Source organism: Sphingomonas sp. 37zxx (genome assembly GCF_000786205.1).
Classification (GTDB): Bacteria; Pseudomonadota; Alphaproteobacteria; order Sphingomonadales; family Sphingomonadaceae; genus Sphingomonas.
Genome location: NZ_JROH01000002.1, coordinates 1 through 56,189, shown reverse-complemented (window position 1 = coordinate 56,189; position 56,189 = coordinate 1). Strand labels below are relative to the sequence as shown.

Below are 56,189 nucleotides of genomic sequence, written 5' to 3'. Positions count from 1 at the left end.
TTGCGAGTTCGGGGTCGACAGCGCCCCGCGCTGTCGAGGATGTGCCGGGGGCACATCCGACCCCGGACTGGGTCGGGGGTGGGCCGGGAGTCTCACCGAGCGCGAAGCTGGACGATAGCCCCACCCCTAGCCCCTCCCGCAAGCGGGAGGGGGATTTGGCCAACCCTGTCGAAGCCGCCACCGAACCCTTCGGCACCGAATCGACAGATCGCCATCCCGATGAACTCGCCGCGCGCGCGCTCGATCATGCCGCTGGTGACGATTCGATCCCGCAAACCGGCGAGGAAGACCCGCTGGTCGAGGTCGATCAGGCGAACTTCACCGCCAGTGTCGGCGATTTTGCCCGGTCGCAGCGCGAACACGCCCCCGGCTATGCGCCCGAGCCTGCCGAGGCCGCGCTGGCCGCAGCGCTCGACGCCGCCGAACCGCGCGCCGCCGCCGCGATCGCTGCCGAGGATTTCGCCGAGGCGATGACCGCGCTGGCATCGCTGCGCGCGCCGATCGACCAATTCTTCGAGACGGTGACCGTCAACGATGCCGATCCCGCCAAGCGCGCGGCGCGGCTGACGCTGCTCGCGCGGATGCGCGACGCGGTGCATGCGGTCGCCGATTTTTCGAAGATCGACTGATAAATATTAAAGCCCTCTTCCCTTTGGGGAGAGGGTTGGGAGAGGGGCAGTTCGCACATCAAGCAAGGGCCGGTAAGAGAGGACTGCCCCTCTCCCCGGCCCTCTCCCCGCAAGCGGGGAGAGGGAGATATTATGACGCAATATATCTATCGTTTCGGTGGCGGGGTTTCGGACGGCGGCAAGGGCGACAAGAACCTGCTGGGCGGCAAGGGTGCGAACCTTGCCGAAATGGCATCGATCGGCCTGCCGGTGCCGCCGGGTTTCACGATCAGCACCGCGATGTGCACCCGCTATTATGAGGAAGGCCAGACCTTCCCCGACAGCGTGCGCAAAGAAGTTGCGAACGGCCTGCGGCACATTGAGGGGATTACCGGCAAGCTGTTTGGCGATGCCGCCAATCCGTTGCTGGTGTCGGTGCGATCGGGTGCGCGGGTTTCGATGCCGGGCATGATGGATACCGTGCTGAATCTGGGCCTCAACGACGCGACGGTTGAGGGGCTGGCGGCGATTTCGGCCGATCCGCGCTTTGCCTGGGACAGCTATCGCCGCTTCATCCAGATGTATGCCGATGTCGTGCTCGAACTCGATCATGGCCGGTTCGAGGAAGCGCTGGAAATCGCCAAGGAAGACCAGGGCTTCTACCTCGACACCGAATTGAGCGCCGACGATCTCAAGAAACTGGTCGCCGAATACAAAGCGCTGGTGCAGGAATTATGGGGCAAGCCCTTTCCGCAGGACGTGCATGACCAGCTTTGGGGCGCAGTCGGCGCGGTGTTCGGGTCGTGGCAGTCCGAGCGGGCGAAGGTGTATCGCCGGCTGAACGACATTCCGGGCGACTGGGGCACCGCGGTCAACGTCCAGGCGATGGTGTTCGGCAATATGGGTGACACCAGCGCCACCGGCGTCGCCTTCACCCGCGATCCCTCGACCGGGGCGAACGGCTATTATGGCGAATTCCTGATCAATGCGCAGGGCGAGGATGTCGTCGCGGGCATCCGCACCCCGCAATATCTGACCAAGGCGGCGCGCGAAGCCGCCGGGGCCAAGCCAGCCTCGATGGAAGAGGCGATGCCGCAGGTCTATGGCGAACTGGCGCATACTTTCGACCTGCTCGAGCGGCATTATCGCGACATGCAGGACATCGAATTCACCGTCGAACAGGCCAAGCTGTGGATGCTTCAGACGCGCAGCGGCAAGCGCACGGCCAAGGCGGCGCTGAAGATCGCGGTCGACATGGCCGAGGAAGGGCTGATCACGCAGGAGGAAGCGGTGCTGCGCGTCGAACCATCGGCGCTCGACCAGTTGCTTCATCCCACGCTCGACCCCGATGCCCCGCGCGATGTGCTGACCAAGGGGCTTCCCGCATCGCCGGGGGCGGCATCGGGCAAGGTGGTGTTCGACGCCGACACCGCCGAGCGCGCGGCGGCCAATGGCGAGGACGTGATCCTCGTCCGCGTCGAAACCAGCCCGGAAGATATTCACGGCATGCACGCCGCCAAGGGTATCCTCACGGCGCGCGGCGGCATGACCAGCCACGCGGCGGTGGTTGCGCGCGGCATGGGGCGTCCGTGCGTATCGGGTGCAGGCACGCTGTCGATCGTCGCCAAGGACAAGATCATGCGCGTTGGCGCCGACGGTTCTTGGCGTGAGATTCGCGAGGGCGACATTTTGACGATCGACGGCACCACCGGCGAAGTCATGGCGGGCGCGGTGGCGACGATCCAGCCCGAGCTGGCAGGCGATTTCGGCACGCTGATGGTGTGGGCCGACAAGGTTCGCCGGCTGAAGGTGCGGACCAACGCCGAGACCCCCGATGATTGCCGCACCGCGCGCGAATTCGGGGCCGAAGGCATCGGCCTGTGCCGCACCGAGCATATGTTCTTTGAAGCCAGCCGGATCACGTCGGTGCGCCAGATGATCCTCGCCGAAAACGAAGCCGGTCGCCGCGCCGCGCTCGACAAATTGCTGCCCGAACAGCGCAGCGATTTCGCCGAGATTTTCGAGGTGATGGTGGGGCTGCCCTGCACCATCCGCCTGCTCGATCCGCCGCTGCACGAATTCCTGCCGCATGAGGAGGCCGAGTTCGAAGATGTCGCCACCGCCACCGGGATCGACATTGACAAGCTCAAGCGCCGGGCGGCCGAGCTGCATGAATTCAACCCGATGCTGGGCCATCGCGGGTGCCGGCTGGGCGTGACCTATCCCGAAATCTACGAAATGCAGGCGCGCGCGATCTTCATGGCGGCGTGCGACGTCGCCGAGAAATCGGGCGAGGCGCCGGTGCCCGAGGTGATGATCCCGCTGGTCGCCACCCGCCGCGAACTCGAACTGATGAAGCTGGTGGTCGACAAGGCCGCCGCCGAAGTCTTTGCCGAACGCGGGCGCACGATCGAATATCTGGTCGGCACGATGATCGAACTGCCGCGCGCGGCGCTCAAGGCCGGTGAGATCGCCGAGCAGGCCGAATTTTTCAGTTTCGGCACCAACGATCTGACCCAGACGACATTGGGCGTCAGCCGCGACGATGCCGCGCGCTTCCTGTCGGTTTACGTCGAAAAGGGCATTTACGCGCGCGACCCGTTTGTGAGCATTGATGTCGAAGGCGTCGGCGAACTGATCGCGCTGGCTGCCGAGCGGGGAAGGGCAACCCGGCCCGACATCAAGCTGGGTATTTGCGGCGAGCATGGCGGCGACCCGGCGAGCATCGCGTTTTGCGAACAGGTCGGGCTCGATTACGTCAGCGCCTCGCCCTATCGCGTGCCGATCGCGCGGCTGGCGGCGGCGCAGGCGGCGCTGCGTAAATGAAGCAGCGCCTGACCCGCCAGCGGATGGACATGGTTGGCCCGGTCCATCCTTATGTCGCCTTTGCAGCGGTCATATTGTTCGACGTGCTGCTGTTGGCCGCGATCACCTTGGCGCTGGTGGTAACCGGCGACAAGGTGGAGGACGTGATCGCGCCGGGTGGGCCGGAGTGGGTGACGCTGTAGCCAGGCGACCGCTTCAGGCGAAGCGGCTCGCATGTTCATCGTCATTGCCCTGGCGCAGCAATGCCGCCTGTTCGCGCCATTGCTGCTGCGCGATCCGCCCGCGATCGAGGCCTAGCCGCGATTCGACATCGGCTTCACCTTCGGGAACCAAGGCTTCGATCGCGGCATAGGTCTTGATTCCTTCGTGCCGCAGCGCTTGCTCGGTGTGGTCGTCGATGCCGCGAATGCGCGACAGATTGTCGCGTCCCCAGCCGAAGAAGCCGTTGCTGTGCGACGTGGTTTCGGCGGCAACCGGTGCAACCACCGTTTGTGACGAGGTCCAGCGTTCGCGGTCTCGCTCGATCTCCCTGATCCGGGTATCGCGTATTGCCAGCTCGTCGCGCGTCGCCTGGTGCGCGGCTTCCTCGGCGCGGAAGCGTTCCTTCCACTTGCGGCCACCCGGATGGCTGGCAAGGCCAAAGAGCCAGCCTGCGATCAGGCATAATGCCAGCACCGCGAATTGGGTTGGGGTCGAGAAAAGCATGCGGAGTCCCTCCTGTTACGGAAGGTCAACGATCAGGGAGACGAGTGCGTTCCCATGATAGCTTCTATGACTATTTGATCAGTGCGTCGCTGATGTCGCAGGCCGCCGGCCCCAGAATGACGATGAACAACACCGGTAGTATGAACAGGATCAGCGGGATCGTCATGATCGCGGGCAGCCGCGCTGCCTTTTCTTCGGCGCGCATCATGCGTTCGTTACGGAACTCGGCGGACAAAACGCGCAGTGCCGAGGCGAGCGGCGTGCCGTATTTCTCGGTCTGGATCATGGTGGTGACCACGCCTTTCACCGCATCCAGATTGATCCGCGTCGACAGATTCTCGAACGCCTGCCGCCGATCGGACAGGAACCCCAGTTCGATCGCAGTCAGCTGAAATTCTTCGCCAAGCTCGGGATAGGCACGGCCGAGTTCCTTGGCGACGCGGTGAAAGGCGGCATCGACGGTCAGGCCGGCTTCGGCGCAGATCACCAACAGGTCGAGCGCGTCGGGCAGCCCCTTGCGGATCGCGTCGGAGCGCTTGGTGATCTTGTTTTGCAGATACAGGTCGGGGGCCTTGTACGAACCGATAAAGCTGGCCGCGACCAGGCCATAAGCTTTCAGCGGGCTCCAATCGGCAAAAGCCTCGGTGCCATAGACCCAATAGAGCGTCGGGCCGCCGATGATGATCGGCAGCACCATGCGCCCGAAAATCACCGCGACCGCCCAATCCTTCGATCGGATGCCCGCCTGCAACAATTTTTGCTGCGCTACCTTGAGCTGCGAATCCTGCAGTACCTTGAGCGACGACAGCACGCTTCGCATGCGATCGGTGGTGTCGTTTTGTTGCACCAGCTTGGCGCGGCGCTTGCCGGTCGAGGCGGTGATGCCTGCCTTTAATTGCTCGCGGCGGTCTTGCAGCGCCTTGACCCGTTTGGTCATCGGATCGCGCACCGTCGTTGCGACATAGATCGCGACCATCACCGCAAAGGCAGCGATCGCCGCCAGGAAGGTGGCGACGGTGATGACGTCGATCCCCAGGATCGTGGGACCAGCACCCGGTTCCATCAGCGTGCGCCTCTCATCGGATAGTGCCTCATCAGATTTCGAAATCGACCATCTTGGCCATGATGAACGCGCCGATGCTCATCCACACCAGGCCACCGCCGCCAGCGACCATCAGCCGTTCATCGACGAAGAATTCCTGCATGTAGGATGCGTTGATGAACCAGATCAGGCCGAAGACGATGAACGGCAGCGAGCCGACGATATAGGCCGATGCCTTAGATTCGGACGACATCGCCCGGATCTTGAGCTTCATCTGCATCCGCTTGCGCAGCACATCAGCGAGGTTCGCCAGCGTTTCGGCGAGGTTGCCGCCGGTCTCGCGCTGGATCGCGATGGTGATGACGAAGAACTGGAATTCGGCGGTGCCCAGCCGATCGGCGGTTTCCTGAAGCGCGATGTCGAGCGTGCGGCCGATCTTCATCTTGTCGGCGACCGATCGAAACTCCTCGCCCACCGGCCCATCGACCTCACCGCCGACCACCGCGATGGTTTCGGTGATCGGCAGGCCGGATCGCAGGCCGCGCACCAGCAATTCGATCGCGTCGGGGAACTTGGCGTTGAACCGGGCGATTCGACCCTTGATCGTCTTGCCCACCCAATAATGCGGCAGCCCCGCCCCGACGAACACCCCCAGCAACAGGGCAAGCAGCGGCGGCAACCCACGGAGCCACAAGCCAAGCGCGACGACGACGAACAGCCCCAATGTCACCATGCCATATTGGCCGACGGTCCAGCTCTTGCCGGTCATCGCCAGCCGCTTTTGCAATTCGGCAGGGTTGGGCAGCAGACGGTTTGCGATCCGGTCGAAGCCGGTCGATTGCCGCCGGTTGGAGATGCGGCGAAGCTGGGCCTCCATCAGGCCACCATTGGCAACGCTGGCGTGGCGATCACGCACTGCCGTCAGCCGGCGAGCGCCGGCGCGGGCGGTCGACGGCCCGGTGAAGGCGAACACCAGCAAGGCCAGCACCGCGAACACGCCCAGCATCACCATCAATAGCGGCAGGAACTCGGTGCCGATGATCGCCTCCTTCAGATCATGCCGCGCGATGATCGCACGGGCACGCTCACTTCTTTGTCTTGCTCGGCATCCGCAGGTTCAGCTTGCCCAGCAACGATCCACCCTTGGCCGCATCGCCCTTTTTTGCCTTGGGGGCGGGGCTTGCGGTGTCGCTGGCGGCGCTGATCGACAAAAGGCGGGTGGCCAATTCGGCGATGGGTGCGACGGTCTTGGACCCCCGGCCAGCCTCGGCCAGCGGTTTGCCCAATTTGGCTGCCTGCGCCCCCAGTTTCTGGTCGAACGGCACCACGACGTCGATCTTGCGCTCGATCGAGGTTTCGAAATCCTTGCGCGAGATTTCCAGTGACGCGACATGGACCCGGTTCGCCAGCATGATGATCGTCGTCTGCGGCGCGTTGGTTTTGAACCAGGACAGGATGCGGATCGCATCGCGTGCGGCCGCCAGCGTATATTCGGTGACGATCACCGCCACCTGGATGTCGGCCAGCAGATGCGGGAATTGGACCAGCATCGCGCGCGGCAGATCGACCACCGTGGTTTCAAATGCCGACCTGATTTCTTCCTGCAACTGGAAAAACGCGGTGCCGTCGTTCATCACCGGCGAATGGATCGGCGCTTCGGCCGACAATACCGCCAGCTTGTCCGACGATCGCACCATCGCGCGTTCGATGAACAGCCCGTCGATCCGGCTTGGGTTTTCGATCGCGTCGGTCAGCCCGCGCCCCGGTTCCAGATCGAGCGCGAGGGCGCCGGTGCCGAAATGCACATCCAGATCGAGCAGCGCGGTGGTGCGCCCGCTCTTGTCGCTCATCAGCCATGCGATCGAGGTCGCCATCGTCGACGCGCCCACGCCGCCGCGCGTGCCGATCACCGCAATCGCGGTGTGCGCGCGGTCGGCGCTGGCCTCCGCCGTCTTGGGCGCATTCAGCATCGCATGAACCTGCGCGAAAGTTTCGCGCAGCGCATCGGCGTTCAGCGGCTTTAATAGGTAATCATGAATGCCGCTGGCCACCAGATCGCGATACAGGCGCACGTCGTTGACCTGCCCGCAGGCGATCACGACGGTGCCGGGTTCGCACACTTCGGCCAGCCCGTTGATGTCGTTCAGCGGATCGCCGCTTTCGGACAGGTCGACGAACAGGATGAAGGGGCTGGCCGACACCGACAGCGTCTGCACAGCATTGCGCAAGCCGCCCTTGTTCACCTTTTCGGGTGCCCAGCCTTGTTCGACCGCGACGCTTCGCATCGTTTCGGCGGTGTTGTCGTCGCACACGAAGGCGACGAAGGGATCGCGCGTCGTTGCCGAACGTGCGGGAGTCCAGGGGGCGTTCATCTTAGTTATTCCCCCCGCCGGCGGCGGCTGCGGGCAGGGCGGCACCCGCCTCGACCTTACGTTCGCGCAGCGCCTGGATCGGCTTGGTCGCGGTGACTAGGTCGGTCACGTCGGCACCCCGGCGACCGCGCACGAGGTCTTCGGGCTGCGCGACCATTGCGGCCAGATTGCTGTTGATGCCGCAACCGAAGTTGGACGAAGTGTGGGCACCGTAATTGGGCTCGGCCATCCGGCTATAATCCGGGCAGCTCGGCACCGTGGCGATGGTGCGGCTGAGGACCACTCTCACCGTGCCGGGGGTCAATGCACCGGCGGTGATCGGCGCGGTGTCGGCCAGCAACAGGCCATAGCGCGAAGCCTCTGCGGCGACGACGGCGCGGGCGGCTGGATCGTAAGCAGGTTGATCATCGACCGATAGCCGATCACCATAGCCTGCCTGAAGCGAGGCGAGCCAGCCTGCCAGCCGGGCGCGCTCGCCCTCAGCCAATCCCTGGCCTGACGACTGCACGTCGAACACATAATCGGTGCGGCTGACCACCGGCTGGTGGACTGAATCGACGCTGCGGTTGAGCGTGCCGCCACAGCCGGCCAGCAATGCGGCGGGCAGCAGGATCGCAGCGAGGCGAAGGTGCGGATGCATGACGATGTCTCTCCCGTACCGGGTCAATTGACGCTGAAGCCGGGAGCGGCGTCGCCCCGGACCTTCTTTGGCTTGCGGCGCGCCGGCGCGGCAGCGAACGGATCGGGCAGCGGCGCGGCGATTGCCGGTTGCTGGCCGGTTGGCGGCATGGCCGGGGCGGCGGGCAGCAGCGGCGCGCTCGCGCCAAAGCTGGGCGCGGCCACCGTCGGCGGGGCCATGCTCGGCTTGGGCCGTTCGCCGTTGGTCGTGCCGCCGTTCAACTGGCCAAGCAGGATGCGCTCGACATCGCTTGGCGTCTTATAGCCATCGGTGGGCAGGGCGATCTGGTTGGCATCGACCGGCTTCACCAGATATGGCGTGACGACGATCACCAATTCGGTTTCCTGCCGGCGAAAGCCGTTCGACCGGAACAGCGCGCCCAGGATGGGCAAATCGCCGACGCCGGGGGTCTTTTCGATCTGGTTGTTGTGGTTGTTTTGCAGCAGCCCGCCGATCATGAAGCTTTGGCCCGAGCCGAGTTCGATCGTGGTTTCGGCCCGGCGCGTAGTGAGCGCGGGGATTTGTGTCCCGTCGATCGTGACCGCGCCTGCCGACGACAGTTCGGAGACTTCGGGGCGCACCCGCAGCGAGATCCGGCCATCGGCCAAGACCGTCGGCGTATAGGCCAGGCTGACGCCATATTGCTTATATTGCACCGCGACCGCGCCCAGACCCTGGTTGATCGGGATCGGGATTTCGCCGCCGGCAAGGAAGGTGGCGGTTTCGCCCGACAATGCGGTCAGGTTCGGATTGGCCAGTGTCGTGACCTGGCCGATCGTCTCACCCAGATCGAGCGAGGCGAGCAGATCGGTGCCCAGGAACCGCCCCGCGGCGCCAATCAGCGTGCTGCCGCTCAGTTTCTGGGGGAAGTTTACGAGGGTGCCGCCCGGTACCTGCCCGTTGACGTCGACAGGCGCGTTGGGCTGCCCCGGCACGCCGGGTACCGTCGCGATCGTACCCTGCCGTCCTTGTGAGATGCCGAACAGGAATGATCCGGTGTCACGGTTGGTCAGGTTGACGCCGATATTCTTGACGAAGCTGCGGCTGACCTCGGCGATCCGCACTTGCAGGTTCACCTGGAGCGGCGTCGCGGTCCGCAGCCGCGACACGACCTTGGTCTGGTCGCCCACGAACGCCTGCACCAGCCGTTCGGCTTCGGCACCGTCGGCCGGGTTGGCGATCGTGCCGGTCAGCAGGATCAGCCCGTTCATCGGCGTCGCGGTGATGTCGGCTTCGGGCATCGCCAGGTTGAGCATGCTGCCGACGCTGTCGAAATTATTGCCGACGCGCAGGTTCGACGAATAGGCGACCTTGCCCGCCTTGGTCACGGCATAGACCGTGGTTTCGCCAGCCGCCTTGCCGAACACCCAGAACTGGGTTGGCGAACGGACGGTGACGTCGGCGATACCGTCGCTGGCGACGAACACATCGGTGATCGGTTCGCGCACGGTGATAAGCTGACCGCGTCCGGTGCTGAGTTGCAGCATGTTGCTGGGCGCGCTGACATTTTGGGCGATAGTGGGCATCGATGCACCCAGCGCGCCGGTGGCAGCGGCGAGCGCGAGCGCCGTTCGCAGCGAAGATCGAATCTTCGTCATGTTACTTCTTTCCCCCGACTTCGACTGCAGTCACGGCGGTGCCGCGTGAAACGCGAACCACCGGCCCCATGCCGCCCGATACCGGGGCGGCTCCCGGTGCCATGCCCGGCATGGCGGCAGGTGCGCCGACATTCCCTGATCCTTCGGCGCTGCGCCCCGGCACGCTGCTGCGCTGGAAGCGCGATACGTCGGCACCGGTGGATACGCTCGAGCGCGCCTCGATCGGGCGGGCAGCGAGGCTAGCCAGCATCGCCTTTTCGGCGCGTGGATCGTCGGTCTGCGGCACGCTGACTTCGCCCGACGCAATCGCTTCTTCCAATTCGGCGGTATTGTCGGCGATCGAGCGCAACGAGAGCGACAGATCGCCGACGGTCTGCGCGACCGCGATTTTCTCGGCGATCCGGGGCGTTACCTCGACGGTGACGGTCGAATAGGTCGATACCACCGATTTGCCCGCCTCGTCGGTCTGGTTGTCGACTCGCTGGTCAGTCGCCAGCACGCGCAGATTGCGAAGCACCGTTTCGGATGCCTTGAGCGGCGGGCCGTCGCCGCCGCCGGGGACCGATTGGGTGAGGATCAGATCAACCCGGTCGCCGGGAAAGACAAAGCCCGCGACCGCGCTTTGCGCCGATACCGGCACGGTGACGGCGCGCATGCCCGGCCCCAGCGCCGCCGCCAGGAAGCCGCGATCGCCGGGCCGTACCAGCGATCCTTGCGCGATCGGCTGGCCCGCGGGCACCGCGAAGCGAACGACGGTGCCCTGCAGCGCCTTCAGGTCGGTCTTGCCCTCCAGATGATAGGCGTTTTCGATCAATTCTTCGGGCCAGGGCTGAAACCGCATCGAATCGGGGCCAAGGATGGTGCCGACCGGCAGCGCGCGGGTGGCAACCAGCACCTTCACGCTGCTAACGGGGCCGGCCTGTACCTGCGCGCCGGCCACCGGGGCCGAACTGCCCAGCATCAGCGTGCGCGCCATGAACGCGGTGATCGCCGCGATGACGAGCGCGCCCACCAAAAGAATGATTTTCCGTCCATCCATGACAGTTCAGGCCTTTTCAGATACGGGCCGGTTGCTCCCATTTTGGGTAGTCAACCAAAATGGTTAAAAACTGGTTCGCTTAACGTCAGCAGCGCGGCGCAAGCGATTGCGACGCCGTAAGGAATTTCGGGTTGTTCGCTGATGCGCCGGCGCCTGTGATCGACCAGCATCACCAGCGTGATCGCACCGCCGACCAACGACATCACCACCAGCAGCCACAGCAGCGAATGCAGCGGAAACCAAAGCGCCAGCGCCGCGATCATCTTCACATCGCCGCCGCCCATCATCCCGGCAGCGAAGGCGGCCGCGAACAAAGCAAAGACCAGCAGCGCCAGGCCAAGCTGGATCGCCATGCCCGGCCACATCGGCAGGCCGATCGCGACCCACCAGGCGGGGGCCAGCAGCGCGATGGCGGCGTTCTTCCAATTGGCGATCTCGCGGTGGCGCACATCTTCGATCCCGGCTGAAACCAGGATGCCGGCCAGCACAACCGCCAGCCCCCAAGCGAAAACTTCCCCCATGTCGGCTATTCCCTAGACGACACGGCTTTCTAAAAAGTAACCACCGCACATGGCAGGTTTTGAGGCACTTCGGCGCGCGATCCCGATCGGCGCGCATATTTCGCGATGGGCGGCACCCGATGGCTGGGATCATCGCCGCTTCGACTGGCCTTCACAGCGCGATTCTGCGCGCGGTTCGATCCTGTTCCTGGGCGGGCGCGGCGATGTGTTTGAGAAATATATCGAAACTTTCGGGCATTGGCACGCACAGGGCTGGTCGATCGCCAGCTTCGATTGGCGCGGGCAGGGTGGGTCGGGCCGCTGTTCGCCCGCAGCGCATTGCGGGCATGTCGAATCCTTCGCCGATTATGGCACCGATCTCGCGGCGTTCTGGCGCGAGTGGCGCGAGGGCACGCCTGGGCCGCATGTCGTGATCGGCCATTCGATGGGCGGCTATCTGGTGCTGCGTGCGCTGGTCGATTCGGTATTCGCCCCCGACGCGGCGGTGCTGGTCGCGCCGATGCTGGGACTGAAGGGGCCGGTCGCCGCGCGGCTGGGCGAAGGGCTGGCGGCGCTGATGCTGCGGCTGGGCGATCCGGCGCGCGCGGCGTGGAAGGGCAATGAGCGCCCGGCGACGACCGAAACGCGCCAGACGCTGCTGACGCATGACGCCGATCGCTATGCCGACGAAATCTGGTGGCAACTGGCCGACCCGCTGCTGATGACCGGGCCGCCAAGCTGGAACTGGGTGGCGCAGGCGTTCACCCAGACGCGGCTGTTGCGGCAGGATGCGCGGCTGGCGGCGATGTCGGTGCCGCTGCTTGGGCTGATCGCCGATGCCGATCGGCTGGTCGATCCGCGCGCGGCGATCGCAACCCTGGGACAATTGCCCGATAGCGAAATCTGTCGTTTCGGCGCAGAGGCGGCGCATGAAATCCTGCGCGAAGCCGATCCGGTGCGCGATCGCGCGCTGGCGGCGATCGACCGCTTTCTTGATGCAAGGGCAGCTGCATGACGTATGACATCGCAATCGTCGGCGGCGGTATCGCCGGGGCGAGCCTGGCGGCGGCGATCGGCGGCGATGCCCGCGTGCTGTTGCTCGAGGGTGAGGATCAGCCGGGCTATCACGCCACCGGGCGATCGGCGGCATTCTGGTCCGAAACCTATGGTGGGCCGGGGGTACAGCCGCTCACCACCGCGTCGGGGCCGATTCTGCGCGATCCGCCGGCTACGCTTGGCGGGGTCAGCTTTCTCAAACCCCGCGGCGAATTGTTCATCGCGACCGAGGAGGACGCCGGCGCGCTCGATGGGTTCCTGGCCGAATTTGCCGCGTCGGGCGTGGTGCTCGACCGAGTCGATCCGCATGCGATGCTGCCGGGGCTGCGACCGCAATGGACCCAGGCGGTGTATGAACCCACCTGCATGGACATCGATGTCGGCGCGCTGCACGGTGCCTATCTGTCGCAGGCCCGGCGGGGCGGCGCGACGTTGGTCAGCAGTGCGGGGTTGATCGCTGCGACCCGCTCCGCCGGGGCCTGGCGGCTCGAAACTCGCGCGGGCGGGTTCGAGGCGGGGGTGCTGGTCAACGCCGCCGGCGCCTGGGCCGATCCGGTCGCCAGCATGGCGGGTGTCGCGCCGTTGGGGATTGCGCCGCTGCGACGGACGATGGTGCAGTTGCGGGTCGATCCGCCGATGGCCGCCGATGCGCCGCTGGTTCGCGACGGCCGCGACCGGTTTTATTTCAAGCCCGAAGCCGGCGGCCGCGTCTGGCTGTCGCCGCATGACGAAGTGCCCGACACGCCGCGCGATGTCGCCCCCGAAGACATCGACGTCGCCATCGCGATCGACCGGTTTGAAGGTGCAGTCGATTGGCGGATCGAGGCGGTCGAGCGGCGCTGGGCCGGGCTTCGCAGCTTCGCGCCCGATCGGTTGCCGGTGTACGGTTTCGATCCACGCGCCGAGGGGTTTTTCTGGTTCGCCGGGCAGGGCGGTTTCGGCATCCAGACCGCGCCGGCTGCGGCGGCACTGGCGGCCTCGCTGCTGCTACAGCGCGAGCGCGCCGACTGGATCGCCGGGCTGAACGCGGCGGCCTATGCGCCCGATCGGCTGCGATCGCCGACCTGATCATTCGCACCTGGTAGGCAATGGTCGGAGCCGGCTGCGCGGGTCCGTATATTTCCCAATGTTGAGCACGATCGCGGCGCTCTAACGACCGCGGCACGCCTGGCGCAGTCGCCGCCGGTGATGTTTCCCGTGTTCAACGAGGTAATGATGATCAAGTTCACGCTATGCGCAGCGGTTGCTACCTTCGTCCTTTCTGCGCCGGTGGCAGCGCAGTCCGATCCCGGCCGGGTCGGGGTACAGCGCGGTGACGTGCTGCTGCGCCTTCGCGGCATCGTCGTCGCGCCGAATGAGCGGTCGAGCGGCATCGTGCCGACGTTCCCGACCGAGCGCGCCAGCGTCAACAATTCGGTGATGCCCGAAATCGACGTGACCTATATGGCCACCGACCGGATCGGCTTCGAACTGATCGCCGCGACGACCAAGCATGATGCATCGGGTGTTACGGGAACCACCGGGTCGATCGGCAAGCTTGCATCGACCTGGGTGCTGCCGCCGACGCTTACTGCGCAATATCATTTCAACCCCACCGGCCATGTCCGCCCCTATGTCGGCGCGGGCGTCAATTATACCGTGTTCTGGAATGAAAAGGCATCCGACGGGCTTGAGGCGGCGGTCGGGGCGACGCGGGTGCGTATGAGCGACAGCTGGGGACTGGCGGCGCAGATCGGTGTCGACATCGACGTGACGCCGCGCATGTTCGTCAATTTCGACGTCAAATATATCGACATCGACACCACCGCGCGGCTCCGCACCACCGCGATCGGCGAGCAGTCGCTTCGCCTGCATCTCGACCCGCTGGTGGTCGGGGCCGGGGTCGGCCTGCGGCTGTAAGCCCGAGCAACATCGCGGCGCGGGAGCATACGTAACCAAGTTACGTATATTTGCGAATGGGGGGCAGCCCCCCCGCGCCGCTAGGCAGCAGCCGACCAAGGCGGGGGCTTACGAAATGTACGCAACGATATTTGAAAGCGCGATCGATCGGCTGCATGCCGAAGGGCGATACCGCATGTTCATCGACATATTGCGGACCAAGGGCGCGTTCCCCGATGCGCGCTGCTTCGCGGGGCATAATGGCCCCAAGCCGATCACCGTCTGGTGTTCGAACGATTATCTCGCGATGGGCCAACACCCCAAGGTGATCGCAGCGATGGAGGAGGCGCTGCACGATGTCGGCGCCGGTTCGGGCGGCACGCGCAACATCGGTGGCAACACCCATTATCACATCGCGCTCGAGCAGGAACTGGCCGATCTGCACGGCAAGCAGGCCGCGTTGCTGTTCACCAGCGGCTATGTCTCGAACGAAGCAACGCTATCTACGCTGGCGCGCGTGCTGCCCGGCTGCATCGTCTTTTCTGATGCGTTGAATCACGCTTCAATGATCGCCGGCATCCGTCATTCGGGATGCGCGAAGGCGATCTGGCGGCACAATGATCTGGCGCATCTAGAGGAACTGCTCGCCGCCGCCGATCCAGACGCGCCCAAGCTGATCGCGTTCGAAAGCGTCTATTCGATGGACGGCGATGTCGCCCCGATCGCCGCGATCTGTGACCTGGCCGACAAGTATAACGCGCTGACCTATCTCGACGAAGTCCATGCGGTCGGCATGTATGGCGCGCACGGCGGCGGCATCTCCGAGCGTGACGCGGTCGCCGAGCGGGTTTCGATCATCGAAGGGACGCTGGGCAAGGCGTTCGGGGTGATGGGCGGCTATATCGCCGCTGACCGCACGGTGATCGACGTGATCCGCAGCTATGCGCCGGGGTTCATCTTCACCACCAGCCTGTCGCCGGTGCTGGCCGCAGGCGCGCTCGCCAGCGTGCGGCACCTGAAGCAATCGACCGCCGAGCGCGAAGGCCAGCAGGCCGCCGCCGCATCGCTGAAGGCGATGCTGCGCGATGCCGGCCTGCCGCTGATGGACACAGCGACGCATATCGTGCCGCTGATGGTGGGCGATCCGGTGCGCGCCAAGCAGATCAGCGACATCCTGCTCGCCGAATACGGCATCTATGTTCAGCCGATCAATTACCCGACCGTTCCGCGCGGCACCGAAAGGCTGCGCTTCACACCCGGCCCATTGCACGATGCTGCGATGCTGCGGGCGCTAACCGATGCGCTGGTCGAAATCTGGTACCGCCCCGCATTCCGAAAGGCCGCATGATGCACGGTTCGAGAACCCCGAATACCGCGGCGGGCGATGCGCCGCCGCCCTCTGTGTTCGCACAGATTCGCTATCCGCAGGACGATGTGCTGCTTCGCGCGGGCCTGTGGCTGTTCGCCGGCATGGCGGCGGTCGTATTGGCGGCGGTCGCGGTCGATACCCCGTTCAGCGTCCATATGATGATCGTCGCGCTGGCAGGCTTTGCAGCCGCGGCCATGACGATGCGCCAGGTCGGCACGCCCGCGCTGAGCGCTGCCGCACAGGCGGCGCAGGCGACCGAATATTATGACGACGTCATCCGCTGGGGGGTGATCGCCACCGTATTCTGGGGCGTGGTCGGCTTCCTCGTCGGCATCGTCATCGCCTCGCAGCTTGCCTATCCGCTGCTGAACCTCAGCAGCGAATATACGACCTTCGGGCGGCTGCGCCCGCTGCATACCTCGGCGGTGATCTTCGCCTTTGGCGGCAACGCCCTGCTGTGCACCAGCTTCTATGTCGTCCAGCGCACCTGCCGCGCGCGACTGGCATTCCCCGCGCTCTCGCGGTTCGTTTTCTGGGGATACCAGCTGTTCATCGTCCTGGCGGCGACGGGCTATCTGATGGGCGTTACCGAGGGCCGCGAATATGCCGAGCCCGAATGGTATGTCGATATCTGGCTGACGATCGTCTGGGTCAGCTATCTGGCGATCTTCATCGGCACGATCGTCCGCCGGTCTGAGCCGCATATCTATGTCGCCAACTGGTTCTACCTCGCCTTCATCATCACCGTGGCGATGCTGCATCTGGTCAACAATCTGTCGCTGCCGGTGTCGCTGGTGGGATCGAAATCCTATTCGCTGTTCGCCGGTGTGCAGGATGCGCTGACCCAGTGGTGGTACGGGCATAACGCGGTCGGTTTCTTCCTGACCGCCGGTTTCCTTGGCATGATGTATTACTTCGTGCCCAAACAGGCCGAACGCCCGGTCTATAGCTATCGCCTGTCGATCATCCATTTCTGGTCGCTGATCTTCCTCTACATCTGGGCCGGCCCGCACCACCTTCACTACACCGCGCTGCCCGATTGGGCGCAGACATTGGGTATGGTGTTCTCGGTCATGCTGTGGATGCCCAGCTGGGGCGGCATGATCAACGGCCTGATGACGCTCAACGGCGCATGGGACAAGATCCGCACCGATCCGATCATCCGCATGATGGTGTTCGCGCTCGCCTTTTACGGCATGAGCACCTTCGAAGGCCCGCTGATGTCGATCAAGAGCGTCAATTCGCTCTCGCACTACACCAACTGGACGATCGGCCATGTCCATTCGGGCGCGCTCGGCTGGAACGGCATGATCACCTTCGGCGCGCTCTATTACATGGTGCCGCGCCTGTGGGGACGCATGCGGCTCTATTCGCTGCGGATGGTCAACTGGCACTTCTGGTGCGCGACGCTGGGCATCGTGCTCTATGCCTCGGCGATGTGGGTCGCTGGCATCACCCAGGGGCTGATGTGGCGCGAATATGGCGACGACGGCTACCTCGTCTATGCCTTCGCCGAAGTCGTCGCCGCGATGCATCCCTATTACCTGATCCGCACTGCCGGTGGCCTGCTCTACTTCGCCGGCGCGCTGTTCATGGTCTGGAACGTCTGGATGACGATCAAAGGCAAGCTGCGCGACGAGGCACCGATGTCGTCGCCGGTGTTCGATCCAGCGAAGGATCGCCCGGCCCCGGCTGCCGCCATCGCCCCCCATGCCACGCTCGACGGCACCGCCGTCGCTGCCGCCCGATAGGAAGTTCGCCATGGCAAGCATTGTCCAGCGTCACAAGAAGATCGAACGCAACGTCACGCTGCTGGCTGCGCTCGCGCTCGTTACCGTCGCGATCGGCGGCATCGTCGAAATCGCGCCGCTGTTCTGGATCCAGTCGACGGTGACCAAGGTCGAAGGGGTTCGACCCTATACCCCGCTCGAGCTGGTCGGACGGAACATCTATATCCGCGAGGGCTGCTATGGCTGCCACAGCCAGATGATCCGCCCGTTCCGCGACGAAACCGAACGCTATGGCCATTACAGCCTGGCTGCCGAGAGCATGTATGATCACCCCTTCCAATGGGGATCGCAGCGGACCGGCCCCGATCTGGCGCGCGTCGGCACCCGCTATTCGGACGAATGGCATGTCCAGCACATGAAAGACCCCCGGTCGGTGGTGCCCGAATCGATCATGCCGCCCTATGCCTTCCTGGCCAACCGTGCGGTCGATGCCAAGGACATGGCGAGCCATTTGAAGGTGCTGCGTGCCGAGGGGGTGCCCTACACCGACGAGGACATCAGCAACGCCGTCACCGACGTGTGGACACAGGCACGCGGCGACACCGATTCGACCGATCTGGTGCGGCGTTATCCCGGCGCGCAGGCGCGCGATTTCGACGGCAATCCCAACGTCACCGAAATGGATGCGCTGATCGCGTATCTTCAGGGCCTTGGCGTCCAGGTCGATTTCAAGGCGGCGGCAGCGCGCGAGCTGGCGAAATGAGCACCTATGACATCTTCCGCCATTTCGCCGACAGCTGGGGCCTTGTGATGATGGCCATCGTGTTTGTCACCTTTACCGGCTGGACCTTCCTGCCCTCGGTACGCGACGCGCACCGGACGGCGGCGACCAGCATCTTTGAACAAGAGGACGCGATCGATGGCTGAGCGCAGTCGAATCGACGACAAGACCGGCACCCCCACCGTCGGCCATGAATGGGACGGTATCGAGGAACTCGACACGCCGATGCCGCGCTGGTGGCTGTGGACGCTGTATGCCAGCATCGTCTTCGCGATCGGCTATGCCATCGCGTACCCGGCGGTGCCGATGCTGAACAGCGCGACCAAGGGGGTGCTTGGCTGGTCGAGCCAAGGCGAGCTCGATCGCGACATCGCCAACGAACAAAAGCGCCGCGCGCCGATCATGACCGCGCTTGCGGCAACCCCGATCGATCAGCTGGCGGCCAACCCCAAGCTGTTGGCGGCGGCCGAAGAGGGCGGACGTTCGGTATTCAAGGTGCATTGCGCCGCGTGCCACGGCGCGGGCGCGGCGGGCAGCAAGGGCTATCCCAATCTGAACGACGATGATTGGCTGTGGGGCGGCGACATGGCGGCGCTCGAACAGACGCTGATCCACGGCATCCGTCATCCGGGCGACGACCAGACCCGCATCTCGCAAATGCCCGCTTTTGGCCGCGACGGCATTTTGCAACCGGCGGAAATCGAGGATGTGGTGTCGTTCGTGCGCGTCCTGTCGCGGCAGGACCAGCCAAGTGCGGCGGCGGCACGCGGCGGCGCGCTTTACACCAACAACTGCGCGGCGTGTCATGCCGATGACGGGCGCGGCAATCGCACCGTTGGCGCGCCGAACCTCACCGACAGCATCTGGCTGTTCGGCGGTGACCGCGGTTCGCTGACCACGACGCTCATCAACGGCCGTGGCGGCATCATGCCCGCCTGGGAAAAGCAGCTCGATCCGGTGACGATCAAGATGCTCGCCGCCTATGTCCATTCGCTCGGCGGCGGTGAGCCGTCGCCGGCACCTACTCGTGTCGCAGCCGCGCCGCAGCCCGTTGCCGCGAAGCAGTGACCGAAGCCTCGCCCCTTTCCGTGCCCGGCACTCGCGCCGGGCCGGATAAGACCAAGCAGGGCAAGAGCAAGCCGCCCGGGCTGTTCGAGGCGCGGCGCATGATCTTTCCCAAGGCGGTCGATGGGGCGTTTCGCCGATTCAAATGGGTGGTGATGATCGTCACGCTGGCGATTTATTACATCACGCCGTGGCTGCGCTGGGATCGCGGTCCCTATGCGCCCGACCAGGCGGTGCTGATCGATCTGGCGAACCGGCGCTTTTACATGTTCGCGATCGAGATCTGGCCGCACGAATTCTATTATGTCGCCGGGTTGCTGGTGATGGCGGCGATCGGGCTGTTCTTCGTCACCTCGGCAGTGGGGCGTGCGTGGTGCGGCTATGCCTGTCCGCAGACGGTGTGGACCGATTTGTTTCAGCATGTCGAGCGGTGGATCGACGGCGACCGCAACGCACAGATTCGTCTGCAGCGCGCACCCTGGTCGTTCGCGAAGGTGGCGCGGCGCGTTGCCAAGCATAGCGTGTGGATCGCGATCGGCGTGCTGACCGGCGGCGCGTGGATATTCTACTTCGCCGACGCCCCGACGCTTGCCCCTGCATTGTTCAGCGGCGACGCGCCGATGGTGGCCTACAGCACCGTCGCGCTGCTGACCGCCACTACGTATGTGCTGGGGGGGCTGATGCGCGAGCAGGTCTGCCAGTTCATGTGCCCGTGGCCGCGCATCCAGGCGGCGATGATGGACGAACATTCGCTGACGGTGACGTACAAGGAATGGCGCGGCGAACCGCGATCGCACGGGTTGAAGCGCGCGCAGAGCGATGCGGGGGACGGCCCCGATCCGCTGCGGATCGGCGACTGCATCGATTGCAACGCCTGTGTCGCGGTCTGCCCCACTGGCATCGACATTCGCGGCGGGCCGCAGATCGGCTGCATCACCTGCGGCCTGTGCATCGATGCCTGCGACGATGCGATGCTGCGCGTCGGGCGCGAGCCCAAGCTGATCGGTTATTCCACCCAGGCCGATGACGATGCCGCGCGCGCCGGCAAGCCTTCGGTCGCACCGCTGCGCCGGATGCTTCGTCCGCGCACGCTGGTCTATCTTGGCAGCTGGGGCGCGATCGGTGCCGTGATGCTGTTCGCGCTCGAAACGCGATCGCATCTCGACATCAGCGTGACCCAGACGCGCAACCCGCAATGGGTGCAACTGTCCGACGGGTCGATCCGCAACACTTACACCGTGAAAATCCGCAACATGGAAACACGCCCGCGCCGGGTGGAGATCGCGATAGAGGGCGAGCCCGCCTTGTTGTGGGACGAGCGCGGCAGCCGTGAGACGGCGGGGCGCGCGGTGCAACTCGCGATCGACCCCGATCAGGTCACCAAGGCGCAGTTGTTCGTCGCCGCGCCGGGCGACGGCCCCCAGCATAGCGACCTGCGCTTCACCGTCCGCGCGCTCGACGGCGACCATGCCAGCGCCAGCGACGACAGCCGCTTCGAACGTCCAAAGGGAACGCAATGACCAAGCCATTTACCGGTTGGCACATGACCGCGATCATGGTCGCGTTCTTTGCCGTCGTCGTCACCGTGAACGTCATCATGGCGACGCAGGCGAGCCGGACCTTCGGCGGCGTCGTGGTCGAAAACAGCTATGTCGCCAGCCAGCGGTTCAACGGCTGGCTGGGGGAAGCCCGTGCGCAGGCGCAATTGGGGTGGAGCGTCGAGGCATCGGGCGAGCCCGGCGGGGTGCTGGCGGTCGATCTGCGTGGGCCGGACGGGCCGGTCGATGGCGCGGCGGTGGTGGTGATGGCCGAACATCCGCTCGGCCGGGTTCCCGCCACCCGGCTCGCCCTGGCCCCGGCGCGCGACGGGCGCTATGCCGCGCGCCACGCGCTGCAGCCCGGCCGGTGGATCCTGCGCATCGCGGTCCAGCGCGGCGAGACCGAAGCGCGGTTCAAGCAGGACATCACGCTGTGAACGTAGGCACCGCGATCCGCGCCGCCGATCATCGCACCACGACATTGGTGGTCGAGGGCCTGAGCTGCGCCGGTTGCATCGCCAAGGTCGAGCGCGGGTTGCTGGGGATCGAGGCGGTGTCGTCGGCGCGGATCAACTTCACCACCAAGCGGCTGGCGGTCGCGCATGCGCCGGGGATCGATGCCGATGCGCTGATCGAATCGATCAAGCGGATCGGCTATGCGGCGCATCCGCTGGTCGAGCAGGCAGGCTCGGCAGAGGTGCGCGAAAGCCGCGCCCTGGCCAAGGCGCTGGGGGTGGCGGCGTTCGCGGCGATGAACGTGATGCTGTTGTCGGTATCGGTCTGGTCGGGGGCCGATGGTGCGGCGCGCGAGCTGTTCCACTGGCTGTCGGCGCTGATCGCGCTGCCCGCAATCGCTTATGCCGGGCGGCCTTTCTTCGTCAGTGCGTGGCGCGCGGTGCGGGTCGGGCGGACCAATATGGACGTGCCGATCACGATCGGCGTCGTCGTAACCTGCGCGATGAGCCTGTATGAAACCGCTATCGGCGGCGCGCACGCCTATTTCGATGGCGCGGTGATGCTGGTGGCGTTCCTGCTGGCGGGGCGGTTGCTCGACACGGTGATGCGCGAACGCGCGCAGGACGGCGTCACCGCGCTGCTGCGCCGCCTGCCCGACCAGGTGATGGTGATGGCGACGGATGGCTCGGTCGCGCGGATGCCGATCGCCGATGTCGGTATCGGCGCGCGCATCCTGATCGCGGCGGGCGAACGCATCGGCGTCGACGGCATCGTCGAACAGGGAATCAGCGATGTCGATCGCAGTCTGGTGACCGGCGAGAGCGCCCCCGAACCCATTGAGCCACGCGGGCAGGTGCTGGCGGGCACGATGAACCTGACCTCGCCATTGGTGGTGACCGCGACCGCGCTGGCCGACAGCACCGTGATCGCCGACATTGCGCGGCTGATGGAGGCGGCGGGGCAAAGCAAGTCGCGCTATGTTCGCATCGCCGATCGCGCCTCGCGGCTATACGCGCCCGCCGTTCACACGCTGGCGGCGCTTAGCCTGGCGGGATGGATGATCGCGGGTGCGGGCTGGCATGAATCGCTGTTGATCGCGGTGGCGGTGCTGATCATCACTTGCCCCTGCGCGCTCGGCCTTGCGGTGCCGGTGGCGCAGGTGGTCGCCGCCGGCGCATTGATGCGGCGCGGGGTGCTGGTGCGCGACGGCGCGGCGCTCGAAAAGCTCGCGACGATCGACACGGTGCTGCTCGACAAGACCGGCACGGTGACGCTGGGGCGGCTCGAGCCGGTGTCGGGTATCCCCCAAGACCCACAGGCGCGGCGGATATTGCTGGCGCTGGCGCAGACCAGCCGCCACCCGCTGGCAAAGGCGATTGCCCGGACGCTGGAAGACGCCGGCGTCGCGCCCGCCCTGGCGACGCAGTTTCGCGAGGATGTCGGCAACGGCGTCGAGGGGGTGATCAACGGCGTGACCGCGCGGCTGGGGCGCGCTGCCTGGGTTTCGCCGACGACCGATCCCAGCCAATCGACGACGACCACCTGGTTTCGCATCGGCGACGGCGCGGTGCATCCGATCCTGTTCACCGATGCGACCCGGCCCGACGCAGCGGCGGCGGTCGATCGGCTGCGCGCGTTGCGCCTCAACGCGCAGTTCGTGTCGGGGGACGGCCAGGCGGTGGTCGATGCACTGGCGCAGCAGCTCGGGCTGCCGGCGCGCGCGCAAATGTCGCCGGCGGACAAGCATGATCGCGTCGTCGCGCTTGAAGCGGCGGGGCATCACGTCCTGATGGTGGGAGACGGGCTGAACGACGGCCCGGCGCTGAAGCGTGCGAGTGTCGGCATGGCCCCGGCGGCGGCGAGCGATGTCGGGCGGCAGGCTGCCGACCTCGTCTTCTTTGGCGATCGCCTGATGCCGGTGCCGATCGCCATTGCGGCGGCGCGGCGGACCGCGCGGGTGGTGAAGCAGAATTTCGCGATGGCGATCGGCTACAACGTGCTGGCGGTGCCGCTGGCGATGGCCGGGCTGGTCACACCGTTGGTCGCGGCGCTGGCGATGTCGGGGTCGTCGATCCTGGTGGTGGCCAACGCGCTGCGGCTGCGATCGGCGGCGCGATGAACATCGTCGCCATCCTGATCCCGATCGCGCTGCTGCTGGGCCTGATGGGGCTGGCGGCGTTTTTCTGGGCATCGTCGTCGGGCCAGTTCGACGATCTCGACGGTGCGGCGCTCAGGATATTGATCGAAGACGAGCCGGGGGAAGACCTGCCGCCGGCCAAGGTTCAGGGTGAGCCATGACCGTTCGGGTTGCTGGCGGCGTGATGGCGTTGCTCGCCGCAGCCATGTCGACCGTGTCGCTGGCGGCGGGCAGCGCTACGGGTGAGGCGGTGCTGATGGTGCAGATGTGCGGCGACAATGCCGCCCAGATCCGTATTCCGTTCGACAAGCCGCCACGCGACCGCGACGACATGCCGGCGGGATGCCACATGGCCTGCATCCGCAGCCGGGCAGGCGAGCAATCCGACGAAGAATAATGGCGCGGCGGTGCGACCTGGCCGAAGCCATCAGTGGTCGCTGAGTTCGACGACCTCGAAATCAAAACTTTCCCAGCCACGTTGCCTTGCCGCCTCGCCTGCCGCGACTTTCTTGCCGGTTGCTTCCTTGAGCGAATTGGCGTGGCCCCAGAAAACCTCGGTCTTGCCGTTTTCGAGACGGGCGACGATGCGCCAGAAATGAGAGAATGGCGCGGCGGTGGGGCCGATCGTCTTGCAATAGCCGTCGGCCATCGTTGCGGTGAGATAGCGCTTCTTCCTGGCCATGCCGCATCGATAGCGCCAATGTTCCCGGCCGTCAGCGCAAATGGCTGGGGCGATGCCGATCGGGCATCTCTTGCGCCCGGCCCGGCGGGGACGAGACGAGCGAGTTCCCCCTCTCGACCATCCCGACATCCGCTTCGATCACGCCGTTGCCGGTCGGCCCTAGTGGTCCGATTCTGACATTTGCTACCCCCTTCGGCTCAGTCAGGAGCAAATGTCAGAATCTCCAGGACCACTAGCAATTATGTGATTCTAGTGGATTTTATGATTTTGACATTCGCAGCGAGAGCGTGCCGCAGGCGGGATGCGAATGTCAAAATCAATCCACTAGTGAACGGGTGAGCCGCGCCACGCTGCGCAACTCCATCCCAGCTTCACCGCACAGGCACTCGATCCAGCGTCCTGATCGACGCCAGTCCTGCAGCCGATCGGCCCAATAGGGCGCACCCGGCCAGTGCCGTTCGCCATCTTGCGGCACGCCCTCGATGGGTCGCGCCTGGAGGGTGGCAGCGGCGGCGGGTGCGGCTAGCCCCGGCATCACCGCTATCGCTGGAAAATCACCCGTTGGAGAGTGTGACGGTGCCTGACCAGTTCAGGAAATGCGTGGCGTCGGCCATCGCCGAAATGATCCGGCCCGATTCCGGCGCGGGCGCGACAGTGCAGCGATCCGGACGAATGTTGCGGCTCATTTGCGCGATCACCCCCATGCAGCCAGCATGGCGGATGGTGACGCCCGACAATGTCACGCGATCACTGTGTTCGATGAAGAAGGCGGGCGCGCGCCGACCGGGTGCCGCCGTCTGCTGTGCGCGTAAATGCGCCGGGGCCATATACCAGTGGCCAAATTCTCAACTTTACATGCCTTTCGCAGCCTCGTTCACCGGGTGCTGTCTAGATCGTCGATCCTGGTATCATACTGATATTGAGCATTATTCTAGATGCATGAGGTTCGATAACTTGCGTGATGTTGCGCATAAAACGTATAATTTGACATACTCAGACAATTTGTTTTAGTTGGTCCGGATAACAAGGACGCCCCGCTTCGCGGCAGCGGGCGTCCCGCAAGAACAAAGTCGCAAGCGATGCGGCTGAACAGGGCGCAAGCCCTGACTGAAGGGGAGAGGGGCCAAAATGATCGTTTTTACACTGCGCCGTCGTTCGCTTGCCGCCATGTTGCTCGCGGCGACCGCCTTGGCGGGCACACCCGCTTTTGCACAAGAGGCCGCGCCGCCTGCGCCTGTGGTGGAGGACACGGCGGAGGCCGCTGAACCGCCCATGTCGGCTGAGGAGGAAATCGTCGTCACCGGCTTCCGCCAAAGCTACACCGACGCGATCCGTTCGAAGCGCAACGAAATCGCGATCACCGACGGCATTTCGTCGGATGGCCTGGGTCGCTTCCCGGATCTCAACGTGGGCGAGGCGTTGCAGCGCGTGCCCGGTGTGCAGATCAACCGCGAGGCCGAGGGCCGCAATGCGACGATCAACCTGCGCGGTTTGCCCGGCGAATATGCTCGCATGACGCTGAACGGCGTTGCCTTTGCCGAACCGATCCTCGGCGAAGCCGCCCCGCTGGGCGCGTTCAACGCCGATATTTTCAGTGCGATCATGATTGATAAGTCGCCGATGGCCAATGCCCAGTCGGGCGGCCTTTCAGGCAATGTCGATCTTCAGATCGCTACCGCGCTGGAACGCAAGCAAGGCGGCTTCATCAAGACGGCGATGGAGTATAACCAGCTCGGCGAAACCTTCGCGCCCGGCGCGACGGTCGGATATAACCATATCTTTTCCGATCGCTTCGCCGTCTTCGGTGTCCTTGCATATAAGAATGAAAACTTCCGCCGCGATTCGGTGCAGTTCAACAGCTATTCCAATTTTTCTCCGGCGCAGGCCCAGGCCAATGCCAGTATCCTGGGTAGCTATTATGCTCAATCCGCGGCCTGCCCTTCGTGTACCGGCACTAATTCTACCGCGGGCGTGCTCTATGGATCATCGATCCGCCAATATTCGCGCCTGAACGAAGGCAATCTTTATACCGGTGCCGCCGGTGCCGAATGGAAGCCGAACGACGATACGCGGCTGAGCCTGACCGGCTTCTACACCGATCGTAAGCTCCCCAAGACGACGCAATTCATCTCGATCGTCGATGCCAATGTCACCAGCGGCATCACTGCCCTGACCAACCCGATCGAGCTGAACGATGGCCGCAACGTGGTCACCGACATCAGCTTCACCAATCCCGATGCGCGCATGTCGACCCGCGAACTGGGAATCCGCCAGCGCAGTTGGGGCGTGGACGGCAAGGGCGAATGGAGCACCGATGCATGGCGCGTATCGACCATTTTGACGGTGTCAAAGGCGGAAAACCAATCCGAGGAAACCTCGCTCGACTTTGATCGGATCCAGACGGTCGCCGGCAATGGCGGCAGTGGAACGCTCCGCACGGGCGCGGGCGATGTTTCCAAATTCTATTATGCGCTGGCACCGACGCCGCTGGTGGTCAGCGCGCCGCCACCCTGGTTTTGGGCCGGAGTCACCGAACCCTCGCAATATTTCGACACGCCAACCGCTGTCGGGCGCACCAACCGCCTGCAATTCACCGGTACCCAAAGCTATGCGACCAACGAATTATTCGCAGGGCAGGCCGAAGTCGAGCGGACGTTCGCGGGCAGCGTTCTCAGCGGAATCCAGCTTGGTGCCCGTTTCGAGCGTAATCGCTTCGTTTCCGAAGGCTATCGTACATCGGCCTTTGGATTGCAGGTACAGAACATCACCGGCGCCCTGCTCGGTACCGCGCCGGTGGTGGGTGACTTTTTCGGTGGCAAGCTTGGCACGTATAACACCAATTGGCAGGCTGCGCGCTTAGAGGAAGCCATTGCCGCGCTCACGCCGGTAACCGTCTATCCGGGGGGCGAGCTTTCGCCGTCGGGCTATAACATCCGCTACAACGACAATAATTATGCGCTGTTCAATTTCACCAATCAGACCGATGTCGCATCGGCCTATGCCCAGTTGAAATATGAGATCGAGCTGGGGGGCGTCCGCATTCGCGGCAATGGCGGCATGCGGTACGAATATGCGCGCAACACGATCGACGCGCTCGATCGGGTGTCGCTGACCGGCACGATCGGCTCGCCGAACGATTTCAGGAGCAACACCTATGAACAGACCTATGGCAAATGGCTGCCGTCGTTCATCCTGGTGGCCGATATTACCGAAAATCTGCTGCTGCGCGGTGCCGCTTATCGCACCTATGTGCGCCCGCAGCCGCGCCAGTTCACGCCCGCCACGGTGGTCGGCAATCCCAGCAATGGCGTCTATTCGCTCACACTCGGTAACCCCGATCTGAGGCCTTATGACGCGACTTCGTTCGATATGTCGCTGGAATGGTATAACCGGCCCGACGGCATTGTTTCGCTGGCGGCGTTTCAGAAGCGGATCACCGGCCTGATTGCGCAGATCAGCGATCCGACCCAGTTGTGCCCCGCCGATGCCGCCGCGCTTGGCCTTGGCACGCTGCGGATCAATGGCGATCGGTGCGAAAGCGACCAGATCTTCACCGGCGGCGCGGTGCCGACGCCATATCTGGTCGCCGCCAGCGGCTTTGTGAACCAGACCAATCCGGTCACGGTTCGCGGCGTCGAATTCAACATCCAGCAATCGCTGGATTTCCTGCCGGGCTTGCTGCGTAACCTGGGCGGCGGCTTCAACTATGCCTATACCGACATCAGCGGCACGACGGCGAACGGGACGGCGGCCACGTTGCCGGGCGTGTCGAAGCATAACGCCAATATGATCGGCTATTACGAGACCAAGGATTATGGCCTGCGCCTGGTGTATAACGTCCGCAGCGAATATGATCTTGCGTCGGCGGGTACCTTTACCGGCGCGGCGCGGCGCGTGAAGTCGCGCGGGCAGTTCGACCTTTCGGCATCGTACAATGTCAACGAGCAGTTCTCGCTATCGTTCGACGCCTTCAACCTCACCAACGCGATCCGGATCGAATATGAGAATGACGAACGGTTGATCCGCCGCGCCGATTATGACGGGCGCACCTTCGCGCTGACAGCGCGCGCGACATTCTGATCGGGCGTTGAGAAGGCGGCGCACCCTGCGGGCGCGGGGGGTGCCGTCCTTTTATGGGGAGGTGAAGCCATGGGGCTGGTGATCGACAGGCGCGGCGTGCTGACAGGGGCTGCGGCGATTGCCGCGCTCGGGTTTGCGCACCCGCTGACGGCGGCGATGGCGCGAGGGGCGGCGATCGTCGATGTCCGTGCCTTTGGCGCGAAAGGGGATGGGCGCGCGCTGGATTCCCCCGCGATCAATCGCGCGATCGAGCATGCGGCGGCGCGGGGCGGCGGCACGGTGTGGCTGCCGGCGGGCACCTATCGTTCGTACACGATCCGCTTGAAAAGCCACATCACCCTGCACCTTGATGCCGGGGCGGTGCTGCTGGCGGCGGATACGCCTATCGAGGGGATGGCATACGGCTATGATATCGCGCCCGATCTGCCGCCCGCCTTTGCCGCCTATCAGGATCATGGCCATGGCCATTGGCGCAACGCGCTGATCTGGGGTGAGGGGCTGGAAGATATTGCGATCGAAGGTTCCGGCCTGATCTGGGGCAAGGGCCTGGGGCGCGGCCATGACTATGACACAGGCCGCCCGATTTCCGGCCGTCCGGGCGTGGGCGACAAGGCCATCGCCCTAAAGCTGTGCCGCAACATTCGCTTGCGCGATTTCCGCATGTTGGAGGCGGGCTGGTTCGCGCTGCTCGCCACCGGCTGCGACAATATGACGATCGACAATCTGCTGATCGACACCAATCGCGACGGGCTGGACATTGATTGCTGCCGCAATGTCACGGTTACCCGGTGCACGATCAATTCGCCCTGGGACGATGCGATCTGCCCCAAATCCTCGTTCGCGCTCGGCTATCCGCGCTGGACGGAAAATGTCAGGATCAGCGATTGCACGGTGAGCGGCAGCTACGTGGTCGGATCGGTACTCGACGGCAGCTTCCGCCCCTTTCCGCCCGCGCCCAAAAGCACGCATGGCCGGATCAAGCTGGGCACCGAATCCAATGGCGGCTTTCGCAATTTCGCGATCAGCAATTGCGTGTTCGATAGCTGTCGCGGGCTGGCGCTGGAAACGGTGGACGGCGCAGGTCTGGAAGACATTGCGATCACCAACCTCACCCTGCGCAACGTGACGACAGCGCCCCTGTTTCTGCGGCTGGGCCGACGGATGCGTGGACCGGCGGGGGCGGTTCCGGGAACGCTGAAGCGCGTGCTGATCGACAATATCGTCGCCTCCGGTGCGGCACCGATGCCGTCGATCATTGCGGGGGTGGCGGGCCATCCGGTCGAGGATATCCGAATCTCGAACCTGTTCGTCGAACAGATCGGCGGCCAATCTGCGGCCATGGCGGCGATCGACCCGCCGGAGAATGCAGCAGGCTATCCCGAACCGAACATGTTCGGCGATCTGCCCGCAACGGGCCTGTTCGTGCGGCACGCCCGCAATATCGCGCTCTCGAATGTCGAGTTTCAGACGCAGGCGGTGGATCAGCGGCCTGCCTTTTGGTTGCGCGATGTGGACGGATTTGATGCGGGCAACATCCGGGTGCCCACAGGCACAGCGTTCCAATTGGACGCGGTATCGCGCTTTCGCCTGTGGGGCAGCCGCGATCTGGCGGATCGCCGCATCGACGGGCCGATCCGCACCAAATGGTAACGCGCGTTCAGGAGAGAAGAAGATGCGCCATCGTTCATCCCGCCATGCGACCGTCGCGGCCCTGCTGCTCGCGGGGGGCATGGCGCTGCCAGCGGCGGCGCAGACCGACCTCTATCGCTATGTCGATCCGCGCATCGGCACCGGCAATGACGATCAGGGCGATACCATTCCCGGACCGGCGCGACCGGCGGGTTCCATCCATCCGAGCCCCGAAACGCTGACCGGCAGCAATGCGGGCTATGACAAGGACGCCCCCATCAGCGGCTTTGCCCAACTCCACACCCAGGGTTCGGGCGGGCGGACGACCTATGGCACGTTCCTGGTCTCTCCCCAGACGGGCGATCCCGTGTTCGAAGAGGCGCAGCATCTGTCGCCCAAGGCGGAGGAGGTGCTGGCCGCCGATGCCTATGCCGTCACCCTGACGCGCTACGGCATCCGCGCCGAAGTGACGCCGGCGCCGACTGCCGCGCTCTATCGCTTTACCTATCCGGCGGGCGCACCGGCGACGATGGTGTTCGACATCACCCGCAAGATTCGCGGCGAACTGGCCAGCGCGGGCGCGGATGTAACCCTCGATCCCGCCACCGGGCGCATCCACGGGCGTGTGCGGGCGCGCAGCTATTGGAACCCCGCCGAAGTCGATATCTGGTTCGTTGCCCAGCTCGATCGCAAGCCGACGCGCTGGGGCCTGCGGGTGGGCAAGGAGGATCGCCCCGGCGCGACCAGCGCGACCGCACCGGCGGATACCCAGCTTGCGGGCTGGTGGCAGTTCGATGCGACGCCCGATACGCCCGTTCTGATGAAGCTGGCGGTATCCTTCACCAGTGCCGAGCGCGCCGCCGAACTGCTGGCGGAGGATATTGCCGGCTGGGATTTCGAGGCGGTGCGGGCCGGCGCCCGCGCCGATTGGAACCGCGAACTGGCGCGCGCCACGATCGACGGCGTGGGCGATGCCGACAAGCGCCGTTTCTACACCGCGCTCTATCACAGCGCGATCCAGCCGCGCGACCGCAGCCGCGACCAGTCTGTCGCCGACCGCGCGACGCCGCACTGGGACGATTATTATACGCTGTGGGACACCTATCACACCAGCTTCCCGCTGATGTCGCTGCTGCGACCCAGTGTGTATCGCGACAATGTCGCCTCGATCGTGCGGACCTTTGCGCGGTATGGCGCGGCGCACACCGCCTTTATCGCCGGGCGCAACTATCACGTCGGGCAGGGCGGCGATGATGTCGATAATGTGCTGGGAGAGGCGCTGATCCGTGGTGTGCCCGGTATCGACTGGCAACAGGCGGCACCGGTCGCGCTGCACAATGCCTATGAAGGGCGGCGGCCGCGCTATCTGATCGATGGCTGGTTCGCGGTCGGCGACCGCAGCCCGGAGCCGGATAACCAGCGCGCCAAGTCCGGCTCGTCCACGCCCGCCCTGGCACTCAATGATTTCTACGCCAGTCGGCTCGCCGCCGCGATCGGCAAGGCCGACGAGGCCAAGGCGTTGCTCGCGCGATCGGACAATTGGCGCAAGGTGTGGAACCCGGATGCGACCAGCGACGGCTTTTCGGGCTTCATCCTGCCGCGCTATGCCGATGGCCGCTTCCAGGCCATCGACCCCAAGCTGGGCTGGGACGGCAAGAAATATGACAATGTCGGCTTTTATGAGGGCACGGCCTGGGTCTATTCCTACACCCTGTTGCACGACGTGCCGGGCATGGTGGCCGCGATGGGCGGGCGCGAACGGTTCGTCGCGCGGCTGCGCCACGCGCTCGACGCCAATCTGATCGACATCACCAACGAACCCAGCTTCGCCACGCCGTGGCTGTTCAGCGATGTCGGCCGGCCCGATCTGGCCAGCTATTGGGCGAACCAGATTTTCCAGCGCTTTACGCCCGACGCCTATCCCGGCGACGAAGATAATGGCGCGATGAGTTCGCATTATGTGTTCAACCGGCTGGGGCTGTTCCCCAAGCTGACGACCGATCTCTATTATCTCCACGCGCCGCACCAGCCGCAGGGCGTGATCACGGGCGAAGAGGGCCGCCGTTTCGTCATCACCGCGCGCAACTGGCGACCGGGACGGATCTACATCGCCTCGGCGACGCTGAACGGAAAGCCGCTGACCACCCCCTTCCTGCACCAGGCAGAGATCACCGCAGGCGGCCAACTGGTCCTGACGCTTTCGGACAAGCCGACGCGCTGGGGGCAATAGGATCATAGCGCGATGCGTCGGAGCCGCAGTGCGTTGGTGATGACCGAAACCGATGAACGGCTCATCGCAGCCGCAGCGATCATCGGCGACAGCAGCATGCCGGTGAACGGATACAGCATACCTGCCGCAACGGGTATGCCCAAGGCGTTGTAGGTAAAAGCAAACCCCAGGTTCTGCTTGATATTCCGCATCGTAGCACGGGCCAGTTTCCGCGCCCGAACGATGCCCATCAGATCGCCGCCCAGCAGGGTGATCCCCGCGCTTTCCATCGCCACGTCCGCGCCGGTTCCCATCGCGATGCCGACGTCGGCCGAAGCAAGAGCAGGGGCGTCGTTTATACCAAGGTTCATGTCAATGAACCTTGGTATAAACGACGAGATCTTCTACAGTCTTGCCGAGGCAAAAGTGCTGATCGCAGCTTGGCGGCGGCATTACAACACAGTCCGTCCGCACAGCATCTTGGGTTGCCGACCACCTGCCCCGGATATGGCGGCAACGAACATAATCCACTAACAATCAACCCGGTCCACTCGGTGGGGGCAGGTCATCGCTGGCCCCTGCTATGCTTAATGCCATCTCGTCCCCAAGGCGGCTTGAATCGCAACATGGGGGCACCGTCCAATAAATTTTGGATCGGGTTTTCAAGCGCCGCAAGCCGTTCGAACACATCTGCAAAATCCGGACATCACGGTCCCACCGACCCACACTCGATGTGATCCTGCAAATGCCGGGACCAAGCAGTTCGCTCAGGCACTCGTGGCGCAACCAACCCTGCCAGCCGTACGCCACGCCATCCTCGATACGCTCACCGAGCCGCCACCAATGACATGCCCGCATTGCCAACGATCCATCCACTGCAAGAACGTGCCAAGCTACTGTTAGCGCGACGTTTTCGGCGTCGCCACGTTCGCGGCTGTTGGTTCGCGCGACGGCGGAACAGCAATGGGAGCGGCAGGCTTTGGGGGTGCGGACGCTGTGTGACCGTTTGTAACCTCGCGCTTTTGCGGCGTGGGTGGTGGCGCGGCGGTGCGGCGTTCGGTGAAGGCGCCGCGCTGCATCGCTACGCCGCCCAAAGCGAGACGCTGCCATGGTACGAACTTGTCCTCCGGCAGTCCCGCGCGGCTGCGAAAGGCGTCGATCGGCTGGTAAGTGCCCGAGTAATTGCTCCACCAGTCCATCGCGCCACTGTCGAACCGGGCGGTGCCGGCATAGACCACGGGCCGACCGGCAGCGATCTGGGCGTGGGGCAAGCCCGAACTCATCAGCGTCGCGCGGGTGCGCGACGTCTCACCCTCCACTCGCACGAAATTGAACGTGCCCGACGGTCGCACCAGCGTGTGCCGCTCAGCGGATCGCATCGCGAAGGTGCCGCCGGGCTGGACGACGAGTTCCTGCGCCTCCGCATTGGCGCGGGGCGGCGGGCGCACGATCCGCTGCCGACCGGGCAGCCCCGGCGCGACCGCGCGTTGCAATAGGCGGCCAGTGCCGACTGGTTGAACGTCGCGACGCGACATGATGTCTGCTTTCTGTCTGCTATCCCAGCCTTCGCTTGGTCTTGTCCTGCACATTATCTCCCGAGTCAATCCAATGTAGGCTGCCTGATGGTCGTCGGCAGGTTACTTGCGAGTCGCATGATTTGTGATAGGCTTGCTTGCCTTGCGGCTGAACGTTTGGTGCGGAGGTTGCTGCCATGGGAACACCTAGGGATCGGGCTTGGGGCGTTGCGTCGCCAGCGGACGCGGTACAGGTGGTGCAGCGGCGGCTCGCCGGTCCGCCGGCTCCGGCCTTTGCCGGTGGCCGGCATCTGGTGCAGGCCAAGGCACCGGCCGCACGGCTGTTGCCGCCGATGCCACAAGGCGGCGGGCGGGTTCGAGTCGCGGCGGCGAGCGAGGGGCGGACGATCGGATCGGCAATGGTGCATACCGGCGGCGTGGCAGCGCGCGTCACCGATCTGGGGGTCGATGCGCCCTATCGCGATCGCGGCATCGGCGTGCAGCTGCTCGCCTCGGCGGCGCAGGCCGGGTTCCGCGCCGGCAGCCACAAACTGGTGCTCGAAGCGCAGGATAGCGGCAGCGGCCGGCTGACGCGCTGGTACCGAGATCTCGGCTTTCGCCAGGTGGGCGTCGACGGGCACGGCCAGCCGCGACTGGAGATTCCGATCGCGCGGCTGATGGGCAAGGGAGGGCAGGGGCGATGAGCGGACGGGTAATCCAGGCGCGCTATCTGGGCGGACGCCCGGGGCCGCAACTGGTGCAGATGCGGGCACCGGGCGCACCGCCGCTGGCAGCCGCGCTGCAGGCGAAGGGCACGCCGACCCTACCTGCCCGCGCGTTGCAGGCGCATGGCGCGGCGGAGAGCTTTGCAGTCGATCCGATGCGGCTCGGGCTGGGGCAGGGGCGCGGCAACCCGCTTTCCGATTCGGTGCGGGCGAAGATGGAGGCGGCGTTCGGCACCGATTTCTCGCGCGTGCGGGTGCATGAAGGGCCGCAGGCGGCACGGATCGGCGCGATCGCCTTCACCACCGGCCACGACATCTATTTCGCGCCAGGCCAGTATCGGCCGGAAACGGTGCAGGGCCAGCAATTGCTCGGCCACGAACTCGCGCATGTCGTGCAGCAGCGCCAGGGGCGGGTGAAGGCACCGGGCAGCGGCGTGTCGGTGGTGCAGGACCATGCGCTGGAGGCGGAGGCGGACCGGCTGGGGATGCGGGCGGCGTTGCAATCAACCGCGCCTACCAAATTGATGCAGCGCGCAAGTGCCATTCAGCGTAGTTCTGCTTGCCGCACGCCCGGCTGCACCAACCCCAATTGTCCAGGTGAAGGTGCGCACGGGTTCGACCGCATTTATAATCTTCGCGGGCAGACCGTTTATCATGGCGTCATAACGCCGAACGACATTGGGCAGGGAACCGGTACGAACCAGACGACCCGCAACTACGTGAATAGCCCTTCCACGAATTATCCTGAGCAAATCGCAATCAACTATTCAGGAGGTGGAGTGAGTGGATTCAGTGAATTTATTAATCAGCCGCTAAACCCAGGTCAGAGAGCTGATGCAGGGCATATATTCGGCAATCAATATGGTGGGTTTGGCAATCAGTCTGCTTCTGTCTTTCCTCAGCACCCACAGACAAATCGTGGAAACTCTTATAACGGTCAGCCAACATCGCATATTTGGCGACAGAATGAAGACAAAATTAGAAAGAATACCCAAAGTGGAAACAATACTGGAGTAGTAGTAAAGTTGAGGCCCAATGCTAGACCAAAGTATGACAGGGTGTGTCCTCATTGCCAGGAGCAGAATCTATCAAACAGAACTCTTTGCTGGAATTGTCATCAAATACTTTGAATAATATATATCGCTATATTGCATTGTAAACTTTAGGATTTTGAGTAATAATTGCAGAATATTTTATCAATTCAAATTCACCATCCCGCCCTTCAACTCCAGCATCCCGCCGCCATCGAACGACCCCGTCCCGCTTGCACTCACCGCCACCGTCGCGCCCTTTAGCGTCAGGGACGAGCCGGCTTCGATCGCCACGCTGCTGCTGCCCTTCACCGACAGCGCCCCAGTCGCCTCCACCGAACAACTTCCGCTCGCCTGAATCGTCACGTTACCGCTGACCTTGATCGTCAGGTTCCCGGTGATCGTCTCCTCGGCATTGCCCTCCACCTTCACCGTCGTGTTGCCCTTCACCTCGTGCGTCGCGTTCCCGGTTTCCACCTTCGTCGTCCAGTTGCCCTTGCTCACCGTGAAGCTCGCATCGCCTTCCTGCACCGTCACGCTGCGCTTCTGCTTCACCGTCTCGGTCGCGTTGTTGAGGACGCTGACGGTCAGGTCCTTTTGCGCCTGCAGGAACACTTCTTCCGATCCCGCCTTGTCCTCGAAGCGCAACTCGTTGAAGCCATCCGCCTGCGGGGTCGATCGGCTCTTGAGCGTGGTGCGGGTCATGTTGTCGGGCAGCGCATAGGGCACCGGATTGGTGCCGTTATAGACGCAGCCGGTCACCAGCGGACGATCAGGATCGCCGTCGAGGAAGCTCACCACCACTTCCTGGCCGATGCGCGGCAGCGCGAAGCCGCCCCAGCCGGTGCCGGCCCAGCTCTGCGCGACGCGAATCCAGCAACTGCTGTTCTCGTCGGATGTGCCCTGCTGGTCCCAGGGGAACTGCACCTTGATCCGGCCATATTCGTCGGTCCAGATCTCCTTGTCCGCAGGGCCTACCACCTTGGCGGTCTGCGCGCCGGCGATGCTGGGGCGCGGCGTCCGGCGCGGCGGGCGATAGGGCGTCGCGGCGGGGAAGGCGGTGAAGGCGTTCGCATAGTGCCGCCGCTCGGCGCGATGCTCGACCGACAGCAGGACATAGTCGGCGTTGAGCGCGCCGGTGGGATAGCCGCTGAGCGTGAAGCGCGTACCCGCCGCCAGATGGCGAAGCGGCGAGGTGCCGGCGAGCAGCACCTTGGCCGCCGCCACTTCCTCGGCCCGTCGCTTGGCGGTGGCGTCGGCCTGGTCTTTCTTGGTGAAGCCGCCGGGATATTCATAGATTTTGCCGCCGCCCGCGGTGCCGAGCAGCGTCGTCAGCGGGGTGACGAAATGATAGTCGCTGGTCCTGTAGCCATCGGGCACCAGCGCCTGGCGATGTTCGATCGTGGCGATGCGCGCATCGCTCAGCCATTCGCTGCTATCGCCCAGGCTCAGCCAAGGCACCGTCGCCGAATTTGGGCAGGCCGGGAAATTGGCCGAATCGTCGACCAGCACCAGCGTGTGGGCGGCCGCCTGATGTTCGAAATAATAAGCGATGCCCGCCGCTTCCAGCAGCCGGCTGACGAAGGCGAAGTCGCTTTCGCCAAACTGCACGCAATAATCGATCGGATCATAAGCGAGCACGCAGGCGTCGCGGAAATCGGCGGCGGGATAGTCGGCGAACACCGCTTTGACGATGTCGATCACCGTCTTGTTCTGGAAGATGCGGTTGTTCTGCGCATAGCCGAGCAGGGATAACCAGGGCCGCACCTCCAGCGTGCAGGTGGAATGTGCCTGGGCCATGCGAATGACGATGCCGTGAAAGTGCCGGACGACGCCGTCGCCGCCGATCAGTCCGATCGCCACCGGCTGGCCGATCAGCGGGGCCGGATCGACGAAATCGCCCGGCATCGTCGCCACCAAGGTGAAGTGGAAGGGCTCCGAAATCCCTTCGGTGCCGGTGAAGCTGCTGGGGTTCAGCGCGCCGTCGCCGAGCGGGGTGGTGAGGGTGAGCGACCAGGAAAGCGCGGTCACGACGCCAGCTCGACATATAATCTATTCCCCGTCGCGATGCCGATATGGGCAGAGCGTGGCACCGCCGGCCTGGCGCGTTCGTCGAGCATCAGGCCCGAGAGTTCGGGCAGAAGGCGGTGCTCGAGGATCGCGTCGATCCCGCGCGCGCCGGCATCCGCCAGCTGCGCCTCCACCGCGATCGCCGTCGCCGCGCGCGCGTCCCATGTCAGTTCTCCCCCGCTGGCCGTCGCAAAGCGCTGGGCGATGCGCGCCAGCTTCAGCTGGACGATGTCGACGATCTGCTCGGCACCCAATGGAAGATAGGGAACGATCGTCAGCCGACCGAGAAAGGCGGGCGCGAAATGGCGGAGCAGTTCGCGGCGCAGCGCCGAATCCCGCGCCGAACGCAGCGGATGCTCCCCAGCAATCACCGTGTCCCCCAGATTGGAGGTGAGCAGGATCAGTGCATGGCTGAAATCCACCGCCACGCCCTCGCTGTCCTCGATCGTGCCGCGATCGAACACCTGGTAGAACAGCTCGAGCACGTCCGGATGCGCCTTTTCGATCTCGTCGAGCAATAGCACCGAATAGGGCTGGCGCCGCACCGCTTCGGTAAGCACGCCGCCCTGGCCATAGCCGACATAGCCGGGCGGCGCGCCCTTCAGCCCCGAAACCGAATGCGCCTCCTGATATTCGGACATGTTGACGGTGATCAGCGCGCGCCTGCCGCCGAACAACAGCTCGGCCAGCGCAATCGCAGTCTCGGTCTTGCCGACGCCGCTTGGGCCACACAACAGGAACACCCCGGTGGGCTTGTGGGGATCACCAAGCCCGGCCCGAAAGGTCTGCACACGCCGGACGATCGTGTCGATCGCCGCCGCTTGGCCGACAATGCGACTGCGCAACTGCGCCTGCAAATCAGCGCCACGCCGGGTGCTGTTCCCTAGCATCGCTTCAGCCGGCACACCGGTCCAGCCTGCGACGATCGCCGCGACCGCCCCGCGATCCACCGCGATCGGAATCATCGGCGCATGGTGCGGCGTCTCCGCCGGCGCGTGCGCAAGGCCCTCGGGCATATCGGTGGCATCGCCCCCGGTACTGAGGCGCTCTACCGCATGGCGTTCCTGCGCCCAGCGCGCCGCGATCCCGGCGCGCCTGTGCTCGGCTCGCGCCTGTGCCTGCTCCAACTGGGTGCGCCGGGCGGAAACGCCCGAAGCCAGGCCCGCCCCCGTTTCGGCATCCAGCCGCACGATTTCGGTGGCTAGCATTGCGCAGCGCGCCTCGGCTTCGATCAGCGCGCGTGGCCGGTCCGATTGGGCGATGGCGACGCGCGCGCAGGCGGTGTCGAGTACCGTGATCGCGCTGTCGGGCAATTGCCGATCGGCCATGTAGCGCTGTGCAAACAGCACGGCGGCGGACAGCGCCTCCTCAAGGATCCGCACGCCATGATGCGCTTCCAGCCGGGGGGTGAGTTGGCGCAGGATCGCGATCGCCGTTTCGGTGTCGGGCGGCGTTACCTTCACCGCCTGGAACCGCCGCGACAGCGCCGCGTCCTTTTCGATGTGGCGGCGATATTCCGACCAGGTGGTGGCTGCGATCACGCGCAGCGCGCCGCGCGCCAGCGCCGGCTTCAGCAGATTGGCGGTGTCGCGCTGCCCGGGCGTGGCCCCGCCGCCGATCAGCATATGCGCCTCGTCGATGAACAGCAGACAATCGGCTTCGTCGCTCTCGGCCGCCTCGAGGATCGCGCGCAGCCGTTCCTCATACTCGCCCTGAACCTTCGCGCCCGCCTGTACCGCGCCCAGATCGAGCGCGCGGATGCGCAGGCCGGTGAGCGAGGCAGGCACGCGGTCCTCGGCGATACGCTGCGCCAGCGCTTCCACGATCGCGGTTTTGCCCACCCCCGCCGGGCCGACCAGGATCGGATTGCTCTGCCGGCGGCGCAGCAGGATTTCGATGACCTGCTCGATTTCCTCCTCGCGGCCGATCGCTACGTCCAGCCGCCCGGCGCGCGCGCGCTCGGTCAGGTCGACGGTGTAGGTGTCGAGCGCATGGCCACCGCCCGCGACGCCCTCGGCCTCGCTGCTGCGGGCGAGCAACCTGGTCATCGCCGCTGCCAGGCCCTGCCTTGGGAGCCGCGCCAGGCTGGGCGCGGCGCTCAGCACCCGGTCGCGCACGCGCACGTCTTCGATCGCCGCGCGCAATACGCATAGCGAGCCGATCTTGAGCGCACCGTGGTTCACCGATGCGATCAGCCATGCCGATTCCAGCGTTTGGTCCAGTCCCACCGACACGGTCGGCGGGTCTGCCGCGCCACGCGGGCACCGGCCGATCGCGTCGAGCAGCTCGGCGGCAATGGTGCCGGGATCGACGCCATGTTCGATTAGCGCCCGCGCCAAATCGGTGCCGCGATCCTCGACCAGCTGGTGCAGCAGATGCTCGACCTCGACCACATGCTGGCCACGCGCGGCGCAATCATCCACCGCGCGCTGCATCGCGGGACCGGTCGCTTTGCCCAACAGCGCGAGCAGTGCGGAGATCTGGATCACGGCAGCGCACTGGCGATCCAGCCGGGTCGCAGCGTGATCCGGGCCGGCCGGCCCCGCCCGCGAGCAGCGGAAGACGATCCCGCCAGCTTGCTCGTCCAGCCGAGCCGGGGGGCGCGTGCCCGAAGACCGGCGGCGGGAAGCCGCGCGGGCGGCACGGTTTCCGAAATCAGGCGGAGCACCAATGCCACCCCTGTCACCGCGTCGGTCATCCGATCGATCAGTTCGGCGAGTGGCCGATGTTCGCGGCCGCCGGGAAGTAGCTGTTCGGCGCGAGCCAGCGGCATCGGGCCAAGCTCGATCGTGATTCCCGCCATCGGATCCCATGCCGCCGTGCCCAGCATCGCATCCTCGCCCAGCCGGTTATTGCCCTTGTCACGTTGAATCCGGGTGCATTGCGATCGAGGCAGCAAGATCCAGTCCCCGCGAAACGGGCGCACCCGCGCTGGCAGCCCGCTCCAGGCGGTGACCGCCTGTTCCAGCGCGTGCGCGCTCAGCGGCTCCCGGTGGAGCAGCGGGGCGAGCGCAAGGATCGAATCGGTCGGTATTGCCGCATTCGGCCGCGTCTTCTGCGCCATGCCCGCAGTCGCCATGCCGAGCAGCGCGAGCAGTGGCAGCGCAAGATTAGATTCGTCGGCGGGAAGGTCGGACAATTCGGGCCGGAACAGCTGCGCGCGGTCGAAATCCAGCTTCGCCAGTCGATCGACGAAAATGTCGAGGAAATCGCGCAGCGCGGTATCGCCGGCGCGCAACCGGGCGTTGATCTCGTCACTGAAGGGGGGCGGCAACGGACCGTTGGCACCCGACAGCGTCAGATAGTTCAGCGTCGCGGTCAGCGTTCCTGCGACACCGTCCTTGTCGACCTGCGCCAAACCGCCCGAGGGGCAGCTAAGGCTGGTATTACCACGCAGGCGCAGGGCGGCGGGCTCTTCGCGCGCGATGCGCGATAAGAGGCGCAATGCCTGATACCCGTCGAAATCGTCGGGACGCGCGAGCAGTAAGGCGCTTAAAGCAGGGGCTTGGCGCCGGCCCGGTTCGGCCATTCCTTCCATCTTTCCTGCTGTTGGTCTCGGCAAAGGGCGAGGCGCGTGAAGCTGTTGACCGATGCGTAGAGCGCAAAGAACCGTTCCATCACCGCGCCGAACAGCAAGGCGCTGCCGCCTGCAAAGGCGAAGGAACTGACCGTAAGCTCGATTTCGGTGCCGCGCACCAGCGGCCGCCAGGACGGCGTCCGCAGCCGTGCCGCGGTCGGCCGCGTGGCGAGGCGCGTGATCCCGTTGATTTGGCGATTGGTCGCCTGGTCGGGGCCGCTGGCATATAGCATCAGCATCTGTTGCAGCGCGTCACGGCTCGCATCGCCGCGATCGAGCGACAGCTTGTTCAGCGAAAGTTGCGACACTAGCTGCCAGAGCCGCGCTCCCCCCATCGGCGGATCGTGGGGTGCGGTCATCGCGCCGGTAAGCGCGATCCGCTGGATCGGCAGGTCCGATTCGATCTGCAACGGTGTCGCCAGCGTCAACTCGCGCGTCAGCCGCCGGTTGGTGCAGAGCATCTGCGCGAACAGCACCTTATCGGCTGGCACCCCCGGATCCAGATTGGGATCGACAAAGGCGAGCATCATCTCGGTCCCTTCGAGCATGCCGGTCGAAACCGGCCGCCGCCGGCCCAGCCAGCGCAGGCCGCTTGCCGCTGCCGCCGTGCCCACGCGAAAATAGGGTAGGACGGCGGCCTCGCCCGCTGGTGCTGCGGTGCGCGTGACGCTGGCGATGCTGTGGACTTCGCTTGCCGCCGGGCTGCGCGCGTCGGGCTGTAGCAGATATTCGCTGCGCACATGGTCCAGCCGGATCGGCTCGCTCGTGCGCGGGAACAGATTGACGATCGGCACACAATTGAGCCGCAGGCTTTCGGGGCTGATCGTAAGCTGCCCCCGCGGCCGGTCGTCGAACAGGAAGTACAGGGTCACCGCATCGGCATCGCCGAACGCGGCGGGATCGAAGCCATCCAGATCGAAGAACAGAAACTTGGCGGGAAAGGCGAAATATTCCTGGAGCAGGCGATAGCCGTGATGACCCACCGCCGACATCGGCAGGATCGCTTCGTCGGGTTCGAAGCCATGGGCGGTGGGTAGCAGGCCAGGCACCAGCCTCGCCTTGCCCGCGCCCGCTGCGGCAGCGACGCCGATGCAATGCGCGCCGAGCAGATCGTGCAGCGCGAAGCGTGTCGCGGTATCGCCGTCGAGGAAAAAGCGCAGCTTGCCCGGCTTCACCTTGGCAAAGTTCAACGTGCCCGAGCATCGAAGCGTAACGCGAAGCGCGGCCAGGACCGAGGGGCCGGCACCGCGCACGTCGAGATCGCTTGCCGGCATCAGCGCGATGTCCTGCGGCACCAGCGGCCATAAGGTGAAGGCGCTGCTGGTGCGGAACCGGCATTCGATGCCCGCATCGAGCCGGGCGAACAACGCCACGTCGCGGGGAACGGTCACGTTCTGCAACAAGGCGTATTTTTCGGGCGCAACCTCGAAATGCGCGACACCCATGGCCGGCAGCGGTGCCGCCAGTTGCGGGTAGAGCTGGTCGAGCAGTGCCGACGGGATCAGCGGGAACCCCGCGTCAAACTCCCGCCGCACTCGCGCGACCAGAAACGCCACCGATTCCACCAGCCGCGCGACCTGAGGATCCTGGTCCTCATTACCCGCCAGGTCGAGCGCGGCAGCGATGTCGGGATGCTGTTGTGCAAAGCTGCGCCCCTCTTCGCGCAGGGCGGTCAGTTCGGCGAAATAATATCGCAGCAGATTGGCGTCAGCGAGCATGTACCGCGCCCCGCTCGACCCGGATCGGGATGCGCAAGCGTATCGGATGGTGTCGATCCTCGAAGCGCAGTCCGCCCGATATGATCACGATCAGCGTATCGCTGCGGTCCGATGGCTCCAGCGCCACCTGCGGCGCGGCAATGCGCGGCTCATACAGTGCGATCGCTTCACCCAGGTGCCGAGCCAGCCGGGCCATGGCATCGGCATTGCCGACCGGGTACAGGGTCAGATCGGGCAGCCCATAGTCGATCGTCGAGCGAAGCTGGCCACGGGTGCGCTCTTCCAGCACTTCCGCCAGCCATGTGGCACGGGTGTTGAGCGTCCATTCGAGCTGTTCGATCACCGATGCCTCGACCTGCTCGATGGTGATCCCGCCATAGGGGAAACCCTGCCCCCCAGCGGTACCGTGGCGTGGTTTTGGCTTGAGCCGATCGAACAGCAAGGGACGCGATGCGGCTACCACGGAAAAGCCATGGCGCTCAGCTCACGAGTTGCTTGATCAGATCATGCGACACCGGCTGGACCCCACCGGCATCGCCGGTATCGGGCTTTTGCGTTTTGTAGGTGTAGGTCACCTTGCCATAGGCAAGCGAGATATTCTCGGTCGGCAGATCACCCTGGCCGCCGCCGATGCTGACGTTGCTGATGATCACGTCATCCATCTGGATTTCCATGTACAGGATCGCAGCGTCGTTCCCGTCGGAGCGATATACCTGCATCAACGCCTTGCCGATCTGCTTGCCGTTCCAGCAATATTTCAACAGGTCGTCGGTGGCGGCATCGGTATATTTGGAAAAGGTGAAGTCCGAATGGTTCGCCTGCTCCACGGTGCCGCCGCCGGCCGTGCTTCGCACCGCCTTGGTCGGCTGGTTGAAGCTGTGGCTCCACGATAGCACCTGAATCTGTTCGCTGTGGCTGCTGTCGGTCGATTCGCCCTTGATGTCGGGTTCTGTGAACTTGATGAACGCATTAATTGCCATCGGGGCCGCTCCTTCTGCAGGCGGGAGGTCGCGCTATCGCGGCTAAGCTGCCACTGGTGCCGGAAGCTCGGCGACCAGGCGAAGCGAGGCAGAAAGCCCTTCCAGCTGGAAATGCGGTCGCAGGAACACCGTGGCGTTGTAGCTGCCCGGCTGCCCGGGCACGTCGCTCACGTCGATCCGCGCCTCTCGCAGCGGATACCGCGCCTTCAGATCCTGGCCCGCATCGTCCTTGTCGAGCACATAATCGCTGATCCAGGTGGTGAGATAGGACTGGACGTTTTCCTTCGTCATGAAGCTGCCGATCCGGTCGCGCATCATCACCTTGATATAATGGGCGAAGCGCGAGGTGTTGAGGATATAGGGCAGCCGTGCCGAAAGTTCGGCGTTGCTGTTGGCGGATTGCAGATTGTACTTTTGCGGTTTGTTGACCGTCTGCGCGCCGAAAAAGGCGGCGTAATTCTCGCCCTTGCAATAGACCAGCGAGACGAAACCGAGATCGCTCAATTCCTTCTCGCGGCGATCGGTGATCGATACCTCGGTCGGGATGATGATCGCCGTTTCCCCTGCCGCCGTCAGGAACTTCGATAGCGGCATGCTTTCGACCTTGCCGCCGCCCTCGACCCCGCGGATCGCCGCTGTCCAGCTGTATAGCGCGAAGGCATTGGTGATGCGTTGCGCCAGGAACCAGGCGGGGTTGCCCCACAGATAGCTCGTCGGGACCGGGTCGCTCACGTCGATGGCCTCGCCATTGCCGTTCGCATGCCGAGCCGCTGATCGGGTATATTCGCTATAATCGATGCCATCGACCGGGTTGTCGACCGGATCATAGGGCAGTCGCATCAGCACCCGCGGCAGCGTCAGCGTGGCGTAGCGGCTTTCCTCGGTCTCACGGAAGGCGCGCCACTCGGCCATGACGACCGAGTCGAATATCTTGCTGAGGTCGCGCGGCTTGGGAAGATCCTGGAAGCTGTCGAGGTCGAACAGCTTGGGATCCGCAGCGCCGATGAAGGGCGCATGCGCTGCGGCGGCGACCTGCGAAATATCGCGAAGCAGCTTTTGCGACGGTGCCGAACGGTCGAAATAATAATCGCCCACCAGCAGCCCGTAAGGCTTGCCGCCCAGCGTGCCATATTCCTCCTCATAAACCTTCTTGAACAGCGCCGACTGGTCGAAATCGATCGCCTTGCCCAGGTCGTCGCGCAACTCCTTTTCGGTGGCATCAAGGACGCGCAGCTTCAATCGGGTCGAGGTTTCGGTCTTGAAGACGAGATGGTGCAGTCCGCGCCAGGTCGCCTCAAGCTGTTGAAAGGCCGGATCGTGCAAGATCAGGTCGAGCTTCGCACTCAATTCCTCGTCGAGCCGATCGAGAATGTGCTGCAACGCGCTCACCAGATCGCGCGGTGCGGCATCGGCATCCTGCTTTGCCGGTGTCAGCTCGGTTTCGCCGTTCAGCGCCACGATCATTTGCAGACCGTTGATCTTTTCGGGGGATTTCGGGTCGATGCGAAGTGTCTCGAGATAATCGACTACCGTTGCGGGCATTTCTTCAGCCATGATCATTCCCTCGCTTGACCGGGCACGGATTCAACGCTGCAGATGCAGGTTCACCCGATGCCAACCGGCGATTGCTATCGATTTGCTTGCGACCCCGCGGCTTGCTTACGACCCCGATCCCTCGCCATCGGCCGTTCCGCGCTCCGCCGTTCCCCCCGCAATGGTTTCGGCGGCTTCGGCGTCGGCCTTGGCTTTTTCTGCCGCCGCATCGGTGATCAATTGTTGGAGGCCGCCGGATTCATAGGCCGCGCTCAGCTTTTCATGCGCTGCGTCATTGCCGTCCAATTTGGTCAGCAAGTCGCGGATACTCCGCCGCTTTTCGTACAGATCCTTCAGCAAGGGGACGGTTTGGACGAGCCGGTCAGGACCGAAATCGTCCATCGACGTTATGCTGACCTCCCACGCTTCCTTGCCCGAACCGCCGGCGACCTTTGGCGACAAGGATTTAAGATAGGATGCGAAATTGTCGCGATCGATCTCGACGAATTTGCGATCCACATCCTTCAGCTTGGTGGTGTGGGCACCACCGGCTGGTCTCGACAAGTCGGCCATGACCCCGACGACGAACGGCAATTCCTGCTTTTTGATGGCGTTGCCAGTTTCGACGTCATAGGTGATTTGTACCCGTGGCGGACGATTCCGACCGATCTTGTGCTGAATACTGTCATTCATGGCACATCCCCCCTGGGTGGCAGTGATCGAGAGAATCAGAAAGACTCATAGACCTTTAACTGCCTGTTGGCATGACAGAAACCATAGCACATAAAACTTTGCAACCGGGAATCGACCAGGCAATGCTTGGCAGCCATACTTAAGAAGTATTTAGGCTATTCGTCTCGACCCGCCAGGCCAAGTGCTTCCAACAGCATCATCATGTCCCCGCCCTGGTCGCGCAGCGTCGCATCGATCTCTTTCAGCGTCATCCGGCCCCAATCGGCTACGAATGCGAGGATGGGGGGAACCGGGCTGTGCGGCTCGATACGCTCGAGCCAGGCCGCGATCTCGGCGATTTGCCGATAGGCGGCGTCGCGATCCCCCGGGAGCGCGGTGTCCAAGGAAGCCGCCGCCACCGGCTGTGTGTGGGCCGGAGCGGACGCACGCGGCGTTCGGCTTGCCAGTTCGGTGGCGAGCAAGCGCGCCGCTGGATCGAGAATCGTGACGATCGGTTCGACGCCGGGTGCCTCTGCGATCCCGGCCTCGACGAAATCTGCCGCCATCGCCGTGAGCGCTGCGCGTGCTTCATCGATCGCGGCGCGCTGCGCGACGAGCGGTTCGGAGGGGGTTGCCGCCAGGGCGGCGGCAAACGCGGCGCGGGTGGGTGCGCCATTGGCCTCTGCCCGCGCGGCGGCGGCGGAGTCGCGCTGGCGCACCTGTTCCAGCCGATCGGCGTTGAGCACGTCGGTCCAGGTGAACCAACTGTCGCGGGCGGCGGTGCCGGCGACGATCGGTACCAGGCGCAGGGCGATCGGCAGATGGCGCACCAGCCAGTCCAGCGCCGCCACCTGCATCGCTTCGTCGCGGGCCTGGAGGCATTGCCAATAGCGGGTGCAAAGGCCGCCGATCAGCGCGAAACCGTCTGCGGCTCCCTTGAATCCCTCGCATCGGGTCCATGCCTCGGCCAGCCAGCAGGCAAGGCGAAGGTCTTTGCTCTGTTGCAGCGCGGCGGTGCAAAGTTCGGCGACCTTGGGCCAGTCCGCCAGCTTCAGATCGGTCGCCCAGATCCCGCGCGGCAATCCGGGATCGTCGTGCCGCCGCGCCTCTGCGATCGCGGCATCCACCGCCGTGCCGCGCAGATCGGCGCCACAGGCATCATCGCCCGGAATTGGCCGGAGCAGCAGGTCGACGCGCTCGCTCATCCTGTGCCCGGGCTGGTGTCGAGCGGCGGCAGCCCGGCGGGGAACGCGGGCAGCGCGATCGGGGTGGTCGGTTCGTCGGGGGCGGTGGGCGGGGGAGCGAGCGTCAGTCGAAGCATCAGTCGGGCACGCCGGCCGGGCGGCGTATCGCCGCCCACCGCGCTTTGCAGATTGGCGCAAAGGTCGACGCCGAAGGCGGCCGGATAGCCATTCACCGCGGTGGCCTCGTCGAGCCCGCTGGACTGCCGCCGCATCAGCCGCAGCAGCGCCCAGGGGCCGACGGTGCGGCTGGTGGCCCAGGCACCGTCGGGCGCGGGGAGGCAGGCACCGTTGGGCAAGGCAAGCCCCGACAGCGGCAGGCTTGGCGCGTTCGCCGCCCAGCGGAACCGCGCGATTACCGGTTCCCCGGCTTTCCAGACAAAGGCCGGCGCATCGGTGGTGGCACGGCTGATCGGCGTTCCGATGCTTGCCTCGATCACCTGATCCTGGCCGGCGGCGATCATCGGATCGGTGAAGAAGCGGACGCCCACGGCGTAGCGCAGCGACGCGGCGTCATTGCCGCCTAGCATCGGTGCCAGCGCGCCGCGGGCACCGATCAGCGCGCCAAGCGCGCTGGCGGCGGAACGGCCGATGCTGACATCTTCGAGCGCCGCCTGCATCGGCGCAAGCTGCGCGCCATATTGCTGGAAGAAGGCGCGCACCAGCGCCGGATCGGCATCGGGCGCATCGACCGGGCCGAAGGGGAAGCGCCCGGCGAGTGTCGCCTGGAAGCTATCGCGCAACTGGCCATAGCGCGCGCGCAGATCGGCCAGCACGGCGTTGCGGCACCGGCCGAACACTTCGGCACTGATCCGCAATTGCTGGTTCGCGAAATAATCGCCGCCGCGCGCGGTGACCCTGGCGATCCCTGTGCATCCCTGAGCCTGCAACTGGTCCAGATCGGCGGTCATGAAACGCTCGAGCCGCGTGATCGGATTGTTCGGGTTCGGCCCGGCATCATAGCCGTCCAGCGCGCGGACGATCGCGGCCCAGCGTTCGGCCTTGGCGACCAGCCCCGCCGTAGCGCCGTTGGTCGGTTCGCGTGCATAGGTGACCACGGGGGCCACCCGGCCGCGGGCGATCTCCGCAACCCAGGCGCGCCGCTCGGCCAGCGTGGCCTTGAGATTTTCGATGGTTCCGGTGGCGAACGCGGTCGCGGCCAGCGAATCCTGCCCGTTCCACCCCAGCAGGGCGTCGCGATCGACGGCATAGGGGCCGCCTTCACGGTCCAGATCCCTCTCGGCCGAGGCAACCACCCGATCTGCCTGGTTGTTGATCTGAATACCGATCTTCGCTGTGCCTTCGAGTTCGCCGAATTGCCGGAGCATCAGCTGAATCGATTGCAGCGTCGGCAGCGCCAGCACGAAATTCGATGCTTCGACCTCGTCGGTGCTGGGGGTCATGACGGTCGATGCGATGGTTTCGAGTGCGACGTAACGACCCGCCCGCGTCCGGACCGCGCCCGCCGTCGCATCGATGATCGGCTGCGGCACGGTTGCCGGTGCAGCCGATGCAAAGCCGAGATATTTCTTCGCCAGTTGCTCGACTCCCTGCAACCGCGGCAAATCCCACAGCCCATCGGGCACCGGCAACGCGACTGGATCGGCGCGGCGGACGAAGGGCTGTGCAAGCACGTCGTGCAACATGGTTTGCGTGTCGGCTGCGGCCGCTGACAGCGCCGGCCCGGCGCTGTCAGTCATTGCGGCGGCGTCGGGGAGGGCAGGGGCTGCCGGCGGTGTTGCAGCAGCAGGGGCCATCGCGGTTGCCATGGGGGGGGCACCAAAACGCAACAAGGGCACGCCCGCCAGCTTGGCCCCGCGGACCTGCGCGGCCAGCGCGATTGCCATCGGTCGATGGGTGGCGGCGATGCTTTGGAGCGTCGCGGCGTCGACCAGCCGCAGGTTCAGCGGGGTGGTATCGGGCAGAGGCGGATTGGCCGGATCGGCCCCCCATGGTGCCTGCGCGGCACCGGGCAGCGATACCGCCAGGGCGTCGAGCAATCGCGACAATTCCTGCAGGCGTCCCAGCATCTGCGAGGCCGCCTCCCGGGCGTCGACGTCGGCGGGCGGCAGCAGCGCTGCTGGATTCCCGAAGTCGCGATGGATCGAGGCGATGTGCCGGGCGACCGGATCTCCAGCATACCAGGCGGTGATCGTATCGCGATAGGCTTGGTCGACGATTCGCACCACCACCGCGCGGATGCGCGGCTGGTCCAGGCAGGGAATCGACTGGGCGGCGATCGCTGCGGCATATAGCTCGTCGTTGCGCCTCAGGTCGGGCAGGTTTTCGCCGAGCGCATAGCTCGCGACCGTGCCGAAGCGTTTCGTTGCATCGGTCGATGAGCGTTGTGCCGGGCCGATGTCGGCCAGCATCCAGTAATGTGCATCATAGGCACGGGCATTGGCGACGAAGGCGGGCCAGAAGCCGGGCGAAGTCGACGGTGGCAGCCCCTCGCGAATGCGCCCTTCGATGCCGCTTGGCGACGTCATCCGCTCCACCAGCGCTGCAAACACCACATGACGGAAGCTGGCGGCGATCGCGTCGCGCACATGCGCGGTGGTGTTGGTCAGGAACGACGTCGGCGCAAGCACGGTTTCGAGCCGATCGACCTGAATCGCCGCAAGGCCGCGCAACAGATCGGCGGCGGACTGCGCCGACGCGGTGGTCTGCGTGCAATCGCCGGATCGCGACGCAAAACCCGGCGCGTCGCCCCGTTGAATCTCGGCAAGCACATCATTCACCGGCTGAAGCGAACGCCCCGTACCGATCGAAAGGGTGCCGATCCCAGCAACGAACGCCACCACCGCCGCCGCGACGGCCCAGCGGGTGCGGCCAACCATTCGGTGGCGCCGGGTGCGCTCGCCATAGGCGGGCTGAGCAAGGCAGTGTTCGGGAAAAACCTTGTCGCGGAACAGTGCGGCGGCAAGCGCTTGCGGCGCGGCCAGCGGCTCGGTCTGTTCGGCAGTCTCCACGGTCAGCGCCTGCTCGCCATTGGGGCCGTCGATCGCCAGCGGCGGCTCGCCGATCGGCGGGGTGGCGCCGGTGAAGAAAACCCCGCGCAGCATGAATCCTTCGTGATAGGCAGAAGCGTTCAGCAATTGCGTGAGCAGCAGCGTCATCATCGGCTGCAGCGACGCCATCCGATCGGGAAATGCCAGCGCCCGGCGCGCGGATTCGCTGTCGTTCAGCCCCATCATCGCATGGCATTGCGCCACCAAAAGATCGCGCGCCATTTCGTCGAATGCGTCGTCGATCCAAGCCGCTTCAAACACGGTGTCGATCGGCCGCGTCGATGCCCAGCCGATCATAGGTGATTTGGCATTCGCCAGGATCGCCGTTGCGATTTCCGAAAACCCTTCGATCGCATCGCTGCCGGTAACCAGAAGATAGATCGGCACGCGCCACCCGGTGCGGCTCTGCGCGGCAAGGACCAGATCGTATAATTTGCGGCCATGTGCCTCCATGCGCTGCTGCGCCTGGGCATCTTCGGGATCGCTCGACAGCAGCTGCGCCGGCACCGCGAGCACGATGCTATCGATCGGCCGTCCGGGGCGCGCGATCTCCAGGCGGCGCAACAGGTCGATCAGCCGCCCGTCGGGATCAGGCCCCCCGACCAGGCCATCGCGAAAGCCCAGAACCACGCCGCGCTCGCGAAACGAGATGAGTCCCGCCCGCTCGATGCCGGACTTGCCCAGCCAGCTTATGCGATGCTCGGGCGCGTGATCGGGCGGCAGCAGCGTGTCGAGCACCGGCACTTCGGCGCCCAGAACCAAGGCCCAGGGAACGTCGCGAAGATCGGCGGCGGCACCGGTGCGGTTGCGCAGTTCCTGTAGTGCGATCGAAACCGCGGTGCCCAGGCTCATGGGCGGCGCAATCTCGTCCGCCGCACGATCGGGGCGGGGGCGTGCCGCCTGCCCCTTGGCTATCAGGCCGGTTCGGAACGCCAGGAACACCAGCAGCGCGATCAGCAGGATCAGCACCAGGCCGATCACGACGATCGCAGTCATCGTCACTGCGCCGCTCCCGCATCACGCCCGGTGTCGCCCACTGGTTCGACATCGGCCGGCCCGCGAACCGGAAGTGCCGGCTGCGTGGGCGCGATGGGGCGTGGCAGCGGGCTTGCGTCCGGGCGCGCAGCGACCGTGCCGGGCGATACCGGTCTCGAGTTTTCGGCGGACTCCACCGCGCGGCGGTTGATTGCCTGGGCAAGCCGATCGGTCTCGGCGACATTCGCGCGCCAAACCAGATGACTGACCGGCAGATACAGCAGCGTCACGGCGGCCAGGGTCGCCAACCAGGGCCATAGCGGGGGGAGGGGCCTTGTGCTTGCCCCGGTTAAGGCGGTCGGCCTGAGCGCCATGCGCTGATAGGGGGCGGGATCGCGGGCATCATAGGAGCGCCCGGCGACAAGCGCATACAGCGCATCGCGCTGCCGCGCCAGCGCGCCCCTGTCGTCACGGTCGAGCCACCGGCCCCGCATTCCCATCATCATCGCCAACAGGATCGTGGTGGCAGTGCAAATCTCGTCGCGCCGGCCATCGATCAGTGCTTCGGCCGCCGCAAAGACGCGGTCTCCCGCAAGGGCGGTGCCATACAGCATCGCCTCTAGCGGCCGTTGGTCCCACCCCTGTTGCTCGGCCCAGTCGGCGCATTCGACCAGCAGCATTTCGTCGGCGAACGCAGCAAGCACATAGCCCGGATCGATCCGCAGCGCATCGGGCGCGCGGACCTGGACATAGCCGAGCGCCAGGATCGCGGCAGCGAGTTCCTGCCGGATCGGGGCCGCATCGGGTGGCGATCCCATCGTGGTTTGGATGCGTGTTTTCAGCGCGACGAGGCGGCGGTGAAAGGCGCGGAAATCGGCCGCGGCCCGTTGCGCTTCGGGCCGCAGCGGTCCCGCGATCATGGCGTCGCGCCGTTGCCGGCCGCGCCACCGGGCCTTGCGACCGGGCGATAGAAGTTCATCTCGGTCGGCCCTTCGCCGATGTCGCTCTCGACCACCAGCAGGCCACCAAGATCGGACGCATCGGCGTCGGGCACGATGCGCGCCAGCAGCAATTGCGGCGTTTCGTTCAACCCGAGTGCCGCATCGCTGCCGATCCCCACATTGCGCTGCCAGCCGGCAACGCGCCGGCGGCGGATTGCGCTGCGCGTGTCGTCCATGCCGATCGAAGCATTCTCCAGCCAGCGTCGCTGCTCTTCACGCGGGGTCGCGCGGTGGCTGACAGTACCGATCAGCAGCGAGCGGCCATTCGCCAGATCCCCACGCTCGAGCCTCAGTTCGAACGCGCTGTCGCTGCGGCGGATGAATGGCATCACCTGGTAGCGCAGCTCGAAAACCGCCAGAGCCCCCCGGATCGCGCCGATCAGCGCGTCGAAGCTTTTGAGCGAATCATTGTGATCATAGGGCGGCAAATGGTTCAGATCGAGCGTGGCGCTGAGCAGGCCCAACTCGCCCAGCGCGTCGCACAGCGTGAGATACACTTCGAACGGGTGGGAAACGCCCGCCATCAGCATGGCGCGTAGGCGGGGAAGCATCCGCATCAAGGCGCGCAGGCTGTCGGTGCCGGTTCGCATCGCCCGCAATTCGCTGGCGATCTGATGCAGCTGGCGCTCGGCTGCGGTTCGCGGATCGCCGTCGGCGTCGTCGCCCTGTTCACGCGGCGTCGCACTGCGGAACATGCCGATATCGGTTTGAACCTGCGCGGCGCGGCTGTGCATTTCGTCGGCAACCGCCCTGACCCGGCGGGGGAGCAGCGTCGCTTCGCCGATCCGCAACCGGGGCGGCTCATAATCGGCAAGGGCGGGCTTGCCGTCCACCAGCGCGATCCGTGCCAGCCGCAGCAAGGTGTAGGAAGCGCGCGGCTGCCGGTCGCGCGTGCCGGCGATCAGCGTCAGTTCGGGACGCAGCCATACCCGTTGGGCAAGCTCCATCTCGTCATCGTCACTTTCGGTGCCCGGCACCAGCGGCTGCGGGAAGGCGCGATAGCGGCAGGGAACCCCGGTGTCGGTGCGGTCGAGGTCCAGGCTGCCCGTCGTCCAGCCGGCAATCGCCAGATACAGATCGATCGCTTCGCCGGGTTGAATCTGGACCTCGCCGCCCTCGAAATCGTAGCGAAGCGCCGCGTCGCCGCGTGCCCGCTCCAACGCCACCGCCGTGCCGTCCGGAAGGATCGCCTCGATCGCGTCGAGCACGAAGGTGGTGGCTTCAAGGCTGACGTCGAGCGTCCGAACCCCCCAGGCAAAGGGCTGGGTCGATTGCACCAGATAGGGTGCCATCATTTCGTTGCGCGCGGTCGCGGCGCGGAAATGCTCGGGCATCAGCAGCATACCGCGGTACCAGTGGACGAGATCGGGAATGTCTTTGGCGTTGATCGGCATCATCATCCCTTGTCGGGGGTCCAGCTGAACCCCTCTTCGCCCAGTGTGAGGGTGCCACGCTTCACCTTGTGCAGGCGCAGCCGGTTTTCTTGCGGGGGGTCGCCGGCAAAGTCCGCGAACAGGAAGGTGCTCGCCAGGTTGCACGGGGCAGCGACTGCGTCGGCAACCACCTGTTGGCCGGCCTGCAATTCCCAACCACGAATCGTCAGGCCCGTTGGGTAGTCGCGCTGCAACTGCGTGCGCACCGCGAAATAGTCTCGCGCCTTTAGTTTTTCGATTGCAGCCAGTATCTTGCGATCGGTGACATAGACCAAGTCGATGGCGATCGGGCGACCATGATTGGTGCCGGCGCTGGAGGTGATCGTCAGCCGCTGTAGGCCACTGGAACTAAAGCAAAGCAGCTTGGGCGTTTTGCAACCTGCCAGCGATAGCAGGATGATGGCGACGGGAAGGAATCGGTTGCGTGATACGGGGTGCGTCCCCCTGGTCAGCGACCAATTTCCAATCCATCCCCCCATTGCTCGTCACTCGAGTTAGTAGCCCCCTACTATCCTTAGTTTGACGACAATTTCGTGCAATGGAAAGTCGATTCAATAGTTTGTGGCGATGATCGGCAATACGGGGTGGGAGAGAGGGCCGGTGCTGCCTTGAAATTCGCGCTTTCACGAATTTCAAGGCGGTCTCTCAAAGCTCTACGGTAAACTGTGACGGTGCGCTGAACTGGATGACTCCGCCCCAGTTGCACATCAGCTTGCAGGTGGAATCGAGCGCCGGCTGGCTGCCGATCAGCGTCGTCGGCACCCCCGGTATCCAGGGTGCAGCCGTCGCTGGGATGCAAGGCATCGGCGTCAGCGCGCCCAGTGCAGCCGCAGTGGCCGCCGCCACCGTTGGATTGGCCGGGCTGCTGCACATGCCGAAGGTGGGGATGTTGGTCATCGGCGCAAAGTCCATGATCGTCGCCGCCGGCATTCCGCCCGCCAGCACGCGATTGGCCGGCAGCACGTTGATCGGCGCGGGTGCCACACCGAAACTGCACTGCATCATCGCCCCGGTGGTAATCTGCATGCCCATCATCGCCCCCCGTGCAGGCGAGCATCCTATTCGCGATGATGGCCGGCGGCTATAGTCTTGGCGGCCGGATCGTCCCACCAGTTCGCATCAATAGCGACAGCAGCGCCGTCACTTCGGGAGAGGTATAGGTTATCACCCCCTTGCGCGTCAGATAATAGCGAAGCACGTGCGGCATCAGCCGCCAGCCGGAAAACTCCCGGTTGAAGCCCGGATCATGGTGCAGCCGATAGGAAAGCGAAAACATCGCGTGATCGGCAAGGTTGCGGCCAACGGCAGGCAATGCGTGCTTAACGCCAACGTCCGCGTTCGCCTGTACCTCCGCCGGACGGTTGCCATCCAACGGCTGTGAATTTCCGGTTTGAAATCAGCAGCATGCTGAACGTTCCCAAACAGAACGAACAGCGAAGCGATGGTGCTTGTTGCGGAAGATTGAGGCGTCGTAGTCGTCGAAGGTGCCCGAGAGCACGTCACGCTCGATCTGTCGGAGAAATTTCTCAAAGGCGGCTTCGATGTCAGCACCGCCCGGCTTTTCGGACTTGTAGACGCCGCGGACGATGAGCGGATTCGGCACGATCAGGCAGCTGTATTGAAGTGGAGAATGCTCACTGTATCATCGCCGCCGAGATCGGGATAGAAACCGATCAGAACGTTATTGAGCTCGGTGAGCGTCTCGAAGCCGTCGAGCTGCGCATCACTTTCGGTCAGTTCGTCGAACGACTTCACCTCGACGTCAGTGACGAGAATGGACACGGACCGATCACCGCCGACAAGCACCGCGGGACCGACCAACCCAGGCTTCGCACCGGCCCGAATCGTCGAGCGCTTCATCCCGCTTTCCACGAGCGGAAAAAATGCCGGTTTCAAGCGGATCCGGCGCGGGCTCATAAGGCTGCGAGGGCAACTTTGAAGCCGAGCACCGGGACCGTCTCGCCCTCGGGGATGTTTAGAATCTTGCGGGCCTCGCAGATTGCTTCCGACAGCGAACCGCTCTCGGGAAGGACCGAACGCCAAGCCACGGTGCTGAAAAAAGCTTCGATGCTGTCCGCCTCGAGTACGTCGACGATCTCGCCCCACAAGGCGGATTCGCTGTCGGTATAGCCCCGACGCAATTCGACGTACCGACCCGTCCGCACGTGATCGGTCGTGTATTGACGTCCTTTCTTGCGCAGCTCCCACTTCTTGCGGCCGGAGCAGAACCACATGAACGGATCAGTCGCCAGCGGGACGAACAGGCGGTCCACCGACTTGCGCGCGGATGCGCACGACGAATCCGGGACGGTCTGCATCGGTGAGGTCAGCATAGTAGTATCCTGCCACGGTTCGATGGGCAGGGATAGCTGCGATGCGAGCGATGATCTGGCCATTTCGAATCCATTCTGCCAACGGTACTGGAACATAGCCTGAACGAGTTAAGAAGTCTCGCTCGGATCCACAACAAATCCGGAGATGTTTCCTCGCATACTGATACCGGATCACCTCAACAACACGCGCTGACGGCCATCGATAGTTTCTCGCAACCTTAAGCGTCTGGCGCCCCAATAACTGTCCAAGGCCCTCGTTCTGTCTATTCCCGGCTATTGCAAATCGCTTGCCGCACGCAATCGGGATGGCCTTTATCTCCGCACCCTGACCGAGATTTCGAAAGCCCGCGCCGTTCATGCCGCGACTAACAGGCTGCTGAAAAATCCCACGGTTTG

General features: G+C 64.8%; 50 protein-coding genes and 3 pseudogenes. 22 read left to right on the top strand and 31 right to left on the bottom strand.

Translation table 11 applies throughout. The features are described 5' to 3' along the window. Nucleotides 1-371: 371 nt before the first annotated feature. The 3 genes and pseudogenes from QU44_RS17635 to QU44_RS01380 all read left to right on the top strand — a co-directional run. Nucleotides 372-629: pseudogene (locus QU44_RS17635) on the top strand (DALR anticodon-binding domain-containing protein); the annotation flags it as partial. A 132-nt stretch (nucleotides 630-761) separates the two neighbouring features. After that, the gene (gene ppdK / locus QU44_RS01385; RefSeq protein WP_033919650.1) at nucleotides 762-3,434 is read left to right on the top strand and encodes a pyruvate, phosphate dikinase; all 2,673 of its coding nucleotides are present in this window, start codon (nucleotides 762-764) and stop codon (nucleotides 3,432-3,434) included. Next, nucleotides 3,431-3,616 (top strand): hypothetical protein, encoded by a 186-nt coding sequence (locus QU44_RS01380; protein ID WP_033919649.1) that lies wholly within the window; start codon nucleotides 3,431-3,433, stop codon nucleotides 3,614-3,616. Before ppdK ends, QU44_RS01380 begins: the two co-directional genes overlap by 4 nt. Before the next feature lie 13 nt (nucleotides 3,617-3,629). Here the strand turns inward: QU44_RS01380 and QU44_RS01375 are convergent, their stop codons facing one another. The 8 genes from QU44_RS01375 to QU44_RS01340 form a co-directional block, all read right to left on the bottom strand. Next, on the bottom strand, nucleotides 3,630-4,139 hold the full coding sequence (locus QU44_RS01375) for a hypothetical protein (RefSeq protein WP_033919648.1): 510 nt from the start codon (nucleotides 4,137-4,139) through the stop codon (nucleotides 3,630-3,632). Between the two features lie 70 nt (nucleotides 4,140-4,209). Continuing rightward, the gene (locus QU44_RS01370; RefSeq protein ID WP_197054213.1) at nucleotides 4,210-5,202 is read right to left on the bottom strand and encodes a type II secretion system F family protein; all 993 of its coding nucleotides are present in this window, start codon (nucleotides 5,200-5,202) and stop codon (nucleotides 4,210-4,212) included. A gap of 31 nt (nucleotides 5,203-5,233) precedes the next feature. Further along, entirely contained in the window at nucleotides 5,234-6,187 is a 954-nt protein-coding gene (locus QU44_RS01365; protein ID WP_231621573.1) for a type II secretion system F family protein, read from the bottom strand. Nucleotides 6,188-6,266: 79 nt separating this feature from the next. Continuing rightward, the gene (locus tag QU44_RS01360) at nucleotides 6,267-7,553 is read right to left on the bottom strand and encodes a pilus assembly protein CpaE (protein ID WP_033919646.1); all 1,287 of its coding nucleotides are present in this window, start codon (nucleotides 7,551-7,553) and stop codon (nucleotides 6,267-6,269) included. Nucleotide 7,554: 1 nt separating this feature from the next. Further along, entirely contained in the window at nucleotides 7,555-8,193 is a 639-nt protein-coding gene (locus QU44_RS01355) for a CpaD family pilus assembly lipoprotein (RefSeq protein WP_033919645.1), read from the bottom strand. A 23-nt stretch (nucleotides 8,194-8,216) separates the two neighbouring features. After that, nucleotides 8,217-9,830 (bottom strand): type II and III secretion system protein family protein, encoded by a 1,614-nt coding sequence (locus tag QU44_RS01350; protein ID WP_033919644.1) that lies wholly within the window; start codon nucleotides 9,828-9,830, stop codon nucleotides 8,217-8,219. Nucleotide 9,831: 1 nt separating this feature from the next. Then, nucleotides 9,832-10,869 (bottom strand): Flp pilus assembly protein CpaB, encoded by a 1,038-nt coding sequence (gene cpaB, locus QU44_RS01345; protein WP_033919643.1) that lies wholly within the window; start codon nucleotides 10,867-10,869, stop codon nucleotides 9,832-9,834. A 50-nt stretch (nucleotides 10,870-10,919) separates the two neighbouring features. Then, on the bottom strand, nucleotides 10,920-11,390 hold the full coding sequence (locus QU44_RS01340; RefSeq protein ID WP_033919642.1) for an A24 family peptidase: 471 nt from the start codon (nucleotides 11,388-11,390) through the stop codon (nucleotides 10,920-10,922). A 49-nt stretch (nucleotides 11,391-11,439) separates the two neighbouring features. On the opposite strand from QU44_RS01340, the gene QU44_RS01335 reads away from it, so the two are divergent. From QU44_RS01335 to QU44_RS01275, 13 genes are all read left to right on the top strand, one after another. Then, nucleotides 11,440-12,384 carry an alpha/beta fold hydrolase gene (locus QU44_RS01335; RefSeq protein WP_033919641.1) on the top strand — a complete coding sequence of 315 codons (945 nt, stop codon included), beginning with the start codon at nucleotides 11,440-11,442 and terminating at the stop codon, nucleotides 12,382-12,384. Then, nucleotides 12,381-13,493 carry an NAD(P)/FAD-dependent oxidoreductase gene (locus tag QU44_RS01330; protein ID WP_033919640.1) on the top strand — a complete coding sequence of 371 codons (1,113 nt, stop codon included), beginning with the start codon at nucleotides 12,381-12,383 and terminating at the stop codon, nucleotides 13,491-13,493. The genes QU44_RS01335 and QU44_RS01330 overlap by 4 nt, the downstream gene beginning before the upstream one ends. 144 nt (nucleotides 13,494-13,637) lie before the next feature. Then, nucleotides 13,638-14,324 carry an OmpW/AlkL family protein gene (locus QU44_RS01325; protein WP_033919662.1) on the top strand — a complete coding sequence of 229 codons (687 nt, stop codon included), beginning with the start codon at nucleotides 13,638-13,640 and terminating at the stop codon, nucleotides 14,322-14,324. Nucleotides 14,325-14,439: 115 nt separating this feature from the next. Beyond that, on the top strand, nucleotides 14,440-15,651 hold the full coding sequence (gene hemA, locus QU44_RS01320; RefSeq protein ID WP_033919639.1) for a 5-aminolevulinate synthase: 1,212 nt from the start codon (nucleotides 14,440-14,442) through the stop codon (nucleotides 15,649-15,651). Continuing rightward, on the top strand, nucleotides 15,651-17,423 hold the full coding sequence (gene ccoN / locus QU44_RS01315) for a cytochrome-c oxidase, cbb3-type subunit I (RefSeq protein WP_081987796.1): 1,773 nt from the start codon (nucleotides 15,651-15,653) through the stop codon (nucleotides 17,421-17,423). The genes hemA and ccoN overlap by 1 nt, the downstream gene beginning before the upstream one ends. Nucleotides 17,424-17,433: 10 nt before the next feature. After that, entirely contained in the window at nucleotides 17,434-18,165 is a 732-nt protein-coding gene (gene ccoO, locus QU44_RS01310; RefSeq protein ID WP_033919660.1) for a cytochrome-c oxidase, cbb3-type subunit II, read from the top strand. Next, nucleotides 18,162-18,329 carry a cbb3-type cytochrome c oxidase subunit 3 gene (locus QU44_RS01305; RefSeq protein WP_033919638.1) on the top strand — a complete coding sequence of 56 codons (168 nt, stop codon included), beginning with the start codon at nucleotides 18,162-18,164 and terminating at the stop codon, nucleotides 18,327-18,329. The genes ccoO and QU44_RS01305 overlap by 4 nt, the downstream gene beginning before the upstream one ends. After that, complete coding sequence (ccoP, locus tag QU44_RS01300) at nucleotides 18,322-19,251, top strand: cytochrome-c oxidase, cbb3-type subunit III (protein WP_033919637.1); 930 nt, start codon at nucleotides 18,322-18,324, stop codon at nucleotides 19,249-19,251. The genes QU44_RS01305 and ccoP overlap by 8 nt, the downstream gene beginning before the upstream one ends. A 98-nt stretch (nucleotides 19,252-19,349) precedes the next feature. Further along, nucleotides 19,350-20,768: a cytochrome c oxidase accessory protein CcoG gene (gene ccoG, locus QU44_RS01295; protein ID WP_052134215.1), complete on the top strand. Its 1,419-nt coding sequence runs from the start codon at nucleotides 19,350-19,352 to the stop codon at nucleotides 20,766-20,768. Then, nucleotides 20,765-21,223 carry a FixH family protein gene (locus QU44_RS01290; protein WP_033919636.1) on the top strand — a complete coding sequence of 153 codons (459 nt, stop codon included), beginning with the start codon at nucleotides 20,765-20,767 and terminating at the stop codon, nucleotides 21,221-21,223. The genes ccoG and QU44_RS01290 overlap by 4 nt, the downstream gene beginning before the upstream one ends. Further along, nucleotides 21,220-23,361 (top strand): heavy metal translocating P-type ATPase, encoded by a 2,142-nt coding sequence (locus QU44_RS01285; protein WP_033919635.1) that lies wholly within the window; start codon nucleotides 21,220-21,222, stop codon nucleotides 23,359-23,361. Before QU44_RS01290 ends, QU44_RS01285 begins: the two co-directional genes overlap by 4 nt. After that, the gene (gene ccoS / locus QU44_RS01280; RefSeq protein ID WP_033919634.1) at nucleotides 23,358-23,540 is read left to right on the top strand and encodes a cbb3-type cytochrome oxidase assembly protein CcoS; all 183 of its coding nucleotides are present in this window, start codon (nucleotides 23,358-23,360) and stop codon (nucleotides 23,538-23,540) included. Before QU44_RS01285 ends, ccoS begins: the two co-directional genes overlap by 4 nt. Beyond that, the gene (locus tag QU44_RS01275) at nucleotides 23,537-23,776 is read left to right on the top strand and encodes a hypothetical protein (RefSeq protein WP_131600853.1); all 240 of its coding nucleotides are present in this window, start codon (nucleotides 23,537-23,539) and stop codon (nucleotides 23,774-23,776) included. Before ccoS ends, QU44_RS01275 begins: the two co-directional genes overlap by 4 nt. Nucleotides 23,777-23,806: 30 nt before the next feature. Here the strand turns inward: QU44_RS01275 and QU44_RS01270 are convergent, their stop codons facing one another. The 3 genes from QU44_RS01270 to QU44_RS01265 form a co-directional block, all read right to left on the bottom strand. Next, the gene (locus QU44_RS01270; protein WP_033919632.1) at nucleotides 23,807-24,061 is read right to left on the bottom strand and encodes a hypothetical protein; all 255 of its coding nucleotides are present in this window, start codon (nucleotides 24,059-24,061) and stop codon (nucleotides 23,807-23,809) included. A gap of 316 nt (nucleotides 24,062-24,377) precedes the next feature. Further along, nucleotides 24,378-24,596, bottom strand: coding sequence for a hypothetical protein (locus QU44_RS18080; RefSeq protein ID WP_131600855.1), 219 nt, complete (start codon nucleotides 24,594-24,596; stop codon nucleotides 24,378-24,380). Nucleotides 24,597-24,615: 19 nt separating this feature from the next. Further along, the gene (locus tag QU44_RS01265; protein ID WP_033919631.1) at nucleotides 24,616-24,888 is read right to left on the bottom strand and encodes a hypothetical protein; all 273 of its coding nucleotides are present in this window, start codon (nucleotides 24,886-24,888) and stop codon (nucleotides 24,616-24,618) included. Nucleotides 24,889-25,189: 301 nt separating this feature from the next. Here QU44_RS01265 and QU44_RS01260 point away from each other — a divergent pair, with 301 nt between their 5' ends. The 3 genes from QU44_RS01260 to QU44_RS01250 all read left to right on the top strand — a co-directional run bounded on the left by QU44_RS01260 (nucleotide 25,190) and on the right by QU44_RS01250 (nucleotide 32,000). After that, complete coding sequence (locus QU44_RS01260; RefSeq protein WP_052134214.1) at nucleotides 25,190-28,141, top strand: TonB-dependent receptor; 2,952 nt, start codon at nucleotides 25,190-25,192, stop codon at nucleotides 28,139-28,141. A gap of 69 nt (nucleotides 28,142-28,210) precedes the next feature. After that, complete coding sequence (locus tag QU44_RS01255; protein ID WP_033919630.1) at nucleotides 28,211-29,791, top strand: rhamnogalacturonidase; 1,581 nt, start codon at nucleotides 28,211-28,213, stop codon at nucleotides 29,789-29,791. A gap of 22 nt (nucleotides 29,792-29,813) precedes the next feature. Beyond that, nucleotides 29,814-32,000, top strand: coding sequence for a GH92 family glycosyl hydrolase (locus QU44_RS01250; protein ID WP_033919629.1), 2,187 nt, complete (start codon nucleotides 29,814-29,816; stop codon nucleotides 31,998-32,000). A gap of 2 nt (nucleotides 32,001-32,002) precedes the next feature. Here the strand turns inward: QU44_RS01250 and QU44_RS01245 are convergent. Then, nucleotides 32,003-32,341 (bottom strand): annotated as a pseudogene (locus tag QU44_RS01245) (hypothetical protein); the annotation flags it as partial. 25 nt (nucleotides 32,342-32,366) lie between these two features. Here QU44_RS01245 and QU44_RS17630 point away from each other — a divergent pair. Continuing rightward, nucleotides 32,367-32,513 (top strand): annotated as a pseudogene (locus QU44_RS17630) (integrase core domain-containing protein); the annotation flags it as partial. 365 nt (nucleotides 32,514-32,878) lie between these two features. Here the strand turns inward: QU44_RS17630 and QU44_RS01240 are convergent. Next, complete coding sequence (locus QU44_RS01240; RefSeq protein ID WP_033919627.1) at nucleotides 32,879-33,514, bottom strand: hypothetical protein; 636 nt, start codon at nucleotides 33,512-33,514, stop codon at nucleotides 32,879-32,881. Between the two features lie 176 nt (nucleotides 33,515-33,690). Here QU44_RS01240 and QU44_RS01235 point away from each other — a divergent pair, with 176 nt between their 5' ends. Then, complete coding sequence (locus QU44_RS01235) at nucleotides 33,691-34,197, top strand: GNAT family N-acetyltransferase (protein WP_081987793.1); 507 nt, start codon at nucleotides 33,691-33,693, stop codon at nucleotides 34,195-34,197. Next, nucleotides 34,194-35,348, top strand: a complete 1,155-nt coding sequence (locus QU44_RS17625; RefSeq protein WP_081987792.1) for a DUF4157 domain-containing protein — start codon at nucleotides 34,194-34,196, stop codon at nucleotides 35,346-35,348. The genes QU44_RS01235 and QU44_RS17625 overlap by 4 nt, the downstream gene beginning before the upstream one ends. A 66-nt stretch (nucleotides 35,349-35,414) precedes the next feature. On the opposite strand, the gene QU44_RS01225 is transcribed toward QU44_RS17625, so the two are convergent. The 18 genes from QU44_RS01225 to QU44_RS01140 form a co-directional block, all read right to left on the bottom strand. Further along, the gene (locus tag QU44_RS01225) at nucleotides 35,415-37,280 is read right to left on the bottom strand and encodes a type VI secretion system Vgr family protein (RefSeq protein ID WP_052134213.1); all 1,866 of its coding nucleotides are present in this window, start codon (nucleotides 37,278-37,280) and stop codon (nucleotides 35,415-35,417) included. Further along, on the bottom strand, nucleotides 37,277-39,808 hold the full coding sequence (tssH, locus tag QU44_RS01220) for a type VI secretion system ATPase TssH (protein ID WP_052134212.1): 2,532 nt from the start codon (nucleotides 39,806-39,808) through the stop codon (nucleotides 37,277-37,279). Before tssH ends, QU44_RS01225 begins: the two co-directional genes overlap by 4 nt. Next, the gene (gene tssG, locus QU44_RS01215) at nucleotides 39,805-40,848 is read right to left on the bottom strand and encodes a type VI secretion system baseplate subunit TssG (RefSeq protein ID WP_033919623.1); all 1,044 of its coding nucleotides are present in this window, start codon (nucleotides 40,846-40,848) and stop codon (nucleotides 39,805-39,807) included. The genes tssH and tssG overlap by 4 nt, the downstream gene beginning before the upstream one ends. Next, the gene (gene tssF, locus QU44_RS01210; protein ID WP_033919622.1) at nucleotides 40,812-42,614 is read right to left on the bottom strand and encodes a type VI secretion system baseplate subunit TssF; all 1,803 of its coding nucleotides are present in this window, start codon (nucleotides 42,612-42,614) and stop codon (nucleotides 40,812-40,814) included. The genes tssG and tssF overlap by 37 nt, the downstream gene beginning before the upstream one ends. Further along, a complete protein-coding gene (gene tssE, locus QU44_RS01205) occupies nucleotides 42,604-43,077 on the bottom strand; it encodes a type VI secretion system baseplate subunit TssE (protein WP_081987789.1) in 474 nt (157 codons plus the stop codon). The genes tssF and tssE overlap by 11 nt, the downstream gene beginning before the upstream one ends. A gap of 16 nt (nucleotides 43,078-43,093) precedes the next feature. Beyond that, nucleotides 43,094-43,594, bottom strand: a complete 501-nt coding sequence (locus tag QU44_RS01200; RefSeq protein WP_052134211.1) for an Hcp family type VI secretion system effector — start codon at nucleotides 43,592-43,594, stop codon at nucleotides 43,094-43,096. Between the two features lie 42 nt (nucleotides 43,595-43,636). Next, a complete protein-coding gene (gene tssC / locus QU44_RS01195; protein WP_197054211.1) occupies nucleotides 43,637-45,148 on the bottom strand; it encodes a type VI secretion system contractile sheath large subunit in 1,512 nt (503 codons plus the stop codon). A gap of 105 nt (nucleotides 45,149-45,253) precedes the next feature. Beyond that, nucleotides 45,254-45,820, bottom strand: a complete 567-nt coding sequence (tssB, locus tag QU44_RS01190; protein ID WP_052134209.1) for a type VI secretion system contractile sheath small subunit — start codon at nucleotides 45,818-45,820, stop codon at nucleotides 45,254-45,256. Nucleotides 45,821-45,975: 155 nt separating this feature from the next. Continuing rightward, nucleotides 45,976-47,004: a type VI secretion system protein TssA gene (gene tssA, locus QU44_RS01185; protein WP_033919620.1), complete on the bottom strand. Its 1,029-nt coding sequence runs from the start codon at nucleotides 47,002-47,004 to the stop codon at nucleotides 45,976-45,978. After that, entirely contained in the window at nucleotides 47,001-51,047 is a 4,047-nt protein-coding gene (locus QU44_RS01180) for a type VI secretion system protein (protein ID WP_033919619.1), read from the bottom strand. Before QU44_RS01180 ends, tssA begins: the two co-directional genes overlap by 4 nt. Before the next feature lie 2 nt (nucleotides 51,048-51,049). Beyond that, complete coding sequence (locus QU44_RS01175; RefSeq protein WP_033919618.1) at nucleotides 51,050-51,946, bottom strand: DotU family type IV/VI secretion system protein; 897 nt, start codon at nucleotides 51,944-51,946, stop codon at nucleotides 51,050-51,052. Then, on the bottom strand, nucleotides 51,943-53,421 hold the full coding sequence (gene tssK, locus QU44_RS01170; RefSeq protein WP_197054209.1) for a type VI secretion system baseplate subunit TssK: 1,479 nt from the start codon (nucleotides 53,419-53,421) through the stop codon (nucleotides 51,943-51,945). Before tssK ends, QU44_RS01175 begins: the two co-directional genes overlap by 4 nt. A 2-nt stretch (nucleotides 53,422-53,423) precedes the next feature. Continuing rightward, nucleotides 53,424-53,735 (bottom strand): hypothetical protein, encoded by a 312-nt coding sequence (locus tag QU44_RS18075; protein ID WP_156140861.1) that lies wholly within the window; start codon nucleotides 53,733-53,735, stop codon nucleotides 53,424-53,426. A gap of 370 nt (nucleotides 53,736-54,105) precedes the next feature. Beyond that, on the bottom strand, nucleotides 54,106-54,486 hold the full coding sequence (locus QU44_RS01160; RefSeq protein ID WP_231621572.1) for a DUF4280 domain-containing protein: 381 nt from the start codon (nucleotides 54,484-54,486) through the stop codon (nucleotides 54,106-54,108). Between the two features lie 55 nt (nucleotides 54,487-54,541). Beyond that, entirely contained in the window at nucleotides 54,542-54,772 is a 231-nt protein-coding gene (locus tag QU44_RS01155) for a hypothetical protein (protein ID WP_197054208.1), read from the bottom strand. An 84-nt stretch (nucleotides 54,773-54,856) separates the two neighbouring features. Further along, entirely contained in the window at nucleotides 54,857-55,063 is a 207-nt protein-coding gene (locus QU44_RS01150) for a hypothetical protein (protein ID WP_033919614.1), read from the bottom strand. Nucleotides 55,064-55,065: 2 nt separating this feature from the next. Next, nucleotides 55,066-55,377 (bottom strand): ASCH domain-containing protein, encoded by a 312-nt coding sequence (locus QU44_RS01145; protein ID WP_052134208.1) that lies wholly within the window; start codon nucleotides 55,375-55,377, stop codon nucleotides 55,066-55,068. Beyond that, the gene (locus QU44_RS01140; RefSeq protein ID WP_033919613.1) at nucleotides 55,374-55,793 is read right to left on the bottom strand and encodes a hypothetical protein; all 420 of its coding nucleotides are present in this window, start codon (nucleotides 55,791-55,793) and stop codon (nucleotides 55,374-55,376) included. Before QU44_RS01140 ends, QU44_RS01145 begins: the two co-directional genes overlap by 4 nt. Nucleotides 55,794-56,189 lie beyond the last annotated feature (396 nt).

Coding starts and splice junctions, on each gene's coding strand:
- ppdK (WP_033919650.1), top strand. CDS start 762: ATGACGCAATATATCTATCGTTTCGGTGGCGGGGTTTCGGACGGCGGC.
- QU44_RS01380 (WP_033919649.1), top strand. CDS start 3,431: ATGAAGCAGCGCCTGACCCGCCAGCGGATGGACATGGTTGGCCCGGTC.
- QU44_RS01375 (WP_033919648.1), bottom strand. CDS start 4,139: ATGCTTTTCTCGACCCCAACCCAATTCGCGGTGCTGGCATTATGCCTG.
- QU44_RS01370 (WP_197054213.1), bottom strand. CDS start 5,202: ATGGAACCGGGTGCTGGTCCCACGATCCTGGGGATCGACGTCATCACC.
- QU44_RS01365 (WP_231621573.1), bottom strand. CDS start 6,187: ATGCTGGGCGTGTTCGCGGTGCTGGCCTTGCTGGTGTTCGCCTTCACC.
- QU44_RS01360 (WP_033919646.1), bottom strand. CDS start 7,553: ATGAACGCCCCCTGGACTCCCGCACGTTCGGCAACGACGCGCGATCCC.
- QU44_RS01355 (WP_033919645.1), bottom strand. CDS start 8,193: ATGCATCCGCACCTTCGCCTCGCTGCGATCCTGCTGCCCGCCGCATTG.
- QU44_RS01350 (WP_033919644.1), bottom strand. CDS start 9,830: ATGACGAAGATTCGATCTTCGCTGCGAACGGCGCTCGCGCTCGCCGCT.
- cpaB (WP_033919643.1), bottom strand. CDS start 10,869: ATGGATGGACGGAAAATCATTCTTTTGGTGGGCGCGCTCGTCATCGCG.
- QU44_RS01340 (WP_033919642.1), bottom strand. CDS start 11,390: ATGGGGGAAGTTTTCGCTTGGGGGCTGGCGGTTGTGCTGGCCGGCATC.
- QU44_RS01335 (WP_033919641.1), top strand. CDS start 11,440: ATGGCAGGTTTTGAGGCACTTCGGCGCGCGATCCCGATCGGCGCGCAT.
- QU44_RS01330 (WP_033919640.1), top strand. CDS start 12,381: ATGACGTATGACATCGCAATCGTCGGCGGCGGTATCGCCGGGGCGAGC.
- QU44_RS01325 (WP_033919662.1), top strand. CDS start 13,638: ATGATGATCAAGTTCACGCTATGCGCAGCGGTTGCTACCTTCGTCCTT.
- hemA (WP_033919639.1), top strand. CDS start 14,440: ATGTACGCAACGATATTTGAAAGCGCGATCGATCGGCTGCATGCCGAA.
- ccoN (WP_081987796.1), top strand. CDS start 15,651: ATGCACGGTTCGAGAACCCCGAATACCGCGGCGGGCGATGCGCCGCCG.
- ccoO (WP_033919660.1), top strand. CDS start 17,434: ATGGCAAGCATTGTCCAGCGTCACAAGAAGATCGAACGCAACGTCACG.
- QU44_RS01305 (WP_033919638.1), top strand. CDS start 18,162: ATGAGCACCTATGACATCTTCCGCCATTTCGCCGACAGCTGGGGCCTT.
- ccoP (WP_033919637.1), top strand. CDS start 18,322: ATGGCTGAGCGCAGTCGAATCGACGACAAGACCGGCACCCCCACCGTC.
- ccoG (WP_052134215.1), top strand. CDS start 19,350: ATGATCTTTCCCAAGGCGGTCGATGGGGCGTTTCGCCGATTCAAATGG.
- QU44_RS01290 (WP_033919636.1), top strand. CDS start 20,765: ATGACCAAGCCATTTACCGGTTGGCACATGACCGCGATCATGGTCGCG.
- ccoS (WP_033919634.1), top strand. CDS start 23,358: ATGAACATCGTCGCCATCCTGATCCCGATCGCGCTGCTGCTGGGCCTG.
- QU44_RS01275 (WP_131600853.1), top strand. CDS start 23,537: ATGACCGTTCGGGTTGCTGGCGGCGTGATGGCGTTGCTCGCCGCAGCC.
- QU44_RS01270 (WP_033919632.1), bottom strand. CDS start 24,061: ATGGCCAGGAAGAAGCGCTATCTCACCGCAACGATGGCCGACGGCTAT.
- QU44_RS18080 (WP_131600855.1), bottom strand. CDS start 24,596: ATGCCGGGGCTAGCCGCACCCGCCGCCGCTGCCACCCTCCAGGCGCGA.
- QU44_RS01265 (WP_033919631.1), bottom strand. CDS start 24,888: ATGGCCCCGGCGCATTTACGCGCACAGCAGACGGCGGCACCCGGTCGG.
- QU44_RS01260 (WP_052134214.1), top strand. CDS start 25,190: ATGATCGTTTTTACACTGCGCCGTCGTTCGCTTGCCGCCATGTTGCTC.
- QU44_RS01255 (WP_033919630.1), top strand. CDS start 28,211: ATGGGGCTGGTGATCGACAGGCGCGGCGTGCTGACAGGGGCTGCGGCG.
- QU44_RS01250 (WP_033919629.1), top strand. CDS start 29,814: ATGCGCCATCGTTCATCCCGCCATGCGACCGTCGCGGCCCTGCTGCTC.
- QU44_RS01240 (WP_033919627.1), bottom strand. CDS start 33,514: ATGTCGCGTCGCGACGTTCAACCAGTCGGCACTGGCCGCCTATTGCAA.
- QU44_RS01235 (WP_081987793.1), top strand. CDS start 33,691: ATGGGAACACCTAGGGATCGGGCTTGGGGCGTTGCGTCGCCAGCGGAC.
- QU44_RS17625 (WP_081987792.1), top strand. CDS start 34,194: ATGAGCGGACGGGTAATCCAGGCGCGCTATCTGGGCGGACGCCCGGGG.
- tssG (WP_033919623.1), bottom strand. CDS start 40,848: ATGGCCGAACCGGGCCGGCGCCAAGCCCCTGCTTTAAGCGCCTTACTG.
- tssF (WP_033919622.1), bottom strand. CDS start 42,614: ATGCTCGCTGACGCCAATCTGCTGCGATATTATTTCGCCGAACTGACC.
- QU44_RS01200 (WP_052134211.1), bottom strand. CDS start 43,594: ATGGCAATTAATGCGTTCATCAAGTTCACAGAACCCGACATCAAGGGC.
- tssC (WP_197054211.1), bottom strand. CDS start 45,148: ATGGCTGAAGAAATGCCCGCAACGGTAGTCGATTATCTCGAGACACTT.
- tssB (WP_052134209.1), bottom strand. CDS start 45,820: ATGAATGACAGTATTCAGCACAAGATCGGTCGGAATCGTCCGCCACGG.
- tssA (WP_033919620.1), bottom strand. CDS start 47,004: ATGAGCGAGCGCGTCGACCTGCTGCTCCGGCCAATTCCGGGCGATGAT.
- QU44_RS01180 (WP_033919619.1), bottom strand. CDS start 51,047: ATGACTGCGATCGTCGTGATCGGCCTGGTGCTGATCCTGCTGATCGCG.
- QU44_RS01175 (WP_033919618.1), bottom strand. CDS start 51,946: ATGATCGCGGGACCGCTGCGGCCCGAAGCGCAACGGGCCGCGGCCGAT.
- tssK (WP_197054209.1), bottom strand. CDS start 53,421: ATGCCGATCAACGCCAAAGACATTCCCGATCTCGTCCACTGGTACCGC.
- QU44_RS01160 (WP_231621572.1), bottom strand. CDS start 54,486: ATGCAGATTACCACCGGGGCGATGATGCAGTGCAGTTTCGGTGTGGCA.
- QU44_RS01145 (WP_052134208.1), bottom strand. CDS start 55,377: ATGAGCCCGCGCCGGATCCGCTTGAAACCGGCATTTTTTCCGCTCGTG.
- QU44_RS01140 (WP_033919613.1), bottom strand. CDS start 55,793: ATGCTGACCTCACCGATGCAGACCGTCCCGGATTCGTCGTGCGCATCC.